The organism is Vibrio sp. 10N.239.311.G01 (genome assembly GCF_041465805.1).
Classification (GTDB): Bacteria; Pseudomonadota; Gammaproteobacteria; order Enterobacterales; family Vibrionaceae; genus Vibrio; species Vibrio crassostreae_C.
The window spans coordinates 1-57,671 of the sequence record NZ_JBFSRM010000008.1; the positions used below are offsets into that span (position 1 = coordinate 1).

The following is a 57,671-nucleotide window of genomic DNA, read 5'->3' on the forward strand; positions in this document are numbered from 1 at the left end:
ATTTAGGTTCTGGCGCCGAGAGGTGTGAGAGTTCAAGTCTCTCCGACCGCACCATCATTAAATAGAACCCAGCTTTTTAGCTGGGTTTTGTTTTATCTGGAATATGCAAATCTGCTAGCCAAGTCACCAAGTATTCTCTTCTATAACCTCACTTTTAATACGATTTTATAAGACAATGTCAGCTCCATTTTCTAATTGAGTATGACTAGCCTATGAAACCCCTCCCCTTAACGATCGGTTGCTACACAGATACACCAAGTAAAAGCCAAGGTGTTTATCAAACTCAGTTAGATCTAGAAACAGGAAAACTATTACCTCTAGAGCTGATCATCAAATGTACTAACCCCTCTTTTATTACTGTAACAAAGACTGGGATCTATACTGCATCGGAAGTGGACCAGCAAAAACAGCCCCAGCTCATTCATATACCTAATGTTGATTCACAGCTAACACACAATACAAGCCTCATCTCGGGAGATCACCCTTGTCACGTCGCGATAGATCCACACAATAAGTTTGCTATCACGTCGCAATACTCATCAGGCACATTCGATATTTTTAGCTTAAGTATCAACGGCAGCATCGATAAACGACTCAAAACAATCCAGATGGTTGGTTCCGGGCCAAACAAAGAGAGACAAACTAGCCCACACGCCCATCAATGCCTGTTCTTACAAAACTCACCACAGTTTGTGACTGTCGATCTCGGCACCGATCGCATCAACTTCTATTGCTTTGATGAAGAGCAAGAAGAGTTCCTTGATGAGCCAATGCAGTCTATTAAGGTGCCCGCCGGCAATGGACCTCGCCATTTAATCTTTAACAAAGCTGAAGACAGAGCCTATGTGGTCTGTGAACTCTCTGAAACGTTGCTGACTTTGGAAAAGGTTTTAGGCATTTGGAATGTAGTGGAAGAGATTGATGCATTGCCTAATATGGAGAAGGGAGAAGCCGCAGCTGCGATTAAGCTATCGCCTGATGAGCAATTCCTTTATGTGTCATGTCGACACCAATCAAGAATCAGTAGCTTCAAAATCGACTCTGAGACTCAAAGGCTGACTTTCATTGATAGCTACGACACTGAAGGCAAATTCCCAAGAGACTTCCATATAACGAACGATGGGAAATGGCTTATCGCCGCCAACCAGCACTCCAACAACATCACCTCATTCAAGCGAGATAATGAAGATGGGTCTTTGGTTTATACAGGGTACTCTTTAGAGATCGATGCACCGGTTTGTGTGACGCAACAGCGATAGTAGTCATCTGATACAAAAAAGGAGAGCATTCGCTCTCCTTCTCTTTATAAAGTGTCTGTAATACTCAATTAAAGGCCCAGGGCATACTTCAACACTTGAGCTTTAATCGGCCCTGAGTTCTCTGCTAGCTTGAGTGCAGCATTACGCACAAACTTAAGTGGACCAATGTCGTTGCTGAATGTCTTATAGAAGAAATCCATACCGCTTTGCATCACTAGGTTGTCACCTCTTCTCATCACCTCGTAGCGTCTTGCTACAGACTGGTTCAATTCACCCTTTTCTTTGGTGACATCCAGCAGTACTGATACATCTTTGAAGCCTAAGTTAACACCCTGCCCAGCCAAAGGGTTGATGGTATGCGCAGAGTCTCCGACCAAAATACAGTTATTCTTCGAGTATGATTGAGCATGACGTCGTGTCAGAGGAAAAGAACCCGAATTCAAGACTTTGATATCACCTAACTCTTTAGGAAAGTGAGTAAGTACTTCGTTACGTAGTTTTTCAGGGGTCATTGCTGACAGTTGCTTAATACGCAGCGGAGAATCATACCAAACTAACGAGCCCAGCCCAACTTCTTGACCGTCAGAGGTTAGAGAACACAAAGGCAAAAATGAACGAGGGCCACTTGGTAGAAATTGCTGCCAAGTAATATCTTGCTGAGGTTGTTCTGTTTCTACATTGATAAGCATACAGTGTTGTCGATAATCCCAAGCCGTGATGCCAATTCCAGCTTGTTGGCGAACGGCTGAATTCGCACCATCAGCACCAATCACCCACTTCGCAGACAACTCAGCCCCTGATTGAAGCTTTACGATATTGATTTCACCAAACTCAATCACATCGAGCTTTTCTGGGCATAACAGTTCGAGATTGTCGTAGGCATCAAATTGAGACCATAAACCTAATTGAATGAGTCTGTTCTCAACGATATAGCCCAAACGAGGAAGGTCTAGTGAGGCAGCATCAAATCGAGTACGACATTCTGGGTGTTCCCAAGTCTCTAAGCGCTTGTAAGAGCAAACTCGCATTGCTGCTATGTTCTGCCATGCACCAAGATCGTCAAGTAAATCGACTGACGCCTGAGAAATCGCTGACACTCGAATATCCATCGCTTGCGACTCATCAAATGCTTGTGGGGCAAAACCTTCGATCACCGCAACACTCAGACCTTGCTTTGCAAAACCGATTGCTGTTGCTGCGCCAACCATGCCGCCACCGACTACTACAATATCGTAACTGTTCATATTTCGTACTTATCAGTTTGATTCTTTGACTGTTTTTGATTGTACTTTTTCATAACTAACTTGTAACCAAAAACCTTATTCGAAAAAAGGGTTATCCCTTATGGCATATGGCGTTAACGATAATAAAAACCACTACATAAGAGATTTGTTCAGACTACTAGTCAGTCGGTTTTGAAACCAGTACAATACGCCGCTTGCCGCTAGAGCCTGTCATAAAATTGAATACCGAATTATGACAAACGGGGCTAGCGGATGAATAATGGGCGATTTGCTCCCTTAAATTAAACTAACGATCGAGCGAACATATAATGAGTAAGAAACTGCTAATTAAAACTTGGGGCTGTCAGATGAATGAATATGATTCATCAAAAATGGCCGACCTGCTTAACGCTGCAAATGGCTATGAGCTAACTGAAGTACCTGAGGAAGCAGACGTACTACTATTGAATACTTGTTCTATCCGCGAAAAAGCGCAAGAAAAAGTATTCCACCAGCTTGGTCGTTGGAAAACGCTTAAAGATAAAAAAGAAGGTGTGGTGATCGGTGTGGGTGGCTGTGTAGCGACTCAAGAAGGTGATCACATTCGTCAACGTGCACCTTACGTAGACGTTATCTTTGGCCCACAAACATTACACCGTTTGCCAGAGATGATTAAATCATCACTGTCTAACGAAAAGCCAGTAATGGATATCTCTTTCCCAGAGATCGAAAAGTTCGATAACCTGCCAGAGCCAAAAGCTGAAGGCGCGACGGCGTTCGTTTCTATCATGGAAGGTTGTTCTAAATACTGTACTTACTGCGTTGTACCATACACACGTGGCGAAGAAGTTAGCCGTCCAATGGATGATGTACTTTTCGAAGTTGCTCAACTTGCAGAGCAAGGCGTACGTGAAGTTAACCTGCTAGGTCAAAACGTAAACGCATACCGCGGTCCAACACACGAAGGCGATATCTGTTCATTCGCAGAACTGCTTCGTCTTGTTGCTTCTATCGACGGTATCGACCGTATTCGTTTCACAACAAGCCACCCGCTTGAGTTTGGTGACGACATCATTGAAGTTTACAAAGACACACCAGAGCTAGTGAGCTTCCTTCACCTACCAGTACAAAGTGGTAGTGACCGTATTCTTACGATGATGAAGCGCCCACATACGGCTATCGAGTACAAATCTATTATCCGTAAACTGCGTAAAGCTCGCCCTGACATTCAAATCAGCTCTGACTTTATTGTTGGTTTCCCTGGTGAGTCTAAGCAAGACTTCCAAGATACAATGAAGCTAATTAAAGACGTTGATTTCGATATGAGCTTCAGCTTTGTTTTCTCTCCACGTCCAGGTACGCCAGCGGCAGATTACCCATGTGATGTACCAGCACAAGAGAAGAAAGATCGTCTGTACGAACTGCAGCAAACGGTAAACACACAAGCTATGCGTTTCTCTCGTCTAATGTTAGGCACAGAGCAACGTATCCTTGTTGAAGGCCCATCAAGAAAGAACCTAATGGAACTTCGCGGCCGTACAGAAAACAGCCGTGTTGTGAACTTCGAAGGTTCTTCAGACCTAATCGGTCAATTCGTAGATGTGAAGATCACTGAGGTTTACACCAACTCACTACGTGGTGAGCTAGTTCGCACAGAAAAAGACATGGGTCTACGCGTTGTTATGACTCCAGCAGAAATGATGGAAAAAACAAAACGTGAAGACGAGCTAGGTGTAGCGACATTTACGCCATAGGCAATACAACTGTTTGAGCACAAAGCGCAAACACAAAGCTTGAAATTACCTAACTAAGTGACCATCTTAGAAATAGGGATATCACCATCAGAAGCCCGGTCTAAATCGGGCTTTTTGCTCTTTGTTTTATTTAAGAGTGAGTGGCACAAAATGAGAGGCTAATTTGAGCAATAAAATCGTTACCTTAGAGATAAATCTAGAACCAGCAGACAACAAGCGCTTGGCAAGTTTATGCGGACCATTTGACGACAACATCAAGCATCTTGAGCGTCGTCTGGGCGTTGAGATTAATTACCGTAGCAACTTTTTCACCATTGTTGGTAAGCCTCACACTACAGCCGCTGCTTTAGACATCATCAAACACCTCTATGTTGAAACGGCTCCAGTTAAAGGCAACATAATCGATATCGAACCAGAGCAAATACATCTGGCGATCACCGAGTCAGGCATTTTGGAGCAACACGTCGAGTCTGAAATTGACTACGGCAAAGAAGTGACCATTAAGACTAAAAAAGGCGTCATCAAACCTCGAACGCCAAACCAAGCACAGTACCTAATGAACATGGTGACTCATGACATCACCTTTGGTATTGGGCCAGCAGGTACAGGTAAAACCTACTTAGCCGTTGCTGCAGCAGTTGATGCACTTGAACGCCAAGAGGTTCGCCGAATCCTACTGACTCGTCCTGCTGTTGAAGCCGGTGAGAAGCTTGGTTTCCTACCGGGTGATTTAAGCCAAAAAGTAGACCCATATTTACGTCCACTTTACGATGCGCTGTTTGAGATGCTTGGCTTTGAGCGAGTTGAGAAGCTGATTGAACGTAACGTAATTGAAGTTGCGCCACTGGCTTACATGCGTGGTCGTACATTGAATGATGCGTTTATCATTCTTGATGAGAGCCAAAACACCACGGTAGAACAGATGAAGATGTTCTTAACCCGTATCGGTTTTAACTCACGCGCTGTGATCACAGGTGATATTACGCAAATCGATTTACCTCGTGGTGCAAAATCAGGCTTACGCCATGCGACTGAAGTGCTCAATGAAGTCGACGACATTAGCTTTAACTTCTTCATGTCTGAAGACGTCGTTCGTCACCCTGTAGTTGCTCGTATCGTCAACGCATACGAGAAGTGGGAAGCAAAAGACCAGAAAGAGCGCAAAGAGTTTGAAAAGCGTAAACGTGAAGAGCGTGAAGCCAAACTTCTTGAGGCTCAGCAGGTAGTTACGACACAATTAGCAACACAAAATAGCTCTGTAATTGCAGAACAAGGTGATAAATAGATGTCTATTGAACTAGACCTGCAATTAGCGGTCGAAAATGAGCAAGGTCTTCCAACTGAGCAAGATATTCAGCTTTGGTTGGACAAGACAATTCCTCAGTTTCAAGAGAACGCTGAGTTGACGGTTCGTATCGTTGATACACAAGAAAGCCACCAGCTCAATCATGAATATCGTGGCAAAGATAAGCCAACTAACGTGTTGTCTTTTCCATTCGAGGCTCCTCCAGGGATCGAGTTAGATCTACTGGGCGACCTCATTATCTGCCGCCAAGTTGTCGAAAAAGAAGCAGAAGAGCAAAGTAAGCCTCTGCTAGCACACTGGGCTCATATGGTTGTACATGGCAGTCTGCATCTGCTAGGTTATGATCATATCGAAGATGATGAAGCTGAAGAGATGGAGTCACTCGAGACAGAAATCATGCAATCTATGGGGTTTGAAGACCCTTACATTCTAGAAAAGTAAATTGATTCTAGTAAAGTAGGTTGCAGAGAAACAATAACTCATCGAACCTGTGATTTTCACAGGAATCTGAGTTGTAACGTGTGCTATCACACTTCTGATAGCGTTATTTTTTGAGAAATCATGAACGAAGGTAACCCCCCCACTTCTGAGGGAAGTAAAAAATCTGAAGGTCCGAGTAGAAAGTCCTTCTTTGAACGCCTAGGCCAACTATTTCAAGGTGAAGTAAAAGATCGCCAAGAGCTCGTAGATGTAATCCGCGACTCAGAAATTAATGACCTAATTGACCACGACACACGCGACATGCTCGAGGGTGTTATGGAAATTTCAGAGATGCGAGTACGCGATATCATGCTGCCTCGCTCTCAAATGGTTACAGTTGAACGCACAGATGATCTAGATACATTGATTGCGCTCATTACTGATGCTCAACACTCTCGCTACCCAGTGATCAGTGAAGATAAAGACCATGTTGAAGGCATTCTATTAGCGAAGGACCTACTTAAGTATTTGGGTTCAGAAAGTGCTCCATTTGATATCGAACAAGTGATTCGCCCTGTCGTGGTTGTTCCTGAAAGTAAGCGAGTTGATCGCCTGCTTAAGGAGTTCCAAGAAGAGCGTTACCACATGTCTATCGTTGTCGATGAGTTTGGTGGAGTTTCTGGCCTGGTAACCATTGAAGATATCCTCGAAGAAATCGTTGGTGAAATTGAAGACGAGTTCGACGATGAAGAAGAGCTAGATATTCGTAAGCTGAGTAAGCATACCTTCTCTGTAAAAGCTTTAACCACTATTGAAGAGTTCAACGATACGTTTAACACTGCCTTTAGTGACGACGAAGTGGATACGGTAGGCGGCATGGTTATGACAGCACTCGGCCACCTGCCGGTTCGTGGCGAAATTGTAGAAATCGAAAACTACCATTTCAAAATAACATCAGCAGATAACCGTCGTGTGATTCAGCTACAGGTAACCATTCCTGACGAACAGCCTCTTCCGACTATCGAAGAATAACAACTTCTCTCTAAAGAGATGACAGAAATTAGATGACTAATACCTTTATTCATCGCCTATTACGGCCGCTTGCGGCCGTTTTTGTTGGCGCTATAACCACCCTTTCATTCGCTCCATACTCTATATGGCCTCTTGCTATTCTCAGCCCAGCTTTGTTGCTGTTGCTGATCCACAACCGCTCTCCTAAAAGTGCGCTTTGGATTGGCTACGCATGGGGTTTAGGTCAATTCACCACAGGTATCAGCTGGGTATACGTCAGCATTGATGGTTTTGGCGGCATGCCACTGGCAGCCAACCTATTTTTGATGGCATTGCTTGTTGGCTACCTAGCCGTTTATTCAGGGCTATTTACCTGGGGTTTGAATAAATTCTTCCCTGCCAATAACCTAAGCCGCTTTTTCCTCGCAGCTCCTGCATTGTGGTTAGTCAGCGATTGGCTGCGTGGATGGGTAATGACGGGCTTCCCTTGGCTTTGGTTAGGCTACAGCCAAATCGATTCGCCATTAGGTTCATTTGCACCGATTGGCGGCGTAGATCTAGTAACTTTAGCGATCATTGTTTCAGCCTCTGCATTCACTTGTGCGATTGTTAACCGAGCTTGGAGCATCGCTCTCATTCCCGCCGTCGTATTTAGTGCAGGCTTTGGTATTCGCAACATCGACTGGGTCACGCCGAACCCTGAAAAAACCACGTCAGTCGTCTTAATCCAAGGCAACGTCGATCAAGACAGTAAATGGCTGCCGAGTCATCGCTGGCCGACCATGATGAAGTACACCGACCTAAGCAGAGAAAACTGGGGAGCGGATATCATCATCTGGCCTGAAGCGGCTATTCCAGCATTCGAAGTTGAGATCCCATCTTTCCTACGTAACTTGGATAGCGCAGCGAAGATGAACAACAGTTCGATCATTACCGGTGTGCTGAATCAGTCTGAAGATAAGAAATACTACAACAGTGTTCTTTCTCTCGGTGTGAATCCATACGGTGAGTACAGCTACGATCCAGACGAACGCTACCATAAACACCACCTGTTACCATTTGGTGAGTTTGTGCCGTTTGAAGATATCTTGCGTCCATTAGCACCTTTCTTTAACTTGCCAATGTCATCATTTAGCCGTGGCGACTTTGTTCAACCAAACATAGTGGCAAATGGTCGTCACTTAGCGCCGGCACTGTGTTATGAGATCATCTTTAATGATCAAGTTAGACAGAACGTAACCGACGAGACTGACTTTATTTTAACGCTCTCTAACGATGCGTGGTTTGGTCGTTCGATTGGCCCTCTGCAACATATGGAAATTGCACAGATGCGTGCTCTGGAGCTTGGTAAGCCGGTTATTCGCTCGACCAACAACGGTGTGACGGCAGTTACTGATTACAAAGGCAATATAATCAAGCAAGTGCCTCAGTTTGAAACGGCAGTGTTAAAAGCTGAACTCATTTCAACGGATGGTCAAACGCCTTATCACACAGTAGGTACTTGGCCACTGTATATCTGGGCGATGCTCAGCTTGGTGATTGGTTGGGTAATTAGAAAGCCAAAAAGCTAGATTCGACGAAAAGTGATTTGAGGGTTGACTGATCGGGTCAACCCTTTTTCATTGCTGTGGTTTTGCGTTGATACGCTATGGTTCAGAAGCTTACGGTTTAAGGGCTTTACGACTAAACCCTTTAGAACCACATTTAATGCATGGAATGATATTGGTTGGGTGGTTATATTCGGTTTGGTGACCACACTCGTCACATACTAAGGTTCCCAAGCCAATGACTTCACCCGCTTGATACAAGCCTTGGTGTTCTAAGTCTTGGAACAGTTCAACCCATTCCACCTTAGTACGATCAGTAATATCCAACAGCCCTTGCCAAATAGAGTCCGCAATCATCAAATAGAATGGACCGCTTTTACTCTCTTCATAGCTTTCGGAAAACTCTTTTAAGTCCGACTTCACGTAGGCAGAGATCAATGAAAGCTCATCTTTAGTCATATCATTAGCTGCTTTCGCAAACTTGCCCGACGTTTCGATTTTGTTGTTGAGCTCTTCAGGGCTATGCTTCAGCGTTTCAATCACCTCTTCGACGACTTCTTCATAGAGCGCTTTTTTCTTCGGCATAACAACCTCCTTAAGATAACCAACCTTTTAGTGAGCAAACGGATGCGCTGCAATGCACTCCCGCTTACAAACAAATGCAATTCATACTCTTAAGTATAGTTGCCCTGCGAAATTCAGTGAAAATTACACAATCTACTAAGCGGCAACTGCAAGTATGAAGGGTATAACTATTGTTGTACTCAGCTCCTTTAGGTATTCTATGACGATCTGTAAGATTCTGTTCTAACCGAACTCACAAATTCCAAGATAACCGGATACCATCGATGCAAGAACAATATAACCCGCAAGAGATTGAACAAAAGGTTCAACAACACTGGGATAACAGCGAGACTTTCGTTGTAAGTGAAGACCCAAACAAAGAAAAATTCTACTGTCTTTCTATGTTCCCTTACCCAAGTGGCCGACTGCACATGGGTCACGTGCGTAACTACACCATCGGTGATGTGGTATCTCGTTTCCAACGTCTACAAGGCAAAAACGTAATGCAGCCAATTGGTTGGGATGCATTCGGCCTACCTGCAGAAAACGCCGCTGTTAAAAACAATACAGCACCTGCACCATGGACTTACGAAAACATTGAGTACATGAAGAACCAGCTTAAGCTTCTAGGCTTTGGTTACGACTGGAACCGTGAATTCGCAACGTGTACTCCAGAGTACTACCGTTGGGAACAAGAGTTCTTCACTAAGCTTTACGAAAAAGGCCTGGTTTACAAGAAGACATCTTCAGTGAACTGGTGTCCAAACGACCAAACAGTACTGGCAAATGAGCAAGTAGAAGACGGTTGTTGCTGGCGTTGTGACACTCCAGTAGAGCAAAAGAAAATTCCACAGTGGTTTATTAAAATCACTGAGTACGCTCAAGAGCTACTAGACGATCTAGACAACCTTGAAGGTTGGCCTGAAATGGTTAAGACCATGCAGCGCAACTGGATCGGCCGCTCTGAAGGTGTTGAGCTATCTTTCGCTGTTAACGGCGAAGAAGCACCATTAGAAGTGTACACAACACGTCCAGATACACTAATGGGTGTTTCTTACGTTGGTATCGCTGCAGGTCACCCTCTTGCAGAGAAAGCATCGAAGAACAACCCAGAGCTTGCTGCATTCGTTGAAGAGTGTCGTAACACTAAAGTTGCTGAAGCTGAACTCGCAACGATGGAAAAGAAAGGTATGGATACTGGCCTAACGGCTATCCACCCTCTTAACGGTCGTGTTGTTCCTGTATACGTAGCAAACTTCGTACTTATGGATTACGGCACAGGTGCGGTAATGGCGGTTCCTGCTCACGATCAACGTGACTACGAGTTCGCAACTAAGTACGGCATCGATATCATCCCAGTAATCAAACCTGAAGATGGTTCTGAACTAGACGTGTCTGAAGCGGCTTACACTGAAAAAGGTGTACTGTTTGATTCTGGTGAATTCGATGGTCTTGCGTTCCCAGAAGCATTCGATGCAATTGCTGCGAAGCTTGAAGCTGAAGGCAAAGGTAAGAAGACAGTAAACTTCCGTCTACGTGACTGGGGTGTATCTCGTCAACGTTACTGGGGCGCTCCAATCCCAATGGTAACCACTGAAGACGGTGAAGTTCACCCAGTACCAGCAGACCAACTGCCAGTCATTCTTCCTGAAGATGTAGTAATGGATGGCGTAACGAGCCCAATCAAGGCTGACAAGTCTTGGGCTGAAACAACATTCAACGGCGAACCCGCTCTACGTGAGACTGACACGTTCGATACGTTTATGGAGTCTTCTTGGTACTACGCACGTTACTGTTCACCGCAAGCAGACGACATTCTAGATCCAGAGAAAGCAAACTACTGGCTACCAGTTGACCAATACGTTGGTGGTATCGAGCACGCTTGTATGCACCTGCTTTACTCTCGTTTCTTCCATAAGCTTCTACGTGATGCTGGCTACGTGACGTCTGATGAACCGTTCAAGCAACTACTATGTCAAGGCATGGTTCTGGCTGACGCGTTCTATCACGAAAACGAAAAAGGCACCAAAGAGTGGATTGCACCGACTGACGTAACGGTTGAACGTGACGGTAAAGGTCGCATCGAAAAAGCAGTCGACGATCAAGGTCGTGAAGTTGAACACTCAGGCATGATCAAAATGTCTAAGTCTAAGAACAACGGTATCGACCCACAAGAGATGGTAGACAAGTACGGCGCTGATACAGTACGTCTATTCATGATGTTTGCATCACCTGCAGACATGACGCTTGAGTGGCAAGAGTCTGGCGTTGAAGGGGCTAACCGCTTCCTTAAACGTGTTTGGAAATTGGTTCACGCTCACTCTTCTAAGGGTGCTGCTGAATCTGTTGATGCTTCTGCGCTATCTGGCGACCAAAAAGCACTTCGTCGTGATATCCATAAAACTATCGCGAAAGTAACGGACGATATTGGCCGTCGCCAAACGTTCAACACGGCAATCGCTGCAATCATGGAACTGATGAACAAGCTGGCGAAAGCGCCTCAAGAATCTGTACAAGATCGTGCAATCCTTGATGAAGCGCTAAAAGCGGTAGTACGCATGCTTTACCCAATGACTCCACACATCTCTTACGAAATGTGGATTGCACTTGGTGAATCAAACGTAGACTCAGCAACATGGCCAACTTTCGATGAGAAAGCGCTAGTTGAAGACGAGAAGACTATCGTTGTTATGATCAACGGTAAGCTGCGTGCGAAGCTAACTGTGGCAGCTGATGCAACAGAAGAGCAGGTTCGTGAGCTTGGTCTGAACGATGAGAACGCTAAGAAGTTCCTAGATGGCTTAACGATCCGTAAAGTCATCTTCGTACCAGGTAAGCTTCTAAACATCGTTGCTAACTAATTTCGTTAGCACAATGCAATTGCTAAAGAATTAACGAACTTAATTCATCAAAAGCAGTCTGTAGACAGGGTAGCTAATTGCCCTGTCTACTTATTTAAGCGCTTTAGACTTGAGCCTAACCACTCAAACGAACTAAAGCCTTTAAATAAGTATTCTACCTTCATGAGAGCCATCAAATAATGCGCCTGATTTCACTATCTTCATTGAAAGTTACTGTTGTTGTTTTAACCGTCAGCCTATTAAGTGCGTGTGGTTTCCACCTACGTGGTGATTACTCCGTACCAGAAGAACTCAACAAGATCTCCGTAACCAGTTACGACCAATACAGTACGTTTACACGTATGATGAAAGGTCAACTGCGTATGAATGATGTAGAAATTGTGCCACCGGCTGAGAATACACCTAACCTGCATATTATTAGTGAGAGCGTAGGTGAGCGAACTCTGTCTCTATACCAAAACACTCGTGCAGCAGAGAAAGAACTGACATTCCGCGCTTCATACCGCGTAACTGTCCCGGATCTAGGCTCAAAGACGTTCTCAACCAGCGTAACCCGTAGTTACCTAGATAACCCGCTAACTGCACTTGCGAAGTCGGTTGAACGAGACATGATCGAAGATGAGATGCGTAAGTTGGCAACAAGCCAAATCCTTCGTCAGATGGCTCGTCTAAAAGCGAACATTGCAGCTGATAGCATGGACCTAGATGCACTAGAGCACGTTCAAGTGAAAGAACTCGAAAAGCAATACAACATCAAGAATGTTGAGATTGACGACGTTGAAATCGAACCAAGCACAGAACAACAACCAGAGCTCAGCGAATCTGCTCAATAATAGGTTTATTTGATGCGTATTTTTGCTGACCGCTTACCAGAACAGCTTGCTAAACAACTGAGCAACGTTTACCTGATCTTTGGTAATGAGCCACTGCTATTACAAGAAAGCAGAGAAGCGATTCAAAAAGCGGCTAAACAACAAGGTTTCGAGGAACGTCACCGCTTTGCGATTGATAGCAGTCTCGACTGGAATCAAGTCTACGACTGCACTCAAGCACTGAGCCTATTCTCTAGCCGTCAGGTCATCGAGCTTGAGCTGCCAGAGTCAGGCGTCAATGCCGCAATAGCGAAAGAGCTACTCGCAATCTCCGAGCATATCCACAGTGATATCTTGTTAATCTTGGTGGGCACTAAGCTCACCAAAGCTCAAGAAAGCGCTAAGTGGTTTAAGGCTCTTTCGAATCAGGGTCACTGGGTCAGTTGCCTAACGCCAGATGTCAGTCGGTTACCTCAGTTTGTCCAAGCGCGTTGCCGTCAAATCGGTTTAACGCCAGACCCTGAAGCGATTCAAATGCTGGCGCAATGGCATGAGGGTAATCTATTTGCTCTCACCCAAAGCCTAGAAAAACTGGCTCTCCAATACCCAGATGGAAAACTCACGTTAGTACGCTTAGAAGAATCGCTGAGTCGACACAACCATTTTACTCCATTCCATTGGAGTGATGCGTTATTGGCAGGCAAAGGTAACCGAGCACAACGAATCCTGCGTCAGCTAGAAGCTGAAGGTGTCGAACCCGTCATTTTATTACGTAGCATACAACGAGAGCTTGCTCTGCTATTACAAATGCAGCAACAAATGAAACAGATGCCGATTGGTCAGGTCTTCGAAAAACACCGTATCTGGCAATCTAAAAAGCCTCTTTATAACGCCGCGCTAACAAGAGTTTCGATTTCTCAATTACACTCTTTGTTCGCGTTGCTCACTCAAGCTGAATTGATGACAAAAACTCAATATGAGCAGTCGCCTTGGCCACTAATTCATCAGTTAAGCGTAGAGTTTTGTATCCCTTCAGCTTCAATACCATTTCACGCATAAAAGCGTGGTATATTCTAGGGTCGACAGCCCCTAAAAAGCTAAATTCAGATTAAAGGAACACCCCGTGTTACGTGAAGAACTAAAAGATTTTCTTGCAGACAAAGCCGACGACATGAAAGCAGAATCGATTGTGACTATCGATGTAGAAGGCAAATCAAGCGTTACTGATTACATGATTGTTTGTACAGGTACCTCTAAGCGCCATGTTGCTTCTATTGCACAGCATGTTGCTGATGAAATACGTAAAGCAGGTATGCAGCCACTAGGCATGGACGGCCAGCAAGAAGGTGAATGGGTTGTTCTAGATATGGGCACAAGCATGCTTCACGTTATGCAAGAAGAACACCGTGAACTGTACCAACTAGAAAAACTTTGGGGCTAAGCTTTGAAGATCCAGTTAATCGCAGTTGGCACAAAAATGCCAAAGTGGGTTGAAGAAGGCTTTAAAGAATATAAACGCCGCTTCCCTCATGATATGCCATTAGAGCTCATTGAAATTACTGCGGGAAAGCGCGGTAAAAATGCGGATATTGCACGCATTCTTCAAAAAGAAGGCGAAGCGATGTTGGCAGCGGTTCCAAAAGGCAACCGCATTGTCACGCTTGATATCCCAGGTAAAAAGTGGGACACACCACAACTGGCAGAGCAATTGGAAAGTTGGAAGTTGGATGGACGCGACGTTTCTATCCTTATCGGCGGGCCTGAAGGATTAGCACCTGCATGTAAAGCGGCTGCAGACCAAAGTTGGTCTCTGTCTGCGCTTACTCTCCCTCACCCATTAGTACGCGTTATCATGGCTGAAAGCTTGTATCGAGCTTGGAGCATCACTGCTAACCACCCTTATCATCGAGAATAAGCGTTAATGTTACGTAAACGTAGCCAAATCCGTGATTACAAAGCAGAAGCACGACTATTTACTAATCGTGCTTTTGTTGCGTTTGCGGGGATCATAGTCATGATATCGATGTTGGTTGTTAATCTGTACAACATTCAGGTCAATCAATATCAAGACTATAAAACCCGCTCTAACGATAACCGTATCAAGGTCGTTCCAATCGCCCCCAACCGTGGTTTGATTTATGATCGTAATGGTGTGCTTCTTGCCGAAAATCGCCCGGTTTTCAACCTAGAAATCACACCAGAAAAAATCAAAGATATGGATGACACGCTCGTCCGTCTACAAGAATTAATCGAGATCCCGCCAGAGCGCATTGAACTATTTGATCGTGATCGTCGCAATTCACGACGCTTCAAGTCAGTACCTATTCTGAATCAGCTTACCGAAGAACAAGTTGCGATCTTCTCTGTAAATCAACATAAGTTCCCAGGCGTTGAAGTTACAGGTACGCTAAAACGTTTCTACCCTTATGGTGATGTGTTAACTCACGTGATTGGCTACGTATCGCGCATCAATGACCGTGATATGCAGCGCCTGGTTCGCGAAGAGAAAGACGCCAATTACCAAGCCACTCGCGACATCGGTAAACTTGGTATTGAGCGCTACTACGAAGACATGCTTCACGGTACCGCTGGCTATCAAGAAGTCGAAGTTAACAGCCGTGGACGAGTGATCCGTACTCTAAAATTTGTACCGTCGGTTCCGGGTAAAGATATCGTGCTCAACTTGGATATCAAGCTACAACTATACGTACATAAGTTACTGGATGGCCGCCGTGGCTCAGCTATCGTTCTCGACCCGAAAGACAATGGCGTGTTAGCCATGGTATCTAGCCCAAGCTACGACCCAAATGCATTCGTACATGGTATTTCGTCTAAAGGTTATAACGCCCTGCTTCAAGACAAAGACCGCCCTTTGGTTAACCGTGCAACGCTAGGTATTTACCCACCAGCATCGACGATCAAGCCATTCATTGCTGTTGCGGCTCTGCAAGAAGGTGTGATTACACCTAATACAACGCGTAATGACCCAGGTTATTGGAAGATCCCTAATTCAAAAACAAGACCATTCCGTGACTGGTTGCGTTGGGGACACGGGGTCGTTGATATAGAGAAAGCGATTGAAGAGTCAGTGGATACTTTCTTTTACCAAATTGCTTATGATCTCGGCATTGATCGCATATCCAAATGGATGATGATGTTCGGCTTTGGTGATTATACTGGCATCGATATTTATGAAGAAAGCAAAGCCAATATGCCAACTCGTGATTGGAAGATGGCAAGACACCGTGTGCCTTGGTACCAAGGTGACACCATCCCAGTTGGTATTGGCCAAGGCTACTGGACTGCAACACCCATGCAGATTGCAAAAGCCACATCAGTTTTGGTCAATGAAGGTGAAGTAACCGCACCTCACCTACTTCGTTCAACCATTGATAACGGTCGTCCATTCGATGAACAAATCATGTCGGACATTGAAACTTACCCACCGCTAACCGGGGTTAAGAAGAAGTATTGGGATATCGCTCAGGAAGGTATGAGGCTGGCTAACCACGGTAAGAAAGGTACGGCAAGACGTTCATTCCAGAAGATGTCTTACCAAACCGCTGGTAAATCGGGTACCGCGCAGGTATTCGGCTTAAAAGAAGATGAAGAGTACAACGCGGACGAAATCGCAGAGCACTTACGCGATCACGCCCTCTTTACGGGTTACGCGCCTTTTGAAGATCCTGAAGCCGTCGTGACTATCGTTCTAGAGAACGCAGGTGGCGGTTCTTCTAACGGCGGCCCAGTAGTAAGAAGGATTTTAGACCATATTATCCTTGCAGAAGATTATCAAAGTGAGCCAATTAAATAATGAAACTTGATCCTTCAACTGGACGAAATAGAGCCCTATTCGAAAGGCTGCATATCGACCTGCCGCTTTTGCTTGGCATTCTGGTTTTAATGGGCTTTGCCCTGCTGATCATGTACAGCGCAAGCGGACAAAGCCTTGCGATGATGGACCGCCAGGCGATGCGCATGGCTCTGTCTTTAGGTGTGATGATCTTCCTAGCGCAAATCTCACCTCGTACTTATGAAACCTTGGCACCACTGCTATTTGTAGGTGGTGTCATCTTGCTATTGGGCGTGTTGTTCTTTGGTGAAGCCTCTAAAGGCGCCCAGCGTTGGTTAAACTTCGGCTTTGTTCGATTCCAACCGTCAGAGCTATTAAAGCTCGCGGTGCCTTTGATGCTGGCACGATTTATCGGTAAGCGCTCACTTCCACCAACATTCCAAACATTAGCGATCTCGCTAGTGATGGTGTTTGTACCGACGATTCTAATCGCAAAGCAGCCTGACCTAGGTACATCTATCCTTATCGCCGCATCTGGTATCTTCGTGATATTCCTGGCTGGTATCAGTTGGAAAATCATTGCTAGCGCGGCAATCGCATTAGGGGCATTTATCCCAATCCTATGGTTCTTCTTGATGCGTGAATATCAAAAGGTGCGTGTTAGAACCCTTTTTGATCCTGAATCAGATCCATTAGGTGCGGGTTACCACATCATTCAAAGTAAGATTGCGATAGGTTCGGGTGGTATATCAGGAAAAGGTTGGTTGCAAGGCACTCAATCTCAACTAGAGTTCATCCCAGAGCGTCATACTGACTTCATTTTTGCGGTCATCGCCGAAGAATGGGGCATGATCGGTATCTTGTTCTTGCTTGCGATCTACCTGTTTATTATTGGACGTGGCTTAGTGCTTGCGAGCCAAGCTCAAACCGCATTCGGTCGAATGATGGGCGGAAGTATTGTACTGAGCTTCTTCGTTTATATTTTTGTAAACATTGGCATGGTAAGTGGCATTCTACCTGTAGTTGGTGTTCCTCTTCCTCTAGTCAGTTATGGCGGTACTTCAATGGTTACCCTTATGGCTGGTTTTGGTATTTTAATGTCGATACATACACACAGAAAAGCATTCTCAAAGGCGACCTAATCGATGTCTATTACAACGTTTCAAAAAAAAGCATCCTTGGTTGAAGAGCTGCCAATCAAAAAAATAGTCTCTATCTTGGGGCTAGCGATTTTAATCAATGGTTGTTCTTCAAAGCAGCCAACAGGCCGCTACGATATTGATTCAGATATTGCACCAGACGCACCGATCTCAGTAGAGCATCTCGAGGATGCTCACCCTCAGTATGAACCTTATAGTTTAGGTGGTAACACGGATTACACTTTACGTGGCAAAGACTACAAGATCGTAAAGAAGACCGAAGGGTTTACTGAGAAAGGCAAAGCCTCTTGGTACGGTAAGAAATTTCATGGCCACTTAACGTCGAACGGCGAGATCTACGACATGTATTCGATGTCTGCGGCGCACAAAACATTGCCAATTCCAAGCTATGTAAAAGTGACGAATACTGAAAACAACAAAACGACAATTGTTCGTATCAATGACCGCGGCCCATTCCATGAAGGCCGAATCATTGACCTTAGTTATGCGGCAGCTTACAAGCTCGATGTGTTGAGAACCGGCACGGCAAATGTTGAGATTGAAGTCATTACTGTGGCTATGCCAACCGACGCAAATAAAAAGGCTGCTTTACCGCAATTTATTATTCAAGTCGCAACATCTCCACATGAAGATAGGACCGAAAAGTTAGCGAAAGATCTAGCCGAAAAGCTAGAAGTAGCAACGTTCTTGCAGCCAAATGATGACAAATACCGTCTGATGATTGGGCCATTTCATGACTATGCTCTGACTCAAGAGAAATTAGAACAAGTTAAGCTAATGGGTTACCCGTCAGCTTATATAAAAAAACACACCCTAACTCGCTAATTAATCTAACAGTTACTTCTGGTAATCAGCGCTCTGGTGTGACAGAGTGATTCTGTTAATATATGAATAGTTCACCAAATAATTGCATTCAAAATGATTAAATCTAATAAACTTGTTAAATCGATTTTTGCTACTTCTGTTGCTCTTTCTGCAACGATAGCTACATCGTCATTCGCCGCTCCTATTGTTGTTCCTGATGCACCTCAAATCGCCGCTAAAGGTTTTGTTCTGATGGATTACCATTCAGGCAAAGTACTAGCAGAGAAAGAGATGAATACTCAACTTTCTCCAGCAAGTTTAACCAAGATGATGACGAGCTACGTAATTGGCCAAGAGCTAGAACGTGGCAACATCAACTTAAACGACGATGTTGTAATCAGTGAAAATGCTTGGGCTAAAAACTTCCCAGATTCATCTAAGATGTTCGTTGAAGTAGGTACAACGGTTAAAGTTGAAGAACTGAACCGCGGTATCATTGTTCAGTCAGGTAACGATGCTTGTGTTGCGATGGCTGAACACATCGCCGGATCTGAAGATGCATTCGTTGACCTAATGAACGCATGGGCAAGCTCTATCGGTATGAAAGACACGCACTTCGCTAACGTGCACGGTCTAGACAACCCGAACCTATACTCAACGCCTTACGATATGGCGCTACTTGGTCAGGCGCTGATTCGCGACGTACCAGACGAGTACCGTATCTACTCACAGAAGAAATTCACTTACAACGGCATCACCCAGTACAACCGTAACGGTCTGTTATGGGATAAGAGCATGAACGTTGATGGCATCAAAACGGGCCACACAAGCAATGCAGGTTACAGCCTAGTAAGCTCAGCGACCGAAGGCAAAATGCGCCTAGTTGCTGTAGTTATGGGTACCAAGAATGCTAATGCTCGTAAGACAGAAAGTAAAAAGCTGCTTAGCTACGGCTTCCGCTTCTTCGAAACAGTGGCACCACACACAGCGGGTGAAACCTTCGTAGAAGAGAAGATCTGGATGGGCAGTAAAGACACCGTTGCACTGGGTGTCGACGAAGATACTTTCGTTACGCTACCTCGTGGTCAAGCTAAGAACCTGAAGGCAAGCTTCGTTCTTGAGAAAGAGCTAGAAGCGCCAATCAGCAAAGGCGATGTAGTTGGTAAACTATTCTACCAAGTAGACGGTGAAGACGTTGCTGAATACCCCCTACTAGCACTTGAAGATGTAGACCAAGGCAGCCTATTCAGCCGTCTATGGGACTACCTAGTTCTTCTATTCAAGGGTTTCTTCTAAACAAGCCAAAGGTTTGTTCTAGGTAAAACCTAAGCTTGTTATATAGCTAACCTAATGAGTAAGTTCATGATTTGCTCATTAGTGAACCAAAAGCCGCCATGTGCGGCTTTTGTTGATCTTGAGTTCGGTGATATTTACACGTAATATTCCGCCTTATTACTCGTGTCTGTTGACCGAACACGCTTTTTATCGACATTTCGCCAATTTGCGAGCGTCTAGCCTTTTGGAGCTAATCATGAACATCAATTCTGATGCAAAACTAAAAGACCTCTTAGAGTTCCCTTGTTCATTCACTTACAAAGTAATGGGCCACGCTAAGCCAGAACTGACTGAGCTAGTACTAGAAGTGATCCAGCGTCATGCTCCTGGTGACTACAGCCCAACGCTAAAACCGAGTGCGAAAGGTAACTACCACTCTGTTTCTATCAATATTACTGCGACTTCAATTGAACAAGTAGAAACTCTTTATAAAGAACTGGGCGAGATCGAAATCGTTCGTATGGTTCTGTAATCTCCGATTGCACATGAAAAACAGCGGCTTATTGCCGCTGTTTTTGTTTAAAGCACCCTATCTAGCTCAAATTCATTCAACTTAATTTTCAATAAATACAAAGAAAGTTGAAAAACCTTGCAGTCCGTCTGTAGTTAGAATCATGTTTCGCGTTTATAATGCGTTCACTTTATTAATCCTTGAGGGAGTGCAGCTTTGCAAAATAAGCTAATCGTAAAAAAATTAGGCCGTCAGGATTACGAACCTGTATGGAAAGCCATGCATAAGTTCACAGACGAACGCACGGAAGAAGACGTAGACCAAGTTTGGTTGGTTGAACACAACCCTGTCTTCACTCAAGGACAAGCAGGTAAAGCCGAGCATGTATTGAATGCTGGTGATATCCCTGTAATACAAAGCGATCGCGGTGGCCAAGTGACTTATCACGGCCCAGGCCAATTAGTCGCTTACTTTCTGATTAACATCCGCCGCAAGAAGTTCGGAGTGCGTGATTTGGTTACTCATATCGAGAACCTCGTAATCAATACTCTGAAAGCTTACAATATAGATTCAGCTGCCCGACCTGACGCTCCTGGTGTTTATGTCGATGGCAAGAAAATCTGTTCACTCGGATTACGTATTCGACGTGGCTGCTCGTTCCACGGGCTAGCACTCAACGTCGATATGGACCTGTCTCCATTCCTGCGTATTAACCCATGTGGTTACCAAGGTATGGAAATGGCGCAGGTAAGCCAACTCGGTGGACCAAGTGAACTAGAAAACGTTGAGCAACAGTTAATACAAGAGCTCGTAGAGCTACTCGGCTATGACCAAGTAGACATTCAAGCCACCAGTAACATTACAGCAGAAGCATAAAATCATGAGCAAACCAATCCAAATGGAAAAAGGCGTTAAATATCGTGACGCTGACAAAATGGCATTAATTCCCGTAAAGAATATGCCTGCTGAACAGAAAGAAGTTCTACGTAAGCCTGAATGGATGAAGATTAAACTTCCTTCAGACAGCCATCGTATTCAAGAAATCAAATCAGCAATGCGCAAAAACAACCTGCACTCAGTTTGTGAAGAAGCGTCTTGTCCTAACCTAGCCGAGTGTTTCAACCACGGTACGGCAACGTTTATGATTCTTGGCGCTATCTGTACTCGTCGCTGCCCGTTCTGTGATGTTGCCCATGGTCGCCCTGTTGCTCCTGAAGCTGAAGAGCCGAAGAAACTAGCTAAAACAATTCAAGACATGAAACTGAAGTACGTTGTAATCACTTCAGTTGACCGTGATGACTTGCGTGATGGCGGTGCTCAGCACTTTGCTGACTGTAACCGTGAGATTCGCGAACTCAACCCAAATATTCGTATCGAAACACTGGTTCCAGACTTCCGCGGTCGTATGGACGTTGCGCTTGACCTAATGAAAGACAACCCGCCAGATGTTTTCAACCACAACCTAGAGACAGCGCCACGTCTATACCGTAAAGCGCGTCCAGGTGCGAACTACAAGTGGTCTCTTGATCTACTGAAGAAATTCAAAGAGCAGCACCCTGATATCCCAACAAAATCAGGTGTGATGATGGGTCTTGGCGAGACAAAAGAAGAGATCGTTCAAGTACTGAAAGACCTTCGCGAACATGGTGTGACTATGCTGACACTAGGTCAATACCTAGCACCAAGCCGTCACCACTTACCAGTAGAACGCTACGTGCCGCCTTCTGAGTTCGATGAGCTGAAAGAGATTGCTCTAGAGCTAGGCTTTACTCACGCAGCGTGTGGCCCGTTTGTACGTTCTTCTTACCATGCGGACTTGCAAGCTCAAGGTATGGAAATTAAGTAATCACGATTGCTTAACGAACAATGCAAAGGCGCTGAATATTATGTTCAGCGCCTTTTTTCTATCTTGTTCGTGCCGCTATAGCTTTATATTTCGTGCCACTAAGCTTTATATAAAAACAACAAAGCCACTCTTTATGAGTGGCTTTGTGCTTAATATTTCAAGTTCAGAGGAGGTAATTTCAAAAAGCCCAGATAGGGTTCTGCATTAACCGAAAGATGCCCAGATAACCGTTGCTACCAAAATTGGGCACACAAACTTCACATACATTGGCCAAACCTTACCAAACCAACCCAATTGGAAATCAGGACAACCTTGTTCAAGCTCTTTCACTTTTGAAGCTCGGCTCCATACCCAACCACCAAACACACAGAACATCAATGCAGCGACCGGTTGAAGGTACTGAGTTGCAATCATCGCTACCATGCCAAACATCGCAGCAAAGTTGTAAACAATCACCACACTAAACAGCGCGATAGCACCACCAATTACCCAGCTTGTTGGCGTTCGTCTGGTATTGAAACGCTCACTCACTAGCGCAACCGGGCCTTCAAGCATCGAAATCGAAGAAGTCAGTGCTGCAATCGTTAGTAGTAAGAAGAACACAATCGCAAAGATCTGACCAAGCACACCTAAACTATCAAACATCAACGGCAAAACCGTGAATACTAGCGTGTCAGAGCTTAATAGTGAGCCGTCTTCCGCATAGATTTGTACGCCTTTTTGCATCGCAACAAACATGGCTGGCATCACCACTAGGCCAGCAATAAAAGCGACAGCAGTATCCACCAAAGTTACGTTCATCGCCATTTTGGGTAGGTTCTCTTTCTTGCTTAAGTAAGAGCCATAAACCAACATCGAGCAACCGCCAATAGTGAGCGAGAAGAAGCCCTGTCCCATTGCCGCCAGAATCAGTTTTCTATCCCACACTTTCTCAAAGTCTGGAATAAGGTAATGTTTTAGGCCTTCCATCGCGCCAGATTGCGTCATGATGTAAACAAACAATAAGCCAAATAAAACAAACAGCGCAGGCATCAAACGAGTCGACCATTTCTCGATGCCTTGCTTAACACCGCCCTGCACAATCAAGATAGTCAGTACATAGAACGCGACGGTACCAAATACGTTGCGCTCAACACTGAAGCCCTTAAACCAATCAGCAATCGCTTCTAGGCCGATAAGATCCGCGACCGCACCAATTAGGAAACAGATCAACCAGCCACCAACAATACTGTAAAACGCCAACACTGCGCTTGGTACACTCAGTCCAACCCAACCGACAAACTCACCGACTTTCTTACCCAAAGGGTTTGTCGTCAAAGATCGCATGCTATCAACTGGGTTTGCTTGGCCGTGACGGCCGATAGCCATCTCTACCACCAGCATAGGGAAAGCAACCACGAAGATCATGATCAAATAGACCAAAAGGAAAGCACCGCCACCGTTGCTGGCAACTTGAGTCGGGAAACCCCAAATATTACCCAAGCCAACCGCTGCACCAGCCGCTGCTAAAATAAAGCCTAAACGAGAGCTAAAGTGCTCTCTTGAAGAGGAAGATTGTTGGTCCATATCGCCCGCATTAAAAATCAGTGAACTAGTTGAGAAGTACAGTAATAAAAAGCAATGATAGGCACAACCAATAAATGAACAATTCTCTGATTTTTACAATCAATGCGCTATTTAGAACAACAAAATTAACAAAAAACCAGTCTTATCGTTCAATTATAAGCAACAAAGCGAAGCAGTAGGCTTAAGAAGGAAATGGATTGAATTGAGATAAATACTCGCCGTGTGGTTCCATTTATACAAACAAAAAGAGCACCGACCGGTGCTCTTACTATTCATCACTAGACTCGAATTAAATTGTGAAGACTTGGTAATCTTTTAAGTTCGGAATGATTTCATGCAGTTCTTGCTCTTGTTCTGCCATCTCATCAAGTGAATCACAGAACTCATTCGCTTCCTCCTGTACTTGTTGAGAGTGTTCTTTCATTCGCTCTTCAACTTTCAGCTTTAATTCAGCCATACTGTCAGCCAGTTCAGTCAGGTTTAGGCCACCGTCTTGTTTCATTTTTTCTGACATCGCATTAAAAGCGCTAGAGATAAATTCTTGGTTAAAGATTTCTTTCGCCTTCTCGAAATCTTCAGACCAACCATTGGCCATCGACTCAAAGCTGTCTGCAGGCAAAACCAGCTCGCCATCTTTGTAGTAACGGGCTTCTAGGTCTGCGAAAAACGTTTTCATCGACTCTTTTACGTTATCAAACGATTCTGGAGAGTCTAAACTAACAGCAATATCATCAATCACATCATTGGCTAATGCGAGACTTTCGCTTGCCATCTGCTTAGCTCGTGGTATGTACTCACTCATACTCTCACGATATTTTTCAATCGCCGCTTGTTGGTCAGCATCAAGCTCAACTTTCTCGCCATGAATATAGAGATCGTTATTATCATCGAACACGGCGGTATCACCATTTACCTGATGAATTTCGACTTTTTGGTCATCGATTCGCAACTCATTCTTCAAATCAACTCGACATTGAGCCGCAAATGTTGGCAGGCTCACAACAGAGATCGCCGCTGTTAACGATGCAATTAATACACTGTTTTTCATAAATACATTGCTTTTCATAACATCCTCTCATCAATCTGACAGATTACTATACCCTTGGTATATGCTCCTTTGTCAGAGAAACGTTTTATATCTATTAGTCAGTTAGTTAGTCGATAGAGATAACTTCGTAGCAAAACTGTTTATCTGCGACCTTAAACTCAATCTCATCACCAACTTCTTTACCCATTAGAGCCTGGCCAAAAGGTGCATTTGCCGTCACGATGGCAATCTCATTCTCATTCCACGTGACAGAAAGTCCGCCGACTCTCGGCCCCATAAAAAAGTGTTTATATTGATCATGCTCGTCAATGACCACAACGTAACTGCTCACCGTAACCTTCTCACTATCACGCAACACTAAGTTACGATAACACTGAATATCGTCTTCACACTCTTGTACCCTCACCGCTTGACCATGGGCGAGATACGAAGCTTCTAATGCCAATGTATCGTACTTATGTTCAGGCACTGTCTCTTCATCTGTCGCAGCATCAATAGCGCGTTGAGTAGCAGATTGTGCGATACGTAATCGGGATTCAAGTTGCTCTATGATTATTTGGCGAAGCTCAGACTTATTCATACTATTGGGGTGCTTTTCTATAGGAGCTACAGAATAGAATTAGGTACAATCAGGTGCAAGACATTTGATTCATCAAGCGACGCTATCATGAATGGGCGCCCGCTTTAGCATCAATACGACACTTAATAACTCAGGTAGAACATAAATGATTGAGCAGAAGCTAAAACAAGTATTCGGATTCGACTCACTGCGCAATGGGCAAAAGCAAGTCATTGATAACGTTCTATCTGGTCACTCGACTGCCGCGATATTCCCGACAGGCTCAGGTAAATCGCTGTGCTATCAATTACCAGCATTAGAGTTACCGCACTTAACCTTGGTGATATCGCCACTGTTAGCCTTGATGAAAGACCAACTCGCTTTCCTGCACAGTAAAGGCATTAGCGCAGCGGCAATCGAATCAAGCCAAGACCGACAAACCACACAACAGGTTATGCAGTCAGTGCGTAACGGTGACACCAAGATCCTCATGATCTCCGTCGAGCGCTTGAAGAACGAACGCTTTCGTCAGTTTATCTCCCAAGTGTCGATCTCACTGCTTGTGGTCGATGAAGCGCACTGTATTTCAGAATGGGGACACAACTTCAGACCCGACTACCTGAAGCTTCCTCAATACCAAAAACAGCTCAATATTCCTCAGGTTCTACTACTGACAGCCACTGCGACTACAGCGGTTATCCAAGATATGAAGTCAAAGTTTGAAATTGATGAGGAGCGCGTTGTGGTTACGGGTTTCTATCGTCAAAATCTCGATCTGTCGATTCAACCTTGTGAACAAACCAGTAAGCTAGAAACCTTGTGCAATGTGGTTAACCAAGCTTCTCTCGCTCCGACTATTGTTTATGTCACCCTTCAACAAACGGCAGAGATGGTGGCTCAGCAGCTTCGCAATGCTGGCGTTAATGCAGTGGCTTACCATGCGGGTCTTAAGCCTGAAAATAGAGATGCTATTCAACACCAATTCATGAATGATGACGTGAGCTGTATCGTCGCAACTATCGCGTTTGGTATGGGCGTGGATAAGTCCAACATTCGCCGAGTGATTCACTTTGACTTACCAAAATCGATCGAAAACTACTCACAAGAGATCGGCAGAGCTGGTCGAGATGGGCAAGCGTCTGAATGTATTTTACTGGCTAACAAACACGGTTTAAGCACACTCGAGAACTTCGTTTTTGGTGATACGCCAGACAACATATCGGTCCAAGCGGTATTAAAAGAGATCTACGAAAATCAAAACATTGGCGCTTCTGGCTCGAATCAATGGGAGATCATGCTTAATCAACTATCACGTGAATCCAACATTCGTCAGTTACCGCTAAAAACACTACTGGTGTATCTCGAAATTGAAGGTGTGATTGAGCCCAAGTACAGCTACTTCGCAGACTACAAATTTAAGTTCATTCGTCCGAAACAGCAGATCACAGAGCAATTTCAAAGTGAACGTCGTCAATTTGTCGAAGCGATTTTCCAATGCTCTCCTCAAGCAAGAGTGTGGTGCCAAGTCGACTTCGATGCGCTTTGGACACACTTCCAAGCCGATCGTCAGCGTGTGATTGCGGCTATCGACTACTTCAATGAACAAGGTTGGATTGAACTAGAAAGCAAGCAGATCACCGATGTCTACGCGATCCACAATACTTCTGAAGATATGATGCAACTGTCAGAGCGTCTAACTGAGTTGTTTAAAGCAAAAGAAAACAGCGAGATAAACCGCCTTAACCAAATGCTGAATTTCTTTGAGGCGGATACTTGCCTAAGCTCACGCCTTGCGAGTTATTTTGCCGATGAGAAAGCACCAACAAACTGCGGTCACTGCTCTGTATGTCGAGGAGAAGTGGCAATCTTACCAACCGTTGATGTTGAACCTATCGATGATGAGACGGTGATGACATGGATACATGAGTTTATTTCGGCTAGCCAACAGTTGATTACCGACGAAGCGATTACTCGTTTTCTATGTGGAATCGCCACCCCACTTTCAACCAAGCTTAAAGCCAGCAAAATGGTCGGCTACGGAAAGTTAGAGCAACAACCATTCAGTGATACCTTAGCGCGAGTGAAGCAGCTTCCTAGGTAACTCTTACCTATAAAAAAACCGACTAGGCTTTGAGGCTTAGTCGGTATTCATCTCACTCATTATCTTTAAAAGAAGCTCAGCTGACGCATCTGATCTTTAGGTTGTAGCATCACACTTAGGCCAAGCAGGCGTATCTCTCGTCCTTGCTGCCTTTTCAGTATTTCACTAAGCAGCTCTTTGAAGTGTTCACGATCGAGAGAGGCGTGGATGTGCTCAATCGTGGTTTGTTGAAAATCGGCGAACTTGAGCTTAATGCCCTGCTTGATGATCGCTTTGCTTGGACTAGCCTTTTCTAAGCGAGTCTCGAGTTCAGGAAATAGCTTATCTTCGATTACCTGCCAACATTCTGCGTAGCTTGAAATGTTTTGGGTAAAGGTGCGCTCTACACCTACCGATTTTCGCTCGCGCTCGATGATAACTTCTCGATCATCAATGCCGTGGCTACGCTTCCAAAGTGATGCACCTTGGCGGCCAAACCTCAGTAGTAAGTCTCGATAGTCAGATTCTTTAATGTCCTTACAAGTAAAGAAACCCGATTGATGCAGCTTCTCAATACTCACCTTACCAACACCGGGAATCTTTTCGAGTGGTAATTCGTCAATAACAGCTTGTACGTCTTGAGGCGGAATAACAAACTGACCATTGGGCTTGTTCAGATCTGAAGCCACTTTCGCCAAGAACTTTATTGGGGCAATGCCAGCAGAAGCCGTCAGGTTGAGTTCATTCCAAATATCACGACGAATCGACTCCGCAATCAATGTTGCTGAACCAAGACACTGCTTCGAATCCGTAACATCAAGAAAGGCTTCATCCAAAGACAGAGGTTCAATGATGGATGTATATCGAGAAAATATCTCACGAATCTTTTTAGAGGTCTCTACATAGACCGGCATCCTTCCTGGAACAACTAGCAAACCAGGGCACAGTTGTAGAGCTTTAGCTGTCGGCATTGCAGAACGAACACCAAACTTTCGCGCTTCGTAATTACACGTACTCAAAACACCGCGCTGTTTTTCATGACCACCCACTGCGAGCGGTCGATTGCGATAAGACGGGTTATCTCGCATTTCTACAGCTGCGTAAAAACAATCCATATCAACATGGATTATTTTTCTCACTTTCTCTTGGTCCGCACTACGCATCTAGAAATAACTCAACCTTACAACTGTATCTATGAACAGTATAATCAATTATTCTCAAATTTAAAATGATATAGAGTCCAGCTCAACAGGTTTCACTTCATTCGCCGCCCACTATTCTGATAGTATTGTTAGGAGTATTTAGTCTATAAGTAGGGATAGCTTTTGAGTGAAAAAATACTAGTGGTAGAGGATAGTCGCGCATTCAGAAACTATCTTTACCAACAATTTAAGAACGATGGCTATGAAGTTGCGTTGGCGGAATCTGTAGAAGAAGCCAAAGCGATCTTAGAGCAAGAAACGGATTTCTTGTGTGCAGTCCTCGACTACTGTTTACCTGACGGCCAAGACGGCGAGATCATTGATCTCGTCTTAGGCTATCAACAGAAAATCATTGTCCTGACCGGGATGTTCGACAATCAACTGCGAGAGCAAGTCCTAGCCAAAGGCGTTATCGATTACATACTTAAAGACAGTATGTCATCAGTAAGCTACCTACTTCCCCTGGTTCAAAGAATTTCGAATAATCGCCATCACAAAGCATTGGTTGTCGATGATTCAGCGGTCGTTCGCCGTTACATAGCTCAACTTCTAGAACACCAATATATCCAAACTATCCAAGCCGAAGATGGCGAACAAGCATTAAAGCTCCTTCATAACGATCCCGATATTACGTTCGTTGTTACAGACCATGATATGCCGAAGAAAGACGGTATTGCGATGATCCGTGAGATTCGACGCGATCACGACAGAAACCAGTTGGCCATTCTAGGATTATCCGGGAGTGATGATCGCACTATGACAGCGCGATTCCTTAAAGCGGGTGCCAACGATTTCCTTTACAAACCTTTTAACCAAGAAGAGTTTTTCTGCCGTATCCATCAGCTGCTTGATATGAAAGAAGCGGCTAATGAGCTATTTCGACATGCCAACGAGGATGCTCTTACTGGCTTATGGAATCGTCGCTACCTGTTCAATCATCCTTGTAAAGGCTGCGATCAACGAAACATCGCGATGATGGACATCGACTTCTTTAAGAAAGTGAATGATACCTTTGGACACGATGGTGGTGATGCCGTGCTGATCGATGTAGGGAAAATAATCAAAGATCATTTCAAAGACGATGTCGCTGTGCGCTTTGGTGGCGAAGAGTTTTGTATTCAGTCGTGCGGCGCATTTGAAAGCTTTGTTGACAACTTAGAGTCCATGAGAGAAGCCATTGAAAGCCATGTTGTTGAGCATGACTCTCAAAGAATCAAGGTCAGTATCAGTATCGGCGTAACCGATTTAGACGCGAAGTTAGATGAACAGATCAAAGCCGCTGATGAGCTTCTTTATACGGCAAAAGAGCAAGGTAGAAACCAACTAGTGTTTGCGCGTAACAGCATGCAAATCGAACAATAGTCATTCGCTTTTGTTTCCATTTTGGTATGCCAAGATTAATTGCTAGACCTCAAAACTAAAAAAGCTCAAGACGATAATCTTGAGCTTTTCAATTTGAGGGCATAGATAACTCTATCCCCTATGACTGTCACCAATTAAGCGATACGGTCTTTACTCCAAGCCGCTTCTTTTTGTTGACGCTCAGCCAGCTTCTCTTCACGGTAAGCTTCACGTGCTTCACGCTTCTTACGCGCGTCACAAGGTTCTGGGCAGTTACATACTTTATCGATACCAACAGCACCTAAGCCACCACAGCTGCCTTTCACAACTTTCTTTTGGACTATATAGCCAATAGACATTGCTGTGATTACGGCAAGAAAAACACCAAATGTAATCAGAAATGTATTCATAATTCTCTCGCTTACCTTATTTACCTAAGTATGGCTTAAATGCTTCAGAAGCAATTTCTTTAAAGCCATCTGCTGTTTTTACCACCATGAACACTGGGATGTTATGTTGGTTTGCGACTTCCATTCCTTTTTCCTCACCTAAGACCATAAGGCCCGTAGATAAGCCGTCTGCAGTCATTGAAGACGGGTTTAAAACAGTCACAGAAACCACTTTATGGTGAAGAGGCTTTCCTGTTTCAGGGTTGATGATGTGTGAGTAACGAACACCATCACGTTCAAAATAGTTACGGTAATCACCAGAGGTTGCGATAGCCATATCACCCGGCTCGATGATCTCTTGGATATTACGCTCATCAACGCTTGGTTTCTCAATCGCGATACGCCAGCCCACGTTCTCACGGTTTAAACCTTTCAGACGAATTTCGCCACCGACTTCAACCATGTAGTTGTGAATACCGATAGAATCAAGGTAGTCAGCGACGACGTCAACACCCCAACCTTTTGCAATCGTGGATAGATCGACATACAGGTTAGGTAGGTCTTTCTTCAACATGTTGCCTTCAACACTAAGATGATGGATACCAATCTTAGCCTTGCGAGCCGCCAGCTCTTCATCTGATGGCACAACTTCAGGACGAGCTTCAGGACCAAAACCCCATAAGTTAACTAACGGACCAACCGTTACATCCAGAGCTCCTTCAGTAAGACCGTTCAAACGAATCGCTTCTTTCACAACCGTCGCTGTTTGCTCAGATACTTCGAACGCATCCGCACCTTTATGCTGGTTGAAACGGCTTAATTCGGAATCTTCACGGTAAGTCGACATCTGGTCGTTTACTTCTTCAAGTAGACGATCGATCTCTGTATGAACTTCATTAGACTCAGGAAATTCATCACCATTGATGTATTTAATATTGTAACTCGTGCCCATCGTTGGGCCACTCAAATGCACTTGCTCTCTTGACTGCTCACAGCCCGCAAGAAAAATCAAAGAAGTTAATGCAACAAGCCAAATTCTCACTTGCTTACTCCTGTCTAATGTTGAGGATTTATATAAGGAAAAATAAGAGTAAAAAATAGGTATTTTGAATGCCTTACTCTTTCTTATATAAGCCAGTATGTTGTCAAAAGCTGTCTTAGAAAAACAAATGGCTGACTCGTAGGAGTCAGCCATAATATCAATCACTTAAGTGGATTAACCACCGAAGTCATCTAGTAGGATGTTTTCATCTTCTACACCAAGATCTTTCAGCATGCCGATAACAGCAGCGTTCATCATCGGTGGACCACACATGTAGTACTCACAATCTTCAGGAGCTTCGTGATCCTTCAGGTAGTTTTCGTACAGTACGTTGTGGATGAAACCAGTGTAACCGTCCCAGTTGTCCTCTGGTTGAGGATCAGACAGTGCACAGTGCCACACGAAGTTTTCGTTTGCAGCCGCTAGGCCATCGAAATCTTCAATGTAGAACATCTCACGCTTAGAACGCGCGCCATACCAGTAAGACATCTTACGAGTAGACTTAAGACGCTTAAGTTGGTCGAAGATATGAGAACGCATAGGCGCCATACCTGCACCACCACCGATGAATACCATTTCATTGTCTGTGTCTTTAGCAAAGAACTCACCAAATGGACCAGAAATAGTACATTTGTCGCCTTCTTTAAGAGACCAGATGTATGAAGACATAACACCAGGAGCTACGTCAGGGTTGTTTGGCGGCGGAGTTGCGATACGCACGTTAAGCTTGATGATGCCTTTCTCTTCTGGGTATGAAGCCATAGAGTAAGCACGGATCGAATGCTCTTTAACGATAGACTCATAACGGAACAAGTTGAACTTATCCCAGTCACCACGGTATTCCTCAGGAATATCGTAATCTGCGTATTTCACGTGATGTGGTTCAGCTTCAATCTGAATGTAACCACCCGCGCGGAACGGAACTTCTTCACCTTCAGGGATCGCTAGAGCAAGTTCTTTGATGAAAGTAGCTTCGTTGTTATTCGAGATAACAGTACATTCCCACTTTTTAACACCAAAGATATCTTCGTCTAGTTCAATCTCCATGTCAGTTTTCATAGCAACTTGACATGCAAGACGTTCGCCTTCGCGAGCTTCACCTTTTGTGATGTGATCAAGTTCAGTTGGAAGGATGTCGCCACCACCAGACTTAACTTTTACACGACACTGACCACAAGAGCCACCGCCACCACAAGCAGAAGATACGAAGATACCAGCGCCAGCCAGGGCACCAAGTAGCTTGCTACCAGGTTGAGTAACGATCGCCTTTTCAGGGTCGCCGTTTACTGAAATAGTGATGTCACCTGATGGTACTAACTTAGACTTAGCGAAAAGAATCACTAGTACTAGAGCCAGTACAATAATGGTAAACATCGCTACGCCAAGAATAATACTAAACATTTGTTATTCCTTATTACTGGGTGCTTACCCTACAGTTGAACACCAGAGAAAGACATAAAGCCTAACGCCATCAGACCAACAGTAATGAACGTGATACCAAGGCCACGAAGACCTGGAGGTACGTCAGAGTACTTCATCTTCTCACGGATACCCGCAAGAGCAACGATAGCTAACATCCAACCCACACCAGAACCGAAGCCGTAAACAACAGATTCAGCAAAGTTGTAGTCACGAGTTACCATGAAAGATACACCACCAAAGATTGCACAGTTAACTGTGATCAGTGGAAGGAAGATACCTAGTGCGTTGTACAAAGGTGGGAAGAAACGGTCTAGAACCATCTCTAGGATTTGTACAAGTGCCGCGATAACACCGATGAATGCGATGAAGTTAAGGAAACTTAAATCGACACCTTCAACAAGCGCGTTTTCTTTCAGGATGTGTGTGTAAACAAGGTTGTTTACAGGAACAGCGATTGTAAGTACTACAACTACCGCAACACCAAGACCAAAAGAAGTTTTAACTTTCTTAGATACCGCTAGGAATGTACACATACCTAGGAAGAAAGAAAGCGCCATGTTTTCGATGAAAATCGATTTAACTAGCAGACTAATATAATGTTCCATGACTACCTTACCCCTTCGCTTCTACTTGTTCTGGTTTGAACACACGAATTGCCCAAATCAAGAAACCAATTAGGAAGAATGCAGAAGGTGCTAGAAGCATCAAGCCGTTTGGCTGATACCAACCACCGTTGCTCACTAGAGGTAGTACTTCCATACCAAATAGTTTGCCAGAGCCTAGAAGCTCACGGAAGAAACCAACAGTGATAAGAACGAAACCGTAACCAAGACCGTTACCAAGACCATCGATTAGAGATGGGATTGGCGCAGACTTCATTGCGAATGCTTCAGCACGACCCATTACAATACAGTTAGTAATGATTAGGCCTACGAATACAGATAGCTGCTTAGAGATATCGTATAGGTATGCTTTAAGCACTTGGTCTACCACGATTACTAGTGATGCGATAATTGCCATCTGAACGATGATACGCACACTGTTAGGAATGTGGTTACGGATCAAAGAAACGAAGAAGTTAGACAGAGCAGTAACGAACATTACCGCGATAGTCATAACAAATGCTGTTTCTAGCTTAGTGGTTACCGCAAGAGCAGAACACACACCAAGAACCTGTAGCGCGATTGGGTTGTTGTCCAACACCGGCGCTAAGATGCTCTTTTTAATTTCTTTTGCACTAGACATTAGTTCAGACCTCCGTCACGAACTTTTGCTAGGAACGGACCAAAGCCCATATCACCTAACCAGAAGTCAAATGTATGTTGAACACCAACGCTAGTCAGTGTTGCACCAGAAAGGCCATCTACACCGTGCTCAGAACCTTGAGGAGCGCCACCTTTAACAACCTGAATAGCAGGTTTGTGGTTTTCGTCGAATAATTTCTTACCAACGAATTGAGCGCGCCAAGATGGGTTCTCAACTTCACCACCAAGTCCAGGAGTTTCACCTTGCTCGTAGTAAGTGATACCAGAAACTGTGTTGCCATCAGTTTCTACCGCAACGAATGCGTACATCATTGACCATAGACCGTTACCGTGAACAGGGATGATAACTTTAGAAGTTTCAGCGCCATCTTTCACAAGGTATACAGTACCCGTGTTAGCACGACGAAGGATCTTAGCGATGTCATCTTCAGCTGAAAGCTTGATTGACTGAGCTGGATCTTTTGCCGCTTTACGTTGGTCGTATGCAGCAGCATCGCCGTCAACGAAATCGCCAGTAGCGAAATCAACTAGACGAGGTTCAATGTTCTCTGCGTACAGTTCAGGGATATTACCCGCAAGTTCAATGCCCGCAACTTCAAGGATCTTAGTTTGCTGATCTAGAACCGCGTTAGCTTGTTGCTTAGGTTTAAGAACAACTGCAGCTGTTGAAACGATGATTGAGCACACTAGGCTCAATGCGATAACAACAAACAGCGTCTTTTTAATGCTATCGTTATTACTTGCCATAGCGCGCTAGTCTCCGCTTAATGTTCTTCTCGATTACAACGTGGTCAAACAGAGGAGCAAATAGGTTTGCGAATAGGATCGCAAGCATCATGCCTTCTGGGTATGCAGGGTTAACTACACGAATCATTACACACATTGCGCCGATTAGGATGCCGTACCACCACTTACCTTTGTTGGTAAATGAAGCTGATACTGGGTCAGTCGCCATGAAGAACATACCGAATGCGAAGCCACCTAGAACTAGGTGCCAGTGCCAAGGCATGCTGAACATTGCGTTAGTATCAGAACCGATCACGTTAAACAGCGTAGACACAGCAATCATACCGATCATTACACCAGCAATGATTCGCCATGAAGCGATACGCATGTAAACGATCATCGCAGCACCGATCATAAGTGCTAGAGTCGATACTTCACCGATAGAACCTGGGATGTTACCAATGAATGCGTCCATCCAAGTGATTGCTTCACCAGATGTTACGTTCATTAGTGCGCTACCGCCGCCTTGAGCCCATTGGCTAAGAGCAGTTGCACCAGAGAAACCATCTGCAGCAGTCCAAACTACGTCACCTGAAATCTGTGCAGGGTATGCAAAGAATAGGAACGCACGGCCAGCAAGTGCAGGGTTCAGGAAGTTACGACCCGTACCACCGAAGATCTCTTTAGCGACTACAACACCGAAGGTAATACCTAGTGCTGCTTGCCATAGAGGAAGTGTTGGCGGAACGATAAGCGCGAATAAGATAGAAGTAACAAAGAAACCTTCGTTTACTTCGTGCTTACGCACCATACAGAACAGAACTTCCCAGAAACCACCAACGATGAATACCGTTGCGTAGATAGGTAGGAAGTAAGTCGCACCAAGTAGCATCTTGCTGCCAACACCTGCATCGGCTCCTAAGGAGGCTCCAAGCATTTCGGTTAGCCAGTAGTGCCAGTTACCACTGATAACAGATGCTAGTTCAGCACCTGCATACATATGGTTAAGTGCTGCGATAGCTTGGCCACCCGCGTTGTACATACCCCAGAACATTGCTGGGAATACCGCGAACCAAACCATGATCATGATACGTTTTAAATCAACGCTATCACGAACGTGCGAGCTTTTCTTTGTAATAAGACCTGGCGTGTAGAACACTGTCGCTGCTGCTTCGTAAAGCGCAAACCACTTCTCGTGTTTACCACCTGGCTCAAAATGATGCTCGATGTCTTCAAGAAACTTTTTAAGGCCCATGAAAATTACCCTTCCTTCTCAATCGTATCTAGGCATTCACGAAGTAGTTGACCGTACTCGTACTTACCTGGACATACAAAGGTACACAATGCTACATCTTCTTCGTCTAGCTCTAGCGCACCTAGTGCTTGAGCACTATCAATGTCGCCTGCACATAGATCACGAAGCAGCAATGTAGGTTCCATATCTAGAGGCATTACGCGCTCGTAGTTACCAATTGGAACCATTGAGCGGTCACTACCGTTTGTTGTCGTTGTCATGTTGAACAACTGACCTTTAAACAGGTGACCAAGGAATGAACGAGTAACAGAGAACTTGTTCTTACCAGGCATAGCCCAGCCGAATAGCTCTTTATCACGACCTTCACGTAGAACAGAAACTTGCTGATGGTAACGACCAAGGAAAGCATGTGGACCTGTTGCTTCAGTACCCGTAAGTACAGAACCAGAAATCACACGAACTTCGCCTGGCATTAACTCGCTGTCTGTCAACTCTTCAAGGCTAGCACCAATTTGAGTACGAACTAGACGTGGGTTGTTCACCACTGGACCAGCCAGAGAAACAACACGCTCAGAGTAAATCTCACCAGTAAGGAAAAGCTTACCGAATGCGATAACATCTTGGTAGTTAATGCTCCACGCTACATTTTGTGCATTTACCGGATATAGGTAATGCATATGCGTGCCTGCAAGACCTGCAGGGTGTGGGCCATCAAAAACATGTTCTTCAACGTTAGACTGAGCTGAACGAGGTAAGCTAGTACCTTTTTTACAAACGTACACTTTACCGTTAGTCAGAGTTGAAAGAAGATCTAAACCAGCAACGAAAGCATCAGACTGCTCGTTAATGATTAATTCTGGCTCAGCTGCTAGCGGATTAGTATCCATAGCAGTAACGAAAATAGCCTGAGTTTCAGAATCAACTGCTGGAACCTTGCTGAACGGACGAGTTCGCAAAGCGGTCCATGCGCCAGACTCAACTAACTGAGCTTTAACCGTTTCACGGTCAAGGCCTACTAGTTGGTTAGCTTCATAGCTATTGAACGTGATTTGCTCATTGCCTGCTACTTCAATCACTACTGATTGAAGAACACGCTTAGCACCACGGTTCACTTCAATAACTTTACCGCTTGCTGGAGAAGTAAATACAACACCTGGGTTCTTTTTATCTGCAAAAAGAACTTGGCCTTTCTTCACTTCATCACCAACGCGAGCATGCATCGTAGGACGCATACCAACGTACTCTTCGCCAAGCAAGGCGACTTTAGTGATGGACTTACCATCATTAATCACCTGGGATGGAGTTCCTGCGATAGGAAGATCCAAACCCTTCTTTATTGTAATCATACGCACTTGCACTACTTTATCGGGAAAAAGATTCTTTTAATTGCGTAAATTCGGGACGTTTTAAAATCGCCCTTAGACACGACATTACAGTGTCCGGTTTTGGTAAATTTGAGATACCAAAATCGCAACATTTTCATAATAAAATCACCACACGAATCATGTGAGATTTATCAGGTGCGATATTCTAGCATTTTTTGACAACTCGATGCCATGACCAATAACTTGAATACAGCCTTTATTTGGTGAGATTTGAAGCATATGGCCTCTCAAATATGTATAAATTTGACGAGCCGCACAGATAAAATGGCTTTTGAATCGTGTTTTAAACAAGAGATTAATACTCTGTCACAAACTAATATTTTACTAGTTATGTTGAAACACTGTTAATAAAAACATTACTCATTGTAGGTATTTGAGCTCGTTCAATTTGACATCAGTTTGGGTGATATAACAACGAAAAACACATAGGTTTGGCGGCAAAAAAGGCGGCATCACCACCTTTTGTCAAAATGCTCGCTGTGTTACTTGCCACCACCCATACACATAGGGCTGTCTGGCACGTTATCGAGCTGCTTCATCCATTCATCTTTTGTATAAGTGTGAATGGACAGTGCGTGAATATTATTCGCTAACTCTTCTGAAAGAGCTTTATTTACCGCTCGATGACGAGCAATAAGACGCAATCCTTCAAACGCATCACTGACAACAATCACTTTAAAATGACTCTCAGAACCGGCCGGAACATTGTGCATATAGCTCTCATTAACCACGTTTAAATGACTTGGTGAAAACTCATTGTGCAATTTTGTTTCGATAACTTCTTGGATCATTGTGATTCCTTAATAACGTATTGGCATTATCCGTGGGATGAGTATAAACCCTAAGCGGTCGACTGTCTGAGTATTTGATAGCGAATGGCGTAGGTTTGCTTGAGTTTTTTCTATCTTGTTCAGCCTGCATTTGAGACAATATCTTTGTTATTTCTTACATAAGTATCTCAAGCAATGAAAACCGAACTTACCCTTCACGATAGAACTTTAACCTTACATCGTTTCCCGAAACGTTCAAATGAAACCCTTCAAGCTTGGGATGCGGGCGACGAATACCTGATCAGTCATGTTGAAGAGATGAACCTTGAACCTGGCAAACACATCCTGATCATGAACGACAGCTTCGGTGCCCTATCCGCTTGGTTCTCGAAAGATCATGATATCACTATGATGAGCGACTCATTTATCTCTCACCGTGGTGCCCTGAAAAACTTGCAGCGCAATCAAAGTAATCGAGTGAACTTCTTGAACACGATGGATGATATCCCACACGGTATCGATCTTGTGATCATGCAACTGCCAAAAACAAATCGTCACCTAATCTGGCAACTGAGCCAGCTACGCCAAGCATTGCCTGTAGGCTGCCAAGTGATTGGCGTCAACAAGGTAAAAGAGATTCACACTTCTACGCTTAACCTGTTCGAAAAGTACCTAGGCGAAACCAAAACATCACTAGCGAAGAAAAAACACCGCTTAGTATTCTCGTCTCCAAACTGCCAGCCTATTCAAACAGTAGAGCCTTTTGTTGAATGGGATGTGGACGGTGAAGATATCCGTCTGAAAAATTTACCAAATGTTTACTCAGGGGAAGCACTCGATCAAGGCGCTCGCTATATGCTAGAGCATATCCCTCAAGATCCAGAGCTGCGTCATATCATCGACCTAGGCTGTGGCAACGGTGTATTGAGCGTAAAAGCAGGGCAATTGAACCCACAAGCTCGTATTACCTGTGTGGATGAAAGCTTTATGGCTGTGGAGTCAGCACGCCAAAACGTCAAGGATAACCTTGGTGAAGACGGCAACTTCCAGTTCATCGCCAACAACTGTTTAGATGGCTTTAAGAAAAACAGCACCTACTTAGTGATGTGTAATCCTCCATTCCATCAGCAACAAGCGATTACTGATCACATTGCATGGCAAATGTTCTGTGATGCAAAGCATGTTCTTAGCAATGGAGGCAAATTAATTGTTATTGGCAACCGACACCTCGGATACGATGTCAAACTAGCGAGACTATTTGGTGAAGCTAACGTTGAAACGCTTGAACTAAACCAAAAATTTGAGATATTACAAGCAACAAGAGAGCCTGCGAATTTTAATAAATAAGCAGAAACGACTTCACAAGAATTTAAGATACCGAGCTTCTGGTGTGAATTTAGAAAGGATAAAGGAATGAAAAAACTGATTTTGGCTGCTTCTATTATGGCTTTGACAGCATGTTCAGCCCCTCAGCAAGAACAAATCAATGTAATGCCAGAAGCTTCACTAAGCTCAAGCAACCTTGTACAAGGCAAAACATACACACTAACCAGTAAAGATGTTCGTGCCGCTCAATATGTTGCATTGGTTGATAGTGGCCGTTCAAACATTCAACCAATTCATGCTAAGCAAAACATGCGTATTTCTCTAGAAAACGCTATTGCTCAGCAGTTAGAGTCTCAAGGTTTTCGTGCAAGCGTAAACAGTGAAAACTCAATTGTTTTGGAGATTCAAGAAGCGCTTGTTACCGTAGAACACACCATTATGGAAAACAAAATGGACGGTAAAGTAACGCTTGAAGTTACGGCTGAAACGCCTGAAGGCAAACTAGTGAAAACATTCAACGGTACTGCAACGCGCACTGGTGCCTTGAGTGCGTCAAATGACGACATCTCTATGGTTCTTAATGACGTGATTAACTTGGTTCTTACGGAAATCGCTAACGACCAAGAGCTACAAACTTACATGAAGGAACGTTTCTAATGGTTCGTATTTTATCTTCTATCGCATTAATGTTGGTGAGCGTGAGCGTTTGGGCTGGTCCTAAAGTGAACGTAGAAACAACATTAGGCGACTTCACAATTGAGCTTAACCAAGAACAAGCACCGGTTAGTGCGGAGAACTTCCTAAAATACGTTGCTGACGGCAGCTACGAAGGCACTATCTTCCACCGTGTTATTCCTGGCTTTATGGCTCAAGGTGGCGGCTTCGATCAAGAGATGAATCAACAAGCAACTTACGCTCCTATCAAGAATGAAGGCAGCAATGGCTTGAAGAACGATACAGCAACAATCGCGATGGCTCGTACTAATGCGCCAGATTCTGCAACTCGTCAGTTCTTCATTAACTTCTCTGATAATGACTTCTTGAACGCAAAAGGTAGCAACCCAGGCTACGCTGTATTCGGCAAAGTAACTGAAGGTTTTGATGTTGTTCAAAAGATGGCAACGATTCCAACCAAGCGAATGGGCCGCATGTCAGACATACCAGTTGACCCAATCGTCATCACTAAAGTGACCCTTCTTAAGTAATCCAATGTAACGCCCTTATTTCTTAAGGGCGTTTTTCTATACAAGGACGCCCTATGTCATCAGGCACTCCCTCTCTTTCTTGGATGCAGACTTTTCGCAGCTACCTAGATAAACGTCTACTTTGGGTGTTTATGCTCGGCTGTTCGAGTGGCTTCCCATGGGTTCTTATTGGATCCAACATGTCTGGCTGGCTAAAAGATGCAGGTTTAACGCGTGCTGCCATTGGCTACTTTGGTAGTGTGTTTGCCGTGTATGCGATTAACTTTTTATGGGCACCATTGGTAGACCGAGTAAAACTGCCGGTGCTTCACGCAATACTCGGCCAGCGCCGCAGTTGGATCTTTTTCTGCCAAACCATTGTTTTAATCGGCACCTTATTCATCGCAGGCGTCAATCCCGCAGAGAATTTGGCGTTTACCTCAATGTTGGCGCTCGCTATTGCCATTGCCTCAGCCACGCAAGACATCGCGATTGATGCATTTCGTATTGATACCTTCCCAAAATCCGAAGCATCAAAACTGCCGCAAGCTTCTGCAATGGCCGTAATTGGTTGGTGGACGGGGTATTCTCTACCAGGCTACCTTGCCTTTATTAACGCAGACTCAATCGGTTGGAATGGCGTGTATTACGGAATGGCAGGCGTCGTTGTCGTACTAATGCTGTTTACTCTTTTTGTCGGAGAGCCAAATACACAACGCGAAGCCCTGCAGGAACAGGCTCAGCAACGCCACAATAAGGTTGTCGGTTCGAAAGTCGTGGCTTGGTTCAGTGTTACCGTGTTAGAACCGTTTTATGACTTCTTCAAACGAAACGGAGTTCAAGTTGCCATCACCCTACTGCTGTTCGTATTCCTATTTAAGATAGGTGAAGCCTTCCTAGGTCGCATGTCGATCACCTTCTATAAAGAGATAGGTTTCAGTAATGAACAGATCGGTCATTACTCCAAGTTAATTGGCTGGGGCGCGACGATATTCTTCACTTTGGTAGGCAGTGTCTTCAATGTGAAATTCGGTATTGTACGCGGACTGATGATCGGCGGTGTGGCAATGGCGGCCAGTAATCTAATGTTTGCGTGGATCGCTCACACTGGCCCGAGTGAAACCTTGTTCTTGGCAACGATTATTGTCGATAACTTCACAACCGCCTTTTCAACAGTAGCTTTTGTCTCTTTCTTAACGCTATTAACCGGGCAAGCATTCTCAGCGACACAATATGCATTACTCGCATCCTTGGGCAATTTCGGTCGAACAACGCTGGCTTCCTTCAGTGGTGAGTTGGTTGATTACCTCAATGACTGGTCAACCTTCTTTATACTGACTGCACTCATGGTGATACCGAGTTTGATCATGCTCTATTCGTTACGCCACTTTTTCACGGATTTATTAGAAAAAGCCAAAAACAATCAAGAATAGAGTCAAAAAAAATGATAAGAGGGTAGCATTGAGCTTCCCTCTTTTACGTTCGGTCTTCAGATCTAGTCTGTTGTGTCGCTCACGATAAGATTAAAACCTGTTCCCATCGAGTCATCAATCGCCACAACCAAAGGCTGACCCGCTACAGTAATCGTCACAAAGTAAGACCCCGCCGCAACATAAATGCCATTCGCATAATCTTTGAATTTCACATCACTTAGCGCCGGAGTGCTGCCAGCAATACCCACCGTTTTCGGTCAAAGATAGATCAAAGACTGGATTGTAAGACGGGTTGAATTGTCATTTTTTAAGAGAAAACGCTTAGAAACGAATACTGTTGATTTTGATATGCATATCACTCTATTTAGTATAATCGTTTGCTTAGAGCATCAATTCACCAATTTATCTACAAAATAATCAGATTTCACAAAATCAATAGAATCCAAGATGCATCAAGATGCATTACCACCTTAAAGTTCCATCATTTAGATCATTAGTGTGATCAACTTCAAATTAATAATTGTAGTTTTCACTCTTTCTCACTTTTATTTGAGAACAAAATCGCTATTATGCTCGGCATTCGGACATCATAAACACGCACGGATTAGCGGGTTATTCATTTTTAACATAGAGAGTTCCATTATGCGTAAATCACTTTTAGCTCTTGGCGTAGTTGCAGCTGCAACAGCAATCCCTGCTCAGGCAGAATACTTATATGGCTTTGGTAGCATGTATGCTGATTACCAAGTTTGGGACCAAGGCTTTGGTAACGATGACGATAACTTCGGTGGTGACATCTCAGATCGTAACCAAGCTGTTATTGGTATCGAAGGCGGTGCTGCATTTGACTGGGGTCAAATCTACGGCTTCTACGACTACGAAGGTGTTGATCGTTCAGGTGATGATCGCGGAGCTTCAACTAAAGGTACTATCCACTACAACCTAATGGATACTAAAGTTAGCCTTTACGCACAAGTTTACAACACAGATACTGATGCTGGTTTCCATGAGCAAAACCGTGTTCTTGGTCTTGGCTATACTGGTCTAAGCGGTGACGGTTGGGCATTCACACCATTCATCGGTGCACACCAAATTAACTCTGGTGATATCAGCGGTTCTAACGGTGGTATGGCTGGTTGGGTTGGTTACTACAATACTGACATTGCAGGTCAAAACTTTACGTTCTCAACTTGGGGCGAATATGAATTTGCTCGTAACGATGAGTACTCAGAAGTTCAAGGTGGCGACTACGGTCTAAATGGTAGTATCAATGCACTATGGAACTTCCACCAAAACTGGTCAACTGGTGTTCTTTACCGTTACACAGTGAACAAGCTTGCACGTAAAGACTACCAAGATCTAATCATCTACCGTCTACAGTACAACTTCTAATCAAGTTAAAACTTCATTAGATAAAATGGCACCCTCGGGTGCCATTTTTTATTGCTTTCATTTAATGCCTCGCTATCCTTGCAGCATCACTTTCTTATCTCGGTATTGCTGTGAACATCACTATTGTTGGACCTGGAGCTATCGGCTCTTTATGGACGATAAAACTGCTTAAAGCGGGTCATAATGTCTCTTTGTGGAGTCGTTCTTCCGACCACTCCATTGAGCTATCACTTGATGGACAACCCTCTCTCCCTATCAGTAACAACAATATCGAACGATTAGCCGCGAGTGACTTGGTTATCTTCACCGTCAAGGCTTGGCAAGTCGAAACCGCAACCACTCCGCTCCTCCAACATCTCGACCCAGACACCATTCTCATGTTCATGCACAATGGAATGGGCGCGGTCGATAATATTGCTACTCAAGTCGATGGTTACCCCGTTGTATTGGCGACCACGACTCAAGCCGCATTCAAACCCAGCCGTAATCATGTATCTCATACAGGGTTAGGCCACACCCAATTGGGTGCTTTTAACCAAGTCGGTCAGCAATGCACGTTTTTAGTTGATGTCCTCAACCATGCCCTGCCAGAGGTAAGCTGGAACCCTGAAATAAAAACTGCGCTTTGGACTAAGCTCGCGATTAACTGTGCCATAAATCCACTCACTGGGCTCAAGCAGATTAAGAATGGCGAACTTGCTGATCACCAATTTGAGGGGGTGTTGCGTTCGATAGTTCAAGAACTGACAGAAGTGATGCAAGCAGAAGGGATCGCCTGTTCATTCGATGAATTAGCAGCAAGCGTCAAACGCGTCATCCTAGCGACGGCAGAGAACTACTCTTCAATGCAGCAAGATATGTTTTATCAGCGTAAGACAGAGGTCGACTTCATTAGCGGCCATCTAATCAAGACAGCACTTAAGCACGGCATAAAGGTTCCTGTTAACCAAAAGCTGTTTGCTCAAGTCAAAGAGCAAGAAAAGCGCTGGGATCATGAATATTCGTCAGCAACGCTTAACAAGTCGCGATAAAATAACAAGACCGCTCAGCATAATGCTAGCACCCACTTTCAAGATTTAGGTAAGAACAGATGTTTGATATCAATCACATCCGAGAGCAGTTTCCTGCGCTATCCCAAACCATCAATCAACAACCGTTGATTTACTTAGACAGCGCGGCGACGACACAGAAGCCTCAGGTGGTTATTGATGCCATTAGCCAATATTACTCGAAGCAGAATGCCAATGTGCACCGTGGTAGTCATAGCTTAACGGCGAACGCGACCAGTCAATTTGAAGCGGCAAGAGATAAGATTGCTCAGTTTATTGGTGCAAGCTCTTCAAAAGAGGTCATCTGGACTCGTGGTGCCACGGAAGCACTTAACCTAATTGCTCAAACGTATGCAAGAAGCACGCTTCAACCTGGTGATGAGATCTTAGTGAGTGAGATGGAACATCACGCCAACATAGTGCCTTGGCAAATGGTGGCAGAACAAACCGGCGCTAAAGTCGTTAAAGTACCGATGACATCGGATTGCGAATTTGATCTACAAGCTTTTGATCATCTTCTTAATGATAAGACCAAGATTGTTGCCTTAGCTCAGATCACCAATGTCACTGGCTCTCGCCAACCGATTGAACAAGTGATCGAGAAAGCACATAAGATGGATGCCATTGTTGTGGTCGATGGCGCGCAAGGTATTGTTCATGAGCCCGTAGATGTTTCATCTTTAGGTGCGGATTTCTACGTATTCTCTGGACACAAGCTCTATGCCCCTGCGGGCATCGGTGTGCTTTACGGCAAGCTTGAATTGTTAGAAGCGATGCCACCTTGGCATGGTGGTGGCAAAATGGTCGAGCGCGTCTCTTTCTCTGGCACTACTTTTTCAGAACTGCCTGGCAAATTCGAAGCGGGCACGCCAAATGTGGCAGGAGCCATAGCACTAAGCACCGCAATAGAATGGTTAAGTGGTTTTGTACAACAAGATGTCGAAAATCATATCCACCAACTACAACACGAGACTTATCTTGCTCTCAGTAAACTGGATGACATTCAGATTTTAGGGTATCAACCTAACGCAAGTGTGATTACTTTTGTGATGGATGGTGTTCACCATCAAGATATAGCGACTCTACTGGATCAGCAAGGTATCGCAGTACGTGCAGGACATCATTGTGCTCACCCATTAATGGATGCACTTAATGTGAAAGGAACGGTTCGAATTTCATTTGGTATTTACAACAACATGGATGATGTTGAAAAGCTCGTAGCGGCGATAGAAAAAGCCGTTGATATGCTTTAGGGAGTAGCGAAATTACTTAGGGTTGGCGTTTAACGTCAACCCTTTTTGCTTCTGTGTATCAAGGAGATATTAAGCACTTAGCTCTTGGATTTGAGCAACAATCGCTTTTAATCCATTACCGCGAGATGGGCTAAGGTGGGTAATTAGACCGATTTGTTCAAAGTAACCATCAATATCGAACGCTTGAACCTGCTCTGATGTTTTTCCATCATACGCAGCCATCACTAATGCAATCAGACCGCGCACAATACGAGCATCAGAATCAGCACAAAAGTGCCAAACACCGTCGATATTTTGAGAAACCAACCACACTTGGCTTTCACAGCCAGAGACAATCACCTGCTCACTTTTCAGTTCATCAGGCATCGTTGGCAGTTTCTTACCCCATTGAATCACTTGGCGATAACGGTCTTCCCAGCCGCTGAATGTCTGCATCTTCGCGACGATATCATCACTGGTAATTTCAGTGCCGAATGGAGAGCTTGGGAATGTGGTCATTTTAATATCCAGTCGATTGTTAATTGAGTAAAAGACGTTACTTAGCGTGCTTTTGAATCAGCTTTTCAACGATACGCGAAACAGCTACAAAACCAAACGTCGCCGTTACAACTGTTGCCGCACCAAAACCCGTCGCACAATCCATACGTTTTGGACCTTCTGCTGTCGCTTTCGCAGCACATACACTGCCGTCAGCTTGAGGGTATTTCAGCTGTTCAGTTGAGAACACACAATCGATACCAAACTTACGTGCTGGATTCTTAGGGAAGTTATGATGACGACGAAGGGTATCTTTTAGCTTCTTCGCTAGCGGATCTTGAATCGTCTTAGTCAGATCAGCCACTTTGATTTGAGTGGGATCGATTTGACCACCCGCACCACCGGTGGTGATCACCTTAATTTTGTTGCTACGACAATATGCCAACAGTGAAGCCTTAGCTTTCATGCTATCAATCGCATCTAACACAAAGTCGAACTCTTTCGATAGGTATTCAGCCTGATTGTCTGGGCCAATAAAGTCATCAATCAGGTTCACTTTACACTCAGGGTTAATCAACTTAACGCGCTCAGCCATCACTTCGATTTTGCTCTTGCCAACCGTACCCGACATTGCGTGGATCTGACGGTTGATGTTGGTCACACACACATCATCCATATCGATCAAAGTCAGCTCACCTAAACCAGTACGAGCAAGCGCTTCAACCGCCCATGAACCTACACCGCCAATACCGATCACACACACGTGTGCTGCTCTAAGTATGTCGACTTCACTATTGCCATATAGGCGACGGGTGCCACCAAATCGTTGGTCATAGTTTTCTGAAGCTGGAGTGGTCAATTCACGCATTGTTGCCGCCAATTTATTTCTGAGAAAAAGAAAAGAGTGCGTTTTATACGCACTCTTGAATAAAAAGTCTAGGGGATTAGCGATTCGCTTTCAATGCCCTATTTTATTGTAGCTTACTCAACCTTTTCAGGAGGCAAAGCCCAAGGCGCTTCAGTTGCGCTGCCATCTAAACCGAGCTTCCACACACGACCAAAATGCTTGTAATGGCCCGCTTCTGTACCCGCTCGAGGGCCCATGCCGTGGTAAAGGTCCAAATGGTTTTGCTTAACCGCGCCGCCCGTATCCAAAACCAATAGCAGTCTTAGTTGATGAGCGCCGCTCCAAGTACCATCAGCATTCAATAATGGAACCTCAGCAAGAATCGGCGTCCCCATAGGCAAGATAGAGCGATCGCCCGCAACCGCCGCCATAGGTAATAGAGGAATGCCCGCGCTACCCATCACAGATAGGTCGTCTCTCGCTTCAAAAAACACGAAAGATGGGTTTTGCTCAAGCAGCTCTTTGACCACTTCAGGATCGTTTGCCAATACCCACTCTTTGATTGCTTTTAGCGACATTTTTTCGCGTGGAACTAAGCCTCGTTCAATCAGAACACGGCCAATGCTCACATAAGCTTTATTGTTCTTACCCGCGTAGGCGAAATACTGCAGCGTGTCATCATCACCGAAGTGTACAAATCCACTGCCCTGTACTTCCATCATAAATGGGTCGATACGGTTTGCTGAGTAACCTAACTCAAGGCCCTGACCTTCTAGTGCGCCGTTGTAAATCTCTTGGCGTGTTGGACACTCTTTACCACACTCAGGAAGCCCGTAAACAGGGTAACGATATTCTTCATTCGCTTCGTGGCGCAGCTCCATCACAGGAGAAAAGTAGCCCGTGAACAAAACATTGCCTTGTTTATCACCACCACCTAGTTGAGCGGTTTGAACGCCAAAATTCGCTAGCTCGCTTGGATCTCCACTCAGCATCGCCCACTCATTGAGTTGTTGATAAAGCGGCTCATAGATTTTAGCCATCGAAGGGGATTTAGAAACCACCATCTCAGCTTGTTCTGCAAATGCGGTGTAGTCTCTTGGTTTATTGGATTCAACCTGATCGACCTTATTCAAGGTGCGAGGAAATTCGTCATCAAGGTGTTGCTGAGCAAGATCAGTGGGTTGAGCACAGCCAAATAACAAAGAGGCAGCGACAAGGGGAAGCCATTTTTTAATCACAAGAGTCATCCTAAAAATTCTATGCATCGAGGATGACAAAAACAGTCAGATAACACAATCTTAGATTGTAAGAGTTTACAAGAAGATAACCTATCGGACGGAGTTATCGATATGGCCCTTAAGGCGGAAGATAGGATTGTAGTGACTGTCAGAATCGAGCACCATTTCTGTATTGTCAGAATTGGTCATGCGGAAGCGATAGGTTTTATCACCCGCCTTGTATTCAAAGTAGTTTCCATCAAAGTCAAAGCTCGTCGAAACAACAGACCCACGAACTGACACACCATTAGCATTCAGAACAAACTCATCGGTCGCATAATGTGCAACATCTTGCTCTATCCAAGTGCCGTATATCAGATTGTCGGGCGTCGCCGCATTTTGCACTCGGGAAAGCACATCGCCGAACAAAGAAACCACCGCAAACGAACCCACTAAGGCTAGAACCATTAAACAACGTTCAATGATCTTACGCTTCAACTTAGATTGATTGCGCTGATCAGCTTCGCTGTAGAGACCTTTGGTTATCTCATCGATTTTGTTCTTTGTTGCTGGAGCTTGTTGCATTCGGTGACTACTCATAAGGATGCTATGCGCATTCTACACTGAGACAGTTTATATATTGAAGCCTAGATAAGATTAGTTTGCGCTTTATTCCAAAAAGGTGTTGTTTACATTTGAATTTAAATGCTAAATTATCGAATAAATAAACAAGATGGACTTGTTCTGTGAAATTAAGAAGTACAGCGCTAGTAAAAGGTTTCAGACAATCAACCCCTTACGTAAATGCTCACCGTGGCAAAACCATGGTCATTATGCTGGGAGGCGAAGCCGTTGCCGACAGGAACTTTGGTAACATTATTAGTGATATAGCCTTGCTCCACAGCCTTGGAGTAAAGATTGTTCTCGTTCACGGAGCAAGACCGCAGATCAACCAATTGCTCGCCAAGCAAGATTGCCATACGCCTTATCACAAGAATATTAGGGTCACTGATGAATATTCTTTGGGCGTCGCTATGCAGGCTGCTGGACAGCTTCAACTTGCCATCACCGCACGCCTCTCAATGAGCTTAAACAACACGCCGATGGCAGGCACTCAACTCAATGTTATGAGTGGTAACTTCATTACGGCTCAACCGCTTGGCGTGGATGACGGTACGGATTATTGCCACAGCGGGCGTATTCGTCGAATCGATATCGAAGGGATCAATCGCACGCTTGACCAAGGTTCAATTGTACTGCTTGGCCCTATTGCCAGCTCCGTGACAGGCGAAAGCTTTAACCTACTTTCTGAAGAGGTCGCTACCCAAGTTGCTATTCGTCTAAAGGCCGACAAGCTGATTGGCTTCTGCTCCGAACAAGGGGTAACAGATGAACGCGGTAACGTGCTCGCCGAACTCTTCCCTAAAGATGCCAAGCAAATTCTAGAACGATTAACGGAATCTCAAAATCCTGCCGAAGACATGAGCACAGGAACACTGCGCTTCTTGAAAGGAGCGATCTCCGCTTGTCGAGCTGGTGTGCCTCGTTGTCATCTAATCAGCTACAAGGTAGATGGCGCATTAATCCAAGAGTTGTTCTCTTTTGACGGTATTGGAACCCAAGTGGTCATGGCTAGTGCCGAGCAAGTAAGACAAGCTCAGATTGACGATATTGGTGGCATATTTGACCTTATTCGTCCTTTGGAAGAACAAGGCATTCTCGTTCGTCGCTCAAGAGAACAATTGGAACAAGAGATTCACCGCTTTACGATTATCGAAAAAGACGGACTGATTATTGGTTGCGCTGCACTATATGCGTATCCGGAAGATCACATGGCAGAGATGGCGTGTGTGGCGATTCACCCTGACTATCGCGATGGAAACCGTGGGCAATTGTTGCTGGATTACATGCGTCACCAATCAAAATCTCGTGATATCGACCAGATTTTTGTCCTTACTACGCACAGCCTTCACTGGTTCCGTGAACAGGGTTTTTACGAGATAGCGGTTGATGAATTACCGATGGAAAAACAAGGGTTATACAACTATCAGAGAAACTCAAAGATCTTGGCGCTCAACGTATAAATAAAGTTTTGGAGCACAATCTCACTTCGACAGAAAAATAATTGCAAATGTAATCGTTTTCTATATGAGATTTATTAACTATGCACTTTCACTCACACGTATAATTGTATAGAATTTAGACGCTTTAATAATCTTAACAAATGTTTTTATTGGAATTGCCATCTCGATAGTCATGTCGAACTCATTGAGGTGGTCACTGCACGGATTGCTATACCCGTTGACGGCCAGCACGCTAACATTAGCTCTGCTCGTTAATATAAACAGCAAAAAGAGCAATATTGATATGAGAACCATTGTTTGTAACTCGCTGCAAAGTTTTTGGGATATGGCTGATAACCAATTCTTAGAAGGGCTAGACGTACACTGCGTGTTCCCTGTTAGCGAGAATCTAAAAGAGTTTATTTTGAATTGCCAAGCAAAGTACAAGATAAACCACATATCGTTTACTCGAGCGTTTTTAGGCTCTGATTCCTAATAACGCTCAAAGCAACCAAGGATGGTTGCTTTGTGTTTGTCTAGCCCTAAGTTCAAAACCTTCTCTAGCCGTCCATAACGACTAATTCGTTAAGCGACTGCCTAAACCACTCACTCGCTCTGTTTTCACCTTAATCCCACGCTTCAACACATTTGTATCGCTGAACATCATCAGTCGTTTCTTCGCACGTGTAATACCTGTATAGATAAGCTCCCGCGTTAAAATAGGGCTGAAATCTGGCGGCAAGATCATTAAGGTCAGATCAAATTCACTACCCTGAGATTTGTGTATTGTCATTGCATAAGCCGTTTCATGATCGGGCACTCGGCTTGGTAGCACAGCTTTTACGCTGCCATCGGGCAACTCAAAATAGACCTTCAAACGAGGGGTTAAGTCAGGTTGACTAGAACCCGCCTCAAGCATACAGATACCAATATCACCATTGTACAAACCCAAGCCATGATCATTTCGCGTCACCATAACAGGACGTCCGTGATACCACAGCTCATCATTATGAGGGCTCACCAAACGCCTTGCGGCCAGTGCTCTTTCAATTCTGTGGTTGAGGCCTTTAACACCAAAATCCCCTTCACGAATGGAACACAACAGTCGGCATTGGCTGAACAAATCGAGTACCGATTTCGCTCTCGCTTCTTGAGTTTCTAACTCTTCCAACGGCACATTCATTCTATTGAGGTACGCACCATACTCGTTAACCAAAGTACGCAGCATCAGGTTATAGCTGTCACTCGACAGAGGGTGGTTTTCGATATCGCCAAAACCTTTGGCAAACACTTGGTCTACTTGATTCGCAGAACCATTATTGATTGCTTTTGCCAGCTGACCGATACCGGAGCGCGCATCGAAACGATAACTCTTCTGCAGCATACACAAGCTATCCGCAATCGCAGGCGGATTCACCGCTCCAGCTTTGTCTTGTCTTGGTTTAGCTATCGCATCAAAACCTGTCATCTCTGCAATCAAATTGCCTTGCGCTGTGCTGTACCCTGCAGAGTTGAATGAACAGATATCACCGAGCACAGCACCTGCCTCTACTGAAGCGAGTTGGTCTTTATCACCCAATAAGATGAGCCTTGCGTGCTCAGGAAGTGCATCCACCAGCTTATACATCATCGACAGATCAACCATTGAAGCTTCATCCACTACCAAGATATCAAGGTGGAGTGGATTGCGTCGGTTATGCCTAAACTCAGCACGGTTAGGAATCGCGCCGAGTAATCTGTGTAAGGTGCTCGATTCGGTCGGTATGTTGGCTTTCACTTCAGGCGCTAATGGCAGCTGTTCAATTGCTTTACCGATCGACTCGGTTAAACGCGCCGCCGCTTTACCCGTTGGTGCCACTAGCTTAATCGTTGGTGTTTTACCTTGGCTGAGAGATTGCTCGACCATCGCCGACAGTAATTTGGTTACCGTGGTTGTTTTACCAGTACCCGGCCCACCAGAGATCACTGCAAAGCGACGACTTAGAGCTACTGCTGCTGCCACTTTTTGCCAATTCAAACATGCCGATAGCGGTACCAAGCTGTCTAGAACATCTAAGTCCGTTACCTGCTTGGCTTGAACAATCGCTTGGTCAATTGCGCCCCAATTCAAAGATTGCTCATCGACAATATCAAGATGGTCACACACCAATTGTTGGCGTAATACCTGAGACGTCTGCTGATTTGCTTCAGCCCTGGCTAAGGCGTTAAACAGAAAATGATAGCTACGTGCAAAAAGCAGATTGAGCGTTTCAGTCAGCGCTTTTTTCTGCTCAGTATTGAACTCTACCGGCTTACTTAAACGGTTTAAGGTCTCAGCCAACACAACTTCGTAGTTCCAATAACGCTGTAAATAGACACGCTGCCCATCGAACATTAGAGGCTTAACACAATCGTTGGTCGTTCCCACTAAGTTTGATGATTGAAGCACAGCCACCCAATCAATACCCAACAGTTTTTGGTTCAATTGCAGTGCAGTTTCACCGTATAACCCAAGTAACTGAGCAAGATCTGCCGCTAGTTCAGGGCCTGTCGTATGCTGCTGTATAAGCTGAGTACAAATGTGTCCTTTGCCTAATTCATGGCTCACTACCCCCGCGAGAAAGCCGATCTCTTGAGGGTAGCTCGTGGCTTGCTGAGCAAGAAAACGGGCAAATTGATAATCCAACTGACGAATAGAACCCTTATCCGCAAGAAACTGGAGTACATCCATCAGTTGCTCAGGAATAAGTGAAACTGGCTTTGCTGTGTTCGCAGTATCTATGCCAGTATTAGTGGTCGTTGTTGTCATTATAAAAGCCCCATCTGTCCAGTTTCATCGTCATTCAATTGTGCCGAACGTCTGTCTATCACTTTACCGTCAATCAATTGATCCATTTCATCAAGTAAAGCCAGTGTTGGTTTCGCCGAGAAAATACCTTGCTGAGATTGGCCGTCCATTCCTCGTAAGAACAAGTAGTACACGCCACCAAAATGTTGTTCGTAGCTGTAATTGGCAACTCGGCTGCGTAAGAAACGGTGCAACGCCAATGCATAGATTTGATATTGCAAATCATAGCGATGGTCGGCCATCGCCGATTTCAATGCCTCGCCATGGTAGACAGCAACATCATCTCCTAAGTGATTCGATTTCCAGTCGAGTACATAGTATTTACCTTGGTGCTCAAACACCAAATCGATGAAGCCTTTCAACATACCTTGCACGGTTTGGAAACCTAGATCGCCCGCTTTGGCTGACAATGGATCGTGATATTGAATGGTTTGATTCAGTTCAGATGCAGCCAATACTTCGATCGGCAGTAAGAATTCCATCTCAACTAAACGTTGCGTCGAGTCTTTCTCGCTTAGCTTTAAGTTCTTGCCGTCTAATGCGGTGTTCAGCACTGTATCGACCAGTTGCTGAAGCACAGGTAGCCACTCTAATTCATATTGCTCTGATTCTAATAAGTGAGTGATTACTTGCGTGTTATGTTCACTGGTTGCTGGCTCGGTAAATTCAACCTCCTCAAACAAGGTGTGTAAGAAAGTACCTGGGCGAGCACCACGAGGGAACGTAAAGATAGAGCGTCCAGGCTCAATCAACTCAGACTCATCCTGCTCATCAGCCGAGTCAATATCAAAACCAGACACCTCAATGGTCGCGTCATGACTCGCACCGTGACTGCCCTGTTTGACAAGCCCCGAGTAACTGGTGATGCGCCAAGCTCGGTCAATTGAAGCCTTAAGTTCACTGGCCTGTAAGTCGTCACTCACTTGCTCTGTTTGCACAAAAATTTGTTCGTGAGCGGTAGGTGTTTCGGCTAACAGCACACTGGAATTCTTACCCTCAATAGCCGATAGAGCTTGATGCAATTCGGTAATACCCTGCTCTTGTCCGTTTTGAACCAAGTAGCCCATGGCACTCAAATGCACGCCTGTCGGTTCTTTGGTTGAACGCCCTTTACGTAGCGGTGCCATGCCAATAAAACAGCCATAAACCGCACGAGTCAGCGCTACATAAACCAGGCGCAAATCTTCCGCTAGTCGTTCTTTATCGGCTTGCGCTAAGGCACTATCGCTACCCGTAATATCAAGTACCGTGGTATCTGAGTCATGGTCGTAGAACTTGCCTTCGCTCGCTTCTCGGTAACTCGCGACAAATGGGAGGAATACAAGGTCATATTCCAAACCTTTCGATTTGTGAATAGTAACAATTTGAACCAAGTTTCTCTCTGACTCAAGACGTTGAATGTCATCTTCACTGCCGCCTAAACCATTTTGTGCATCTGATATCGCTTCTGCCAACCAACGCAACAAGCCATAGTCACTGTCGAGCTCCTGCCTAGCTTGTTGCAACAATTCGCCAATGTGCATTAAATCAGTGAGTGAGCGCTCACCATTTTCTTCTTCCAGTAAGCGTTCCGCGAGATGTCGTTTACTGATCACGCTGCGAAGCATTGGCAACACGCCGCGCTGAAGCCACAACTTACGATATTCTCTAAACTCGTTAACGACGTTTTCCCACACCACTTCATCGTTGTTGAGTTCATCCAATGATGCGGCATCCAGAGCAAACAACTCCGACGCTAAACTGGCGCGTAATGCTCGATCGTTTTCAGGTGTCAGCACAGCTTGTAGCAAGCGTTGAATATCTTGTGCGACTAAGCTGGTAAACACACTGTCTCGGTTCGACAAATACACACTCGCAATGCCTTGTTCAGACAGCGCATTTTTGATCAGGCGACCTTCACTGCCGGTTCGAACCAAGACAGCAATATCACCCGCATTCACGGCATGTTGTTTTTTGCCGTTATCAAAATAGGCTTGCTGGTTTTGAGAAGCGGTCAGAATGGTTTGAATTTGACTCGCCGTCGCCTCTGCCATTGCCTTGTGATATTCGCCCTTTGGTAACGGCTTGTCTTCAGCCTCTTGCAGCCAAAAGGTGAGTGCGTGCTGAGTTTCTCCGTTCATCACCCATTGGCGTTTGTCGGCCGATGGACTGGCAGCAACGGGCAAGAATGGAATGTCTTGATCGTAGATAAACGGGCTATCCGAGTTCATAAACACTTGGTTTACTGCACTGACCATATCGGCACTTGAGCGCCAGTTAGTGCCTAAGGTGTAGTGAGCACTAACTTGGTTTCTCGCCTTGATATAGGTAAAGATATCTGCGCCACGGAAGCCATAAATCGCCTGCTTTGGGTCACCGATCATAAACAAGCCGCACTGCGGATTATCAAGATAGATTCGGCTAAAAATACTGTATTGCAGTGGGTCGGTATCCTGAAATTCATCGATCATCGCCACCGGGTAGAGCGTGCGAATCCTTTCCACCAGCAGTGACTGCTCATCGACATCGATCGACGCAGATAACTGGGTCAGTAGGTCATCAAACGACAACCACTGCTTTTGCTGTTTCGCCTTGGCGAGCATAGTTCGACAATGAGTAATCGCATGCGCCAATAACGGAGCTTTCAAATCAGCTGGGTGATTTAAGAAATCCTCAATCGCTCCGAAAACTGCATGCTGAGGCGCGGTGCCTTTTGGTGTTTTTTCAATTAACGTTGCTTGTGAGAACTTCTCTAGTTTATCTGGAAACTGGTAATCATGAGTGTCGCTCTGCGCCCATGCTGTCACAGCTTCTAACCATGTCGGCAGAGATTTCTTAGTGTAGCTACGCTTGTTCACATCCGAAGCAGAGATCAAAGCCAAAAAGTCCGCTTCGGATTCACACCACAGCGCTTTAAGTTGCTTCACTTTATCTAGGTTTTGGTTGTGCAGAGTTTGCAAGTCGCCCGACATCGCATCTACCGTCAATTTCAGCGGAGATCCTGTCAGATAACGATTTACGTCTGCTAATAACGCAGCAGGTGAACCCCAGATATTACGAACCTCACCAGCCAGTTGAATGGGCAGCGGGTAAAACTGTTTACGCCAATAGTCAGCAACTACTTGTGCTTTTAGGTGGCTTTCATCGGTCACAAATTCGTTATCAAAGCGGCTTCCAGACTCAAAAGCATTTTGAGTCAACATTCGCTGACAGAAACCGTGAATGGTGTATACCGCAGCCTCATCCATTTGTCTTTCAGCATTGAGCAGTGTTTTCGCAGCGCCTGCGTGGTCTTCGATCTCTTGCAACAGAGGCGCAATCACTGGGTCGTCACTTTGCCCACGTGCAAACGCAATGCGTGCATCATGAATACGAGCACGAATACGATCTCGCAGCTCAGCCGTAGCTGCTTCAGTAAAGGTCACCACCAGAATTTGGTCTACGGTTAGCGGCTCATGGTGTCGAGTGGCTTCAGTCAGATCACCTTGTGGAGCGGCCGTGCCATGCCCGAGCAGTAGGCGTAAGTACAAGCCAGCGATGGTAAATGTTTTACCTGTACCCGCTGATGCTTCAATTAAACGCGCGCCATGAAGTGGAAACGTCATGGTATCGAGTGTCTGTGGAGCGATTACCTGAACACTGCTTGTGGTCGTCATGCCTTACTGCCTTCTGATAAATGTGTTGTTACAAATGTGACCTAGCGTGGAAAACGTCATTCAATTTACGTCCTACGCTAATTTGTTAATAGTTAGTGCGATCTCTCTCACGGATCAATTCGGATCGCCTCGCTACTATGCGCCCACGAGTTCAGGAGCACGTACGAGTTTTGTACTTTACGGCGTTACTTTGAACCACAGAATAATGGTCCCTCTGACCTGTGGCCGTACAGCGAACGCCCTACACTAATAATGATTTACTGGCGGCCACTTTATTTCCTGTACCTTGCTTCTATTCACCTTGATTCCCTTCATCTTGAAAGCAAGCGTACCAAACGCTTACCAGCGACTCTCTTTTGTCTTTCATTAATTCAGCGCACTCGCTATTGATCTTGTCGATCACAGCCACCTACTCCTGATCTTCCAGATCGGCAGCAGCCAACCTTGCCGCCTGTAGCACAAGCGTTGAATACATACGCGACTCAGTAGCCAATTCATCGTCCCATTTAGACCAGATTCGTGAGATGTAGGTATCTCTACCCTCGCCCGTGAAGGCGAAGCTGTCATTAAAGGTATCGGCCATTTTCTTGAGTGACTTTTCTTCATCATCGACCCACTTACCACGGCTAAAGCCCGCTTCAACACCAGCTAATGCCGTTTTCGGGAAGTATGGCAATGGTGCAGTCATACCTTGATAAAACAGTCGTACTAACTCAGCTAATATACTCTTCGCTTGCTGCGCATCGCCGATAGGTTGTAGCGTTTGGTGAAC

General features: G+C 44.8%; 51 protein-coding genes and 1 pseudogene (1 of these 52 running past the window's edge). 29 read left to right on the forward strand and 23 right to left on the reverse strand.

The annotated features are described in order from the left end of the window. The first annotated feature begins 212 nt into the window (after positions 1–212). Positions 213–1,259: a lactonase family protein gene (locus tag AB6D06_RS08360; RefSeq protein ID WP_017071286.1), complete on the forward strand. Its 1,047-nt coding sequence runs from the start codon at positions 213–215 to the stop codon at positions 1,257–1,259. 68 nt (positions 1,260–1,327) lie between these two features. Here the strand turns inward: AB6D06_RS08360 and AB6D06_RS08365 are convergent, their stop codons facing one another. Further along, a complete protein-coding gene (locus tag AB6D06_RS08365; RefSeq protein WP_372101329.1) occupies positions 1,328–2,503 on the reverse strand; it encodes a 2-octaprenyl-3-methyl-6-methoxy-1,4-benzoquinol hydroxylase in 1,176 nt (391 codons plus the stop codon). Between the two features lie 308 nt (positions 2,504–2,811). Between AB6D06_RS08365 and miaB the strand changes: the two genes are divergently transcribed. The 5 genes from miaB to lnt all read left to right on the forward strand — a co-directional run bounded on the left by miaB (position 2,812) and on the right by lnt (position 8,544). Next, entirely contained in the window at positions 2,812–4,236 is a 1,425-nt protein-coding gene (gene miaB, locus AB6D06_RS08370; RefSeq protein ID WP_372101327.1) for a tRNA (N6-isopentenyl adenosine(37)-C2)-methylthiotransferase MiaB, read from the forward strand. A 163-nt stretch (positions 4,237–4,399) separates the two neighbouring features. After that, the gene (locus tag AB6D06_RS08375; protein WP_017064169.1) at positions 4,400–5,521 is read left to right on the forward strand and encodes a PhoH family protein; all 1,122 of its coding nucleotides are present in this window, start codon (positions 4,400–4,402) and stop codon (positions 5,519–5,521) included. Beyond that, positions 5,522–5,983 (forward strand): rRNA maturation RNase YbeY, encoded by a 462-nt coding sequence (gene ybeY, locus AB6D06_RS08380; protein ID WP_012603383.1) that lies wholly within the window; start codon positions 5,522–5,524, stop codon positions 5,981–5,983. A gap of 120 nt (positions 5,984–6,103) precedes the next feature. Next, positions 6,104–6,994 carry a CNNM family magnesium/cobalt transport protein CorC gene (gene corC, locus AB6D06_RS08385; RefSeq protein WP_012603382.1) on the forward strand — a complete coding sequence of 297 codons (891 nt, stop codon included), beginning with the start codon at positions 6,104–6,106 and terminating at the stop codon, positions 6,992–6,994. A 32-nt stretch (positions 6,995–7,026) separates the two neighbouring features. Then, entirely contained in the window at positions 7,027–8,544 is a 1,518-nt protein-coding gene (gene lnt / locus AB6D06_RS08390) for an apolipoprotein N-acyltransferase (protein ID WP_102428253.1), read from the forward strand. Between the two features lie 90 nt (positions 8,545–8,634). On the opposite strand, the gene AB6D06_RS08395 is transcribed toward lnt, so the two are convergent. Beyond that, a complete protein-coding gene (locus tag AB6D06_RS08395; protein WP_017062329.1) occupies positions 8,635–9,105 on the reverse strand; it encodes a zinc ribbon-containing protein in 471 nt (156 codons plus the stop codon). A gap of 263 nt (positions 9,106–9,368) precedes the next feature. Here AB6D06_RS08395 and leuS point away from each other — a divergent pair, with 263 nt between their 5' ends. From leuS to lipA, 12 genes are all read left to right on the forward strand, one after another. Beyond that, entirely contained in the window at positions 9,369–11,945 is a 2,577-nt protein-coding gene (gene leuS, locus AB6D06_RS08400; RefSeq protein ID WP_372110106.1) for a leucine--tRNA ligase, read from the forward strand. Positions 11,946–12,124: 179 nt separating this feature from the next. Further along, positions 12,125–12,778 (forward strand): LPS assembly lipoprotein LptE, encoded by a 654-nt coding sequence (lptE, locus tag AB6D06_RS08405; RefSeq protein WP_017067144.1) that lies wholly within the window; start codon positions 12,125–12,127, stop codon positions 12,776–12,778. 12 nt (positions 12,779–12,790) lie between these two features. Further along, entirely contained in the window at positions 12,791–13,816 is a 1,026-nt protein-coding gene (gene holA / locus AB6D06_RS08410; protein ID WP_372101321.1) for a DNA polymerase III subunit delta, read from the forward strand. Between the two features lie 64 nt (positions 13,817–13,880). Next, positions 13,881–14,198 (forward strand): ribosome silencing factor, encoded by a 318-nt coding sequence (rsfS, locus tag AB6D06_RS08415; RefSeq protein ID WP_017067142.1) that lies wholly within the window; start codon positions 13,881–13,883, stop codon positions 14,196–14,198. Between the two features lie 3 nt (positions 14,199–14,201). Beyond that, positions 14,202–14,672 carry a 23S rRNA (pseudouridine(1915)-N(3))-methyltransferase RlmH gene (gene rlmH / locus AB6D06_RS08420; protein WP_004735246.1) on the forward strand — a complete coding sequence of 157 codons (471 nt, stop codon included), beginning with the start codon at positions 14,202–14,204 and terminating at the stop codon, positions 14,670–14,672. Positions 14,673–14,678: 6 nt separating this feature from the next. Then, positions 14,679–16,571 carry a penicillin-binding protein 2 gene (gene mrdA / locus AB6D06_RS08425; protein ID WP_017062333.1) on the forward strand — a complete coding sequence of 631 codons (1,893 nt, stop codon included), beginning with the start codon at positions 14,679–14,681 and terminating at the stop codon, positions 16,569–16,571. Next, on the forward strand, positions 16,571–17,692 hold the full coding sequence (rodA, locus tag AB6D06_RS08430; protein WP_017062334.1) for a rod shape-determining protein RodA: 1,122 nt from the start codon (positions 16,571–16,573) through the stop codon (positions 17,690–17,692). The genes mrdA and rodA overlap by 1 nt, the downstream gene beginning before the upstream one ends. A gap of 3 nt (positions 17,693–17,695) precedes the next feature. Beyond that, positions 17,696–18,535 (forward strand): septal ring lytic transglycosylase RlpA family protein, encoded by an 840-nt coding sequence (locus AB6D06_RS08435; RefSeq protein WP_372110107.1) that lies wholly within the window; start codon positions 17,696–17,698, stop codon positions 18,533–18,535. Positions 18,536–18,628: 93 nt separating this feature from the next. Further along, positions 18,629–19,810, forward strand: a complete 1,182-nt coding sequence (locus AB6D06_RS08440; protein ID WP_372110108.1) for a serine hydrolase — start codon at positions 18,629–18,631, stop codon at positions 19,808–19,810. Between the two features lie 232 nt (positions 19,811–20,042). Then, positions 20,043–20,321: a DUF493 family protein YbeD gene (gene ybeD / locus AB6D06_RS08445; RefSeq protein WP_026084358.1), complete on the forward strand. Its 279-nt coding sequence runs from the start codon at positions 20,043–20,045 to the stop codon at positions 20,319–20,321. Between the two features lie 195 nt (positions 20,322–20,516). Then, on the forward strand, positions 20,517–21,176 hold the full coding sequence (lipB, locus tag AB6D06_RS08450) for a lipoyl(octanoyl) transferase LipB (RefSeq protein WP_004737632.1): 660 nt from the start codon (positions 20,517–20,519) through the stop codon (positions 21,174–21,176). A 4-nt stretch (positions 21,177–21,180) separates the two neighbouring features. Continuing rightward, a complete protein-coding gene (gene lipA, locus AB6D06_RS08455; protein WP_017064177.1) occupies positions 21,181–22,146 on the forward strand; it encodes a lipoyl synthase in 966 nt (321 codons plus the stop codon). Between the two features lie 204 nt (positions 22,147–22,350). Here lipA and AB6D06_RS08460 read toward each other — a convergent pair whose 3' ends face one another. The 3 genes from AB6D06_RS08460 to AB6D06_RS08470 all read right to left on the reverse strand — a co-directional run bounded on the left by AB6D06_RS08460 (position 22,351) and on the right by AB6D06_RS08470 (position 25,340). Further along, positions 22,351–23,712 carry a sodium-dependent transporter gene (locus AB6D06_RS08460; protein WP_171732569.1) on the reverse strand — a complete coding sequence of 454 codons (1,362 nt, stop codon included), beginning with the start codon at positions 23,710–23,712 and terminating at the stop codon, positions 22,351–22,353. 289 nt (positions 23,713–24,001) lie between these two features. Further along, entirely contained in the window at positions 24,002–24,778 is a 777-nt protein-coding gene (locus AB6D06_RS08465) for a YggN family protein (RefSeq protein ID WP_372110109.1), read from the reverse strand. A gap of 88 nt (positions 24,779–24,866) precedes the next feature. After that, positions 24,867–25,340: a GreA/GreB family elongation factor gene (locus AB6D06_RS08470; RefSeq protein WP_017059917.1), complete on the reverse strand. Its 474-nt coding sequence runs from the start codon at positions 25,338–25,340 to the stop codon at positions 24,867–24,869. A gap of 145 nt (positions 25,341–25,485) precedes the next feature. On the opposite strand from AB6D06_RS08470, the gene AB6D06_RS08475 reads away from it, so the two are divergent. Further along, positions 25,486–27,420, forward strand: a complete 1,935-nt coding sequence (locus AB6D06_RS08475; RefSeq protein ID WP_372110110.1) for an ATP-dependent DNA helicase RecQ — start codon at positions 25,486–25,488, stop codon at positions 27,418–27,420. A gap of 65 nt (positions 27,421–27,485) precedes the next feature. Here AB6D06_RS08475 and dinB read toward each other — a convergent pair whose 3' ends face one another. Further along, positions 27,486–28,562: a DNA polymerase IV gene (dinB, locus tag AB6D06_RS08480; RefSeq protein ID WP_372110111.1), complete on the reverse strand. Its 1,077-nt coding sequence runs from the start codon at positions 28,560–28,562 to the stop codon at positions 27,486–27,488. Between the two features lie 162 nt (positions 28,563–28,724). Between dinB and AB6D06_RS08485 the strand changes: the two genes are divergently transcribed. Beyond that, on the forward strand, positions 28,725–29,963 hold the full coding sequence (locus AB6D06_RS08485; protein WP_017064183.1) for a response regulator: 1,239 nt from the start codon (positions 28,725–28,727) through the stop codon (positions 29,961–29,963). A gap of 134 nt (positions 29,964–30,097) precedes the next feature. Here AB6D06_RS08485 and nqrM read toward each other — a convergent pair whose 3' ends face one another. The 9 genes from nqrM to bolA all read right to left on the reverse strand — a co-directional run bounded on the left by nqrM (position 30,098) and on the right by bolA (position 38,217). Then, complete coding sequence (nqrM, locus tag AB6D06_RS08490; RefSeq protein WP_372110112.1) at positions 30,098–30,352, reverse strand: (Na+)-NQR maturation NqrM; 255 nt, start codon at positions 30,350–30,352, stop codon at positions 30,098–30,100. Positions 30,353–30,368: 16 nt separating this feature from the next. Beyond that, entirely contained in the window at positions 30,369–31,373 is a 1,005-nt protein-coding gene (locus AB6D06_RS08495; RefSeq protein WP_017059913.1) for an FAD:protein FMN transferase, read from the reverse strand. Between the two features lie 174 nt (positions 31,374–31,547). Beyond that, on the reverse strand, positions 31,548–32,774 hold the full coding sequence (nqrF, locus tag AB6D06_RS08500) for an NADH:ubiquinone reductase (Na(+)-transporting) subunit F (RefSeq protein WP_017059912.1): 1,227 nt from the start codon (positions 32,772–32,774) through the stop codon (positions 31,548–31,550). A gap of 29 nt (positions 32,775–32,803) precedes the next feature. After that, a complete protein-coding gene (nqrE, locus tag AB6D06_RS08505) occupies positions 32,804–33,400 on the reverse strand; it encodes an NADH:ubiquinone reductase (Na(+)-transporting) subunit E (protein ID WP_009848375.1) in 597 nt (198 codons plus the stop codon). 7 nt (positions 33,401–33,407) lie between these two features. Continuing rightward, on the reverse strand, positions 33,408–34,040 hold the full coding sequence (locus AB6D06_RS08510) for an NADH:ubiquinone reductase (Na(+)-transporting) subunit D (RefSeq protein ID WP_008223083.1): 633 nt from the start codon (positions 34,038–34,040) through the stop codon (positions 33,408–33,410). Next, entirely contained in the window at positions 34,040–34,807 is a 768-nt protein-coding gene (locus AB6D06_RS08515; RefSeq protein ID WP_017059911.1) for a Na(+)-translocating NADH-quinone reductase subunit C, read from the reverse strand. Before AB6D06_RS08515 ends, AB6D06_RS08510 begins: the two co-directional genes overlap by 1 nt. Further along, on the reverse strand, positions 34,797–36,041 hold the full coding sequence (locus tag AB6D06_RS08520; protein ID WP_017067139.1) for an NADH:ubiquinone reductase (Na(+)-transporting) subunit B: 1,245 nt from the start codon (positions 36,039–36,041) through the stop codon (positions 34,797–34,799). Before AB6D06_RS08520 ends, AB6D06_RS08515 begins: the two co-directional genes overlap by 11 nt. A 5-nt stretch (positions 36,042–36,046) precedes the next feature. Continuing rightward, complete coding sequence (locus AB6D06_RS08525) at positions 36,047–37,387, reverse strand: Na(+)-translocating NADH-quinone reductase subunit A (RefSeq protein WP_019823845.1); 1,341 nt, start codon at positions 37,385–37,387, stop codon at positions 36,047–36,049. 521 nt (positions 37,388–37,908) lie between these two features. Beyond that, on the reverse strand, positions 37,909–38,217 hold the full coding sequence (gene bolA, locus AB6D06_RS08530) for a transcriptional regulator BolA (protein WP_076677920.1): 309 nt from the start codon (positions 38,215–38,217) through the stop codon (positions 37,909–37,911). Positions 38,218–38,391: 174 nt separating this feature from the next. On the opposite strand from bolA, the gene AB6D06_RS08535 reads away from it, so the two are divergent. The 4 genes from AB6D06_RS08535 to AB6D06_RS08550 all read left to right on the forward strand — a co-directional run bounded on the left by AB6D06_RS08535 (position 38,392) and on the right by AB6D06_RS08550 (position 42,139). Continuing rightward, the gene (locus tag AB6D06_RS08535; RefSeq protein ID WP_372110113.1) at positions 38,392–39,543 is read left to right on the forward strand and encodes a methyltransferase; all 1,152 of its coding nucleotides are present in this window, start codon (positions 38,392–38,394) and stop codon (positions 39,541–39,543) included. A gap of 66 nt (positions 39,544–39,609) precedes the next feature. After that, on the forward strand, positions 39,610–40,179 hold the full coding sequence (locus AB6D06_RS08540) for a YajG family lipoprotein (RefSeq protein WP_017067736.1): 570 nt from the start codon (positions 39,610–39,612) through the stop codon (positions 40,177–40,179). Next, a complete protein-coding gene (locus AB6D06_RS08545) occupies positions 40,179–40,727 on the forward strand; it encodes a peptidylprolyl isomerase (RefSeq protein WP_017067737.1) in 549 nt (182 codons plus the stop codon). The genes AB6D06_RS08540 and AB6D06_RS08545 overlap by 1 nt, the downstream gene beginning before the upstream one ends. A 53-nt stretch (positions 40,728–40,780) precedes the next feature. Beyond that, the gene (locus AB6D06_RS08550) at positions 40,781–42,139 is read left to right on the forward strand and encodes an AmpG family muropeptide MFS transporter (RefSeq protein ID WP_372101231.1); all 1,359 of its coding nucleotides are present in this window, start codon (positions 40,781–40,783) and stop codon (positions 42,137–42,139) included. A 62-nt stretch (positions 42,140–42,201) separates the two neighbouring features. Here AB6D06_RS08550 and AB6D06_RS08555 read toward each other — a convergent pair. After that, positions 42,202–42,421, reverse strand: a pseudogene (locus AB6D06_RS08555) (2-dehydropantoate 2-reductase); the annotation flags it as partial. A gap of 360 nt (positions 42,422–42,781) precedes the next feature. Between AB6D06_RS08555 and AB6D06_RS08560 the strand changes: the two are divergent. The 3 genes from AB6D06_RS08560 (at position 42,782) to csdA (ending at position 45,833) form a co-directional block, all read left to right on the forward strand. Continuing rightward, complete coding sequence (locus AB6D06_RS08560) at positions 42,782–43,531, forward strand: outer membrane protein OmpK (RefSeq protein ID WP_102428259.1); 750 nt, start codon at positions 42,782–42,784, stop codon at positions 43,529–43,531. Between the two features lie 110 nt (positions 43,532–43,641). Further along, positions 43,642–44,562, forward strand: a complete 921-nt coding sequence (gene panE, locus AB6D06_RS08565) for a 2-dehydropantoate 2-reductase (RefSeq protein WP_372101229.1) — start codon at positions 43,642–43,644, stop codon at positions 44,560–44,562. A gap of 59 nt (positions 44,563–44,621) precedes the next feature. After that, positions 44,622–45,833 (forward strand): cysteine desulfurase CsdA, encoded by a 1,212-nt coding sequence (gene csdA / locus AB6D06_RS08570; RefSeq protein ID WP_372101227.1) that lies wholly within the window; start codon positions 44,622–44,624, stop codon positions 45,831–45,833. Between the two features lie 69 nt (positions 45,834–45,902). On the opposite strand, the gene csdE is transcribed toward csdA, so the two are convergent. The 4 genes from csdE to AB6D06_RS08590 form a co-directional block, all read right to left on the reverse strand. Further along, positions 45,903–46,331, reverse strand: a complete 429-nt coding sequence (csdE, locus tag AB6D06_RS08575) for a cysteine desulfurase sulfur acceptor subunit CsdE (RefSeq protein WP_017059900.1) — start codon at positions 46,329–46,331, stop codon at positions 45,903–45,905. 37 nt (positions 46,332–46,368) lie between these two features. Continuing rightward, the gene (gene tcdA, locus AB6D06_RS08580; RefSeq protein ID WP_017059899.1) at positions 46,369–47,178 is read right to left on the reverse strand and encodes a tRNA cyclic N6-threonylcarbamoyladenosine(37) synthase TcdA; all 810 of its coding nucleotides are present in this window, start codon (positions 47,176–47,178) and stop codon (positions 46,369–46,371) included. 113 nt (positions 47,179–47,291) lie between these two features. Then, on the reverse strand, positions 47,292–48,404 hold the full coding sequence (gene mltA, locus AB6D06_RS08585) for a murein transglycosylase A (protein WP_017064192.1): 1,113 nt from the start codon (positions 48,402–48,404) through the stop codon (positions 47,292–47,294). A gap of 81 nt (positions 48,405–48,485) precedes the next feature. Then, entirely contained in the window at positions 48,486–48,959 is a 474-nt protein-coding gene (locus AB6D06_RS08590; RefSeq protein ID WP_017064193.1) for a DUF2850 domain-containing protein, read from the reverse strand. 161 nt (positions 48,960–49,120) lie between these two features. Here AB6D06_RS08590 and argA point away from each other — a divergent pair, with 161 nt between their 5' ends. Both argA and AB6D06_RS08600 read left to right on the forward strand, forming a co-directional pair. After that, positions 49,121–50,458, forward strand: coding sequence for an amino-acid N-acetyltransferase (gene argA, locus AB6D06_RS08595; protein WP_017065782.1), 1,338 nt, complete (start codon positions 49,121–49,123; stop codon positions 50,456–50,458). Positions 50,459–50,741: 283 nt separating this feature from the next. Further along, positions 50,742–50,933 (forward strand): hypothetical protein, encoded by a 192-nt coding sequence (locus tag AB6D06_RS08600; RefSeq protein WP_046224581.1) that lies wholly within the window; start codon positions 50,742–50,744, stop codon positions 50,931–50,933. 81 nt (positions 50,934–51,014) lie between these two features. On the opposite strand, the gene recD is transcribed toward AB6D06_RS08600, so the two are convergent. From recD to recC, 3 genes are all read right to left on the reverse strand, one after another. Next, the gene (gene recD, locus AB6D06_RS08605) at positions 51,015–53,225 is read right to left on the reverse strand and encodes an exodeoxyribonuclease V subunit alpha (protein ID WP_372110114.1); all 2,211 of its coding nucleotides are present in this window, start codon (positions 53,223–53,225) and stop codon (positions 51,015–51,017) included. Then, the gene (gene recB / locus AB6D06_RS08610) at positions 53,225–56,899 is read right to left on the reverse strand and encodes an exodeoxyribonuclease V subunit beta (RefSeq protein ID WP_372110115.1); all 3,675 of its coding nucleotides are present in this window, start codon (positions 56,897–56,899) and stop codon (positions 53,225–53,227) included. Before recB ends, recD begins: the two co-directional genes overlap by 1 nt. Before the next feature lie 409 nt (positions 56,900–57,308). Next, positions 57,309–57,671 carry the 3' portion of an exodeoxyribonuclease V subunit gamma gene (recC, locus tag AB6D06_RS08615; protein WP_372110116.1) on the reverse strand. It continues 3,114 nt past the right edge of the window, so only the last 363 of its 3,477 coding nucleotides appear in the window; its start codon lies off the right edge, out of view; it ends in the stop codon at positions 57,309–57,311.

Bases quoted from the DNA above. Each gene is read 5' to 3' on its own strand.
- AB6D06_RS08360 (WP_017071286.1), top strand. From the start codon at position 213: ATGAAACCCCTCCCCTTAACGATCGGTTGCTACACAGATACACCAAGT.
- AB6D06_RS08365 (WP_372101329.1), bottom strand. From the start codon at position 2,503: ATGAACAGTTACGATATTGTAGTAGTCGGTGGCGGCATGGTTGGCGCA.
- miaB (WP_372101327.1), top strand. From the start codon at position 2,812: ATGAGTAAGAAACTGCTAATTAAAACTTGGGGCTGTCAGATGAATGAA.
- ybeY (WP_012603383.1), top strand. From the start codon at position 5,522: ATGTCTATTGAACTAGACCTGCAATTAGCGGTCGAAAATGAGCAAGGT.
- corC (WP_012603382.1), top strand. From the start codon at position 6,104: ATGAACGAAGGTAACCCCCCCACTTCTGAGGGAAGTAAAAAATCTGAA.
- lnt (WP_102428253.1), top strand. From the start codon at position 7,027: ATGACTAATACCTTTATTCATCGCCTATTACGGCCGCTTGCGGCCGTT.
- AB6D06_RS08395 (WP_017062329.1), bottom strand. From the start codon at position 9,105: ATGCCGAAGAAAAAAGCGCTCTATGAAGAAGTCGTCGAAGAGGTGATT.
- leuS (WP_372110106.1), top strand. From the start codon at position 9,369: ATGCAAGAACAATATAACCCGCAAGAGATTGAACAAAAGGTTCAACAA.
- lptE (WP_017067144.1), top strand. From the start codon at position 12,125: ATGCGCCTGATTTCACTATCTTCATTGAAAGTTACTGTTGTTGTTTTA.
- holA (WP_372101321.1), top strand. From the start codon at position 12,791: ATGCGTATTTTTGCTGACCGCTTACCAGAACAGCTTGCTAAACAACTG.
- mrdA (WP_017062333.1), top strand. From the start codon at position 14,679: ATGTTACGTAAACGTAGCCAAATCCGTGATTACAAAGCAGAAGCACGA.
- rodA (WP_017062334.1), top strand. From the start codon at position 16,571: ATGAAACTTGATCCTTCAACTGGACGAAATAGAGCCCTATTCGAAAGG.
- AB6D06_RS08435 (WP_372110107.1), top strand. From the start codon at position 17,696: ATGTCTATTACAACGTTTCAAAAAAAAGCATCCTTGGTTGAAGAGCTG.
- AB6D06_RS08440 (WP_372110108.1), top strand. From the start codon at position 18,629: ATGATTAAATCTAATAAACTTGTTAAATCGATTTTTGCTACTTCTGTT.
- lipA (WP_017064177.1), top strand. From the start codon at position 21,181: ATGAGCAAACCAATCCAAATGGAAAAAGGCGTTAAATATCGTGACGCT.
- AB6D06_RS08460 (WP_171732569.1), bottom strand. From the start codon at position 23,712: ATGGACCAACAATCTTCCTCTTCAAGAGAGCACTTTAGCTCTCGTTTA.
- AB6D06_RS08465 (WP_372110109.1), bottom strand. From the start codon at position 24,778: ATGAAAAGCAATGTATTTATGAAAAACAGTGTATTAATTGCATCGTTA.
- AB6D06_RS08470 (WP_017059917.1), bottom strand. From the start codon at position 25,340: ATGAATAAGTCTGAGCTTCGCCAAATAATCATAGAGCAACTTGAATCC.
- AB6D06_RS08475 (WP_372110110.1), top strand. From the start codon at position 25,486: ATGATTGAGCAGAAGCTAAAACAAGTATTCGGATTCGACTCACTGCGC.
- dinB (WP_372110111.1), bottom strand. From the start codon at position 28,562: ATGCGTAGTGCGGACCAAGAGAAAGTGAGAAAAATAATCCATGTTGAT.
- nqrM (WP_372110112.1), bottom strand. From the start codon at position 30,352: ATGAATACATTTCTGATTACATTTGGTGTTTTTCTTGCCGTAATCACA.
- nqrF (WP_017059912.1), bottom strand. From the start codon at position 32,774: ATGTTTAGTATTATTCTTGGCGTAGCGATGTTTACCATTATTGTACTG.
- nqrE (WP_009848375.1), bottom strand. From the start codon at position 33,400: ATGGAACATTATATTAGTCTGCTAGTTAAATCGATTTTCATCGAAAAC.
- AB6D06_RS08510 (WP_008223083.1), bottom strand. From the start codon at position 34,040: ATGTCTAGTGCAAAAGAAATTAAAAAGAGCATCTTAGCGCCGGTGTTG.
- AB6D06_RS08515 (WP_017059911.1), bottom strand. From the start codon at position 34,807: ATGGCAAGTAATAACGATAGCATTAAAAAGACGCTGTTTGTTGTTATC.
- AB6D06_RS08520 (WP_017067139.1), bottom strand. From the start codon at position 36,041: ATGGGCCTTAAAAAGTTTCTTGAAGACATCGAGCATCATTTTGAGCCA.
- AB6D06_RS08525 (WP_019823845.1), bottom strand. From the start codon at position 37,387: ATGATTACAATAAAGAAGGGTTTGGATCTTCCTATCGCAGGAACTCCA.
- bolA (WP_076677920.1), bottom strand. From the start codon at position 38,217: ATGATCCAAGAAGTTATCGAAACAAAATTGCACAATGAGTTTTCACCA.
- AB6D06_RS08535 (WP_372110113.1), top strand. From the start codon at position 38,392: ATGAAAACCGAACTTACCCTTCACGATAGAACTTTAACCTTACATCGT.
- AB6D06_RS08540 (WP_017067736.1), top strand. From the start codon at position 39,610: ATGAAAAAACTGATTTTGGCTGCTTCTATTATGGCTTTGACAGCATGT.
- AB6D06_RS08545 (WP_017067737.1), top strand. From the start codon at position 40,179: ATGGTTCGTATTTTATCTTCTATCGCATTAATGTTGGTGAGCGTGAGC.
- AB6D06_RS08550 (WP_372101231.1), top strand. From the start codon at position 40,781: ATGTCATCAGGCACTCCCTCTCTTTCTTGGATGCAGACTTTTCGCAGC.
- AB6D06_RS08560 (WP_102428259.1), top strand. From the start codon at position 42,782: ATGCGTAAATCACTTTTAGCTCTTGGCGTAGTTGCAGCTGCAACAGCA.
- csdA (WP_372101227.1), top strand. From the start codon at position 44,622: ATGTTTGATATCAATCACATCCGAGAGCAGTTTCCTGCGCTATCCCAA.
- csdE (WP_017059900.1), bottom strand. From the start codon at position 46,331: ATGACCACATTCCCAAGCTCTCCATTCGGCACTGAAATTACCAGTGAT.
- tcdA (WP_017059899.1), bottom strand. From the start codon at position 47,178: ATGCGTGAATTGACCACTCCAGCTTCAGAAAACTATGACCAACGATTT.
- mltA (WP_017064192.1), bottom strand. From the start codon at position 48,404: ATGACTCTTGTGATTAAAAAATGGCTTCCCCTTGTCGCTGCCTCTTTG.
- AB6D06_RS08590 (WP_017064193.1), bottom strand. From the start codon at position 48,959: ATGCAACAAGCTCCAGCAACAAAGAACAAAATCGATGAGATAACCAAA.
- AB6D06_RS08600 (WP_046224581.1), top strand. From the start codon at position 50,742: ATGAGAACCATTGTTTGTAACTCGCTGCAAAGTTTTTGGGATATGGCT.
- recD (WP_372110114.1), bottom strand. From the start codon at position 53,225: ATGACAACAACGACCACTAATACTGGCATAGATACTGCGAACACAGCA.
- recB (WP_372110115.1), bottom strand. From the start codon at position 56,899: ATGACGACCACAAGCAGTGTTCAGGTAATCGCTCCACAGACACTCGAT.